The organism is Streptomyces tremellae (genome assembly GCF_039540215.1).
In the GTDB taxonomy this organism is placed as follows: Bacteria; Actinomycetota; Actinomycetes; order Streptomycetales; family Streptomycetaceae; genus Streptomyces; species Streptomyces tremellae.
This window is the reverse complement of the sequence record NZ_BAABEP010000026.1, coordinates 52539-94791: the sequence shown is the minus strand read 5'-3', so window position 1 is coordinate 94791 and position 42253 is coordinate 52539. Positions and strand designations below refer to the sequence as shown.

The following is a 42253-nucleotide window of genomic DNA, read 5'->3' as shown; positions in this document are numbered from 1 at the left end:
TCTACGACCCACAGCCCGCCCCATCAGCTTGACGAAACCCATAGGGGCACCCCCCACGAGGTCTAGGAGTACGGATGTCGTTCAGACGCAAGCGCGGGCGCAGACGCCTGGCCGGCGGGCTGCTCGCGGTGCTCGCCACCGCGGCCGTCGCGTTCGCCGGGTCGCCCGCCGCATCGGCGCAGCCCGCCGGTGCCGACCACCCCGCCGCGGCGGCCCGGGCGCGGCAGGCGGCGCCGAAGGCGGCGGCAGCCCCGTCCGCCGTGCCCGCCGCGCCCGCCGGGTTCACCACCACCTGGAGCGACGACTTCAACGGTCCCGCCAACACCGGCCTCGACACCGGTACCTGGCGGTACGACACCGGCGAGGGCTGGACCTTCGGCACCGGTGAGATCGAGACCATGACCGACAGCACCGCCAACGTCTACCAGGACGGCAACGGCCACCTGGTGCTCAAGGCCCTGCACTCGGGCACCGACCCCAACTCCGGCTGGACCTCGGGCCGGGTCGAGACGCAGGCCGACGGGTTCGGCGCGCAGCCCGGCGGGGTCGTGCGGATGCAGGCGTCCATCCAGCAGCCGGACGTCACGGCCGCGAGCGGCGCGGGCTACTGGCCCGCGTTCTGGATGCTCGGCTCGCCCCTGCGGATCGGCGTGCCGTGGCCGGGATCCGGCGAGGTCGACATCCTGGAGGACGTCAACGGCCGCAGCTCCGTCTTCGGCACGCTGCACTGCGGGGTGAGCCCCGGCGGGCCCTGCAACGAGAGCAGCGGCGTGGGCAGCGGCGAACACGCCTGCGCGGGCTGCCAGACCGGATACCACACGTACGCGGTCGAGGTGGACCGCTCGACCTCGCCCGAGCAGATCCGCTGGTACCTGGACGGGCAGAACTACTTCACCCTGCGCTCCGACCAGGTCGACGCCACCGCCTGGGCCAACGCCGTCGACCACTCGTACTACATCATCTTCGACCTCGCCATGGGCGGCGGCTTCCCCGCGGCCTTCGGCGGCGGTCCGAACGCGAACACGGTCTCCGGCGGCTCGATGAACATCGACTACGTCGCCGTCTACAACAAGGCGCCGGCCGGCCACGCCGACCTGGGCCAGAACATCGCCCAGTCCAAGCCGACCACCGCGTCCTCCACGGAGAGCGGGGAGTTCCCGGCCTCCAACGCCACGGACGGCGACATCACCACCCGATGGTCGAGCGGCTTCTCCGACCCCCAGTGGCTCCAGGTCGACCTCGGGAAGTCGTACGACCTCACGCACGCCACGCTGACCTGGGAGGCCTCCGCGGCCTCCGCCTACCAGTTGCAGACGTCCGACGACGGGACCAACTGGAGAACCATCTACACCAACAACAACAGTCCACAGGACATCCAGGACACCGCGCTCTCCGGATCCGGCAGATACGTGCGCGTCTACGCCACCTCCAGAGCCTCTCAATGGGGCGACTCCCTTTACGAGTTGGCGCTGTACGGCACACCGTCCGACGGGACCGGCACCACCCCGCCGGGCAACGGCACCCTCCTGTCGCAGGGCAGGACGGCGACCGCCTCCTCGGCCGAGAACGACAGCTTCGCCGCGGCCAACGCCGTCGACGGCGACCCGGGCACCCGCTGGTCGAGCGGCTTCTTTGACCCGCAGTGGCTCCAGGTCGACCTGGGCTCCACCCGCACCCTCAGCAAGGTCGCGCTGAACTGGGAGGCGGCGTACGCCACGGCGTACCAAATCCAGACGTCCACCAACGGCACCTCCTGGACGACCGTCTACTCCACCACCAACAGCACGGGCGGCGACCAGACCGTCCCGATCACCGGCTCGGGCCGCTATGTGCGGGTCAACTGCACGGCACGCTCCACCCAGTACGGCGACTCCCTCTGGGAGTTCCAGGTCTACGGGACCTGAGCCCGCAGGCGCGGCACGGCGGCCGGACACAGCCCGCCGTGCCACCCGGGCGCCCGCGGGGACGGCCCCCCGTGGGCGCCTTCCGGCGGGGCGGGCGCCAAAACCGCTTCAAGCAGCGTCAAGCTTTGTCCTCGTCTCACCCCCGCCCGTGTCGCCGCCGTTGACATGCCTAGGACCAGGTCTTAGCGTCCGCGAATGCTGAATACGGTGTGGCAGCAAGCGCGCGGTCTGAACGGGGACCAGCGCAACGCGTTCATCGCCGCCTATCTGGGCTGGACCATGGACGCCTTCGACTACTTCCTCGTCGTACTCGTCTACAGCGAGATCGCGGACGACTTCCACGTCTCGCTCACCGACATGGCGTTCCTGACGACGGTCACGCTGATCATGCGGCCGGTCGGCGCGTTCGTTTTCGGCCTGTGGGCGGACAAGCGCGGCAGACGCACCCCCCTCATGGTCGACGTGCTCTTCTACTCCGTCGTCGGCTTCGCCTGCGCCTTCGCGCCCAACTACGCGGTCCTGCTGGTCCTCCGGCTGCTGTACGGCATCGGGATGGGCGGCGAGTGGGGCCTGGGCGCGGCGCTCGCGCTGGAGAAGATCCCCGCGGAGAAGCGCGGCTTCTGGTCCGGCATGCTCCAGGGCGGCTACTCCTTCGGCTATCTGCTCGCGGCCCTCGCCTTCCTCTTCATCGAGCCGGCCTTCGGGTGGCGCGGGCTGTTCGCGTTCAGCCTGATCCCTGCGCTGGTGGCGCTGTTCGTGCGGAGCCGGGTCGGGGAGAGTGAGGCGTGGCAGGAGTCGGTGAAGGCGAACACCACGCCCGCCCGCAAGATCTTCCGGAATCCGGTCGTCCTGAAGCGCTTCGTCTATCTGGTGCTGCTGATGACGGCGTTCAACCTGATGTCGCACGGCACCCAGGACGTGTACCCGACCTTCGTCAAGAAGGGCCTCGGGATGACGCCGACCACCGCCATCTGGATCGCGATCGTCTACAACATCGGCGCGATGATCGGCGGGCCGCTGCTCGGCGCCTACTCCGAGCGGCTCGGCCGGCGCCGGATGATCGTGATCGCGGGCATCGTGGCGCTGCCGATCGTGCCGTTCTTCGCCCTGTCGCGGACCGCGGGGCTGCTCGCGCTGAGCTCGTTCCTGATGCAGCTGTGCGTGCAGGGGGCGTGGGGCGTCATCCCCGCGCACCTCAACGAGCTGAGCCCGGACGCGATCCGCGGCTTCTACCCGGGTGTGACGTACCAGTTGGGCAACTGCATCGCGGCGCTGAACCTGCCGCTGCAGGAGTCGCTCGCCGGGCACTACAGCTACCAGACGGCGCTGATCGTGACGGTCGCGCCGACGCTGGTGCTGATGATCGTGCTGACCCTGCTGGGCAAGGAGGCGCGCGGGCGGCGCTTCGGCGCCGGCGAACCGCCGGACGCCGCACCGGCCGCGCGCTCCGCGCCTCCCGCGACGGGTGGCGCTCCGGCGGCGACCTGACGGCAGCTCACCACCCGCTCGAAGCCGACCGGGACCGTGGGGCAGGGGACCGTAAGGCAGAGGGGGCCGTGGGGCAGGGGCGCACGCCTCTTCCCCACGGCCCTCCGCGATGCCACCATGATCGAGCCATCAGGCGAGACGATGTTCACGCTGGTGAGCGTGGAGGTGGGGCGCGTCCTCGTGCACTACACCCAGAACCTTTCCCTCGCGTCGGTCGGCTGGTCCGCGCCGATCGCGGCGGTCCCCCTCCTGACGGTCCTCGTCCTCCTCGGTGTCTTCCGCCTCAAGGCCCAGTGGGCCGGGCTCGCCGCGCTCGGCGTCTCGCTCGCCGTCGCACTGTTCGCCTACGGCATGCCGGCCGGCCTGACCTTCGACGCGGCGGGCCACGGCGCGGCCAACAGCGTGCTGACGGTCCTGTGGATCACCTTCGGCTGAACGCGGGTGACTTCGGCGCCATGACCGGGCGCCAGGCGCCCGTGCTCGCTTTCCTCGTCCCGTTCCTGCTCGTCGCCGTCGCCGACGGCCCCCGCGCGCTCCGGCAGGTCTGGCCCGCGGCGCTGGCCGCGGGCGCCACCTTCTGCGGCACACAGTTCGCGCCGGCGAACTACTGGGACTACAAGCTCTGCGGCATCTTCGCCGCGCTGGTCTCCGCGGGGGCCGTCGTCGCGCTCCACCGCGTCTGGCAGCCCGCGGACGGCGACCGCGCCCCCGTTTCCGGCACCCCGCCGGTGATCGCGGGCGGCGCGGTGGACCACGACCCCGTCGCCGAGCGGCGCGCGGTCCGCCCGCAGGGCGACGGCGGGCGGCGCGGTGGGCGCCGAAGGCACCCTGTTCCGCCGGGTGTTCGGCTGGAGCGCCGCGATGACGGCACTGCTCTGCCTGCTCGTCTACCTCCAGTCCACCAGCGTCCTCGACTGGATGGTGGTCGACGGCTGACACCCGGCCCCGCCGCCCCTGTTCCACGTGAAACATCGCCGCCCGGCGCCCCGGTGTGCCGCCGACCGGGTGGCGGGGGTGGGGGCCGGCAGGATTGTGGGAGCAACGGGGTCCGCGGGTGGGTTGGGCGGGCATGGCTACTTTGGGACTCATCGGCAGTGGGCACATCGGCGGCACGCTCGCGCGGCTCGCGGTGGGCGGCGGCCTCGATGTCGTGATCAGCAACTCCAGGGGGCCCGAGACCCTGGCCGGCCTGGCGGCGGAGCTCGGGCCGCGGGCGCGGGCGGCGACCCAGGCGGAGGCCGCCGCCGCGGGCGACTGGGTGGTGGTGACCGTGCCGCTCAAGGCGTACACGCAATTGCCGCGCGAGGCGCTCGCCGGGCGGACGGTGCTCGACACCACCAACTACTACCCGGAGCGCGACGGGCACATCGAGGCCCTGGACAACGGCTCCACCACCAGCAGCGAGCTGCTGCAGGACTTCCTCGGCGAGTCGACACACGTCGTCAAGGCGTTCAACAACATCTTCTTCAAGCACCTCGGGACGCTGGCCAGGCCCGCGGGCGCGCAGGACCGCACGGCGCTGCCCATCGCGGGCGACGACGCGGAGGCCAAGCGCCGGGCCACGGAGCTGCTCGACCGCCTCGGCTACGACGCGGTGGACGCGGGGGCACTGGCCGAGGGCAGGCGCTTCCAGCCGGGCACGCCCGCCTACGGGCCGCCGTACGCGAAGGACCCCTCGCGGCCCTTCAACGAGCAGGAGGCCGGCCCCGCGTCGGCCGCCGAGATCCGCGCGTACCTCGCGAAGTCCTGACGGGCCTGCGCGAGGGCTCGGTGGCGTGAGGGTGTGCGCACCCCGCACGGCCGGACCCTCGCACGCCCCCGCCTGCTCCCGCACGACCCGCGTACCCCCGCGCGGGACCCGTGTGCGGGCGGGCGCGGCGCCCGGTCAGCGCGCGCCGGGAGCGGCGGGGGTCATGCCGCGCCGAGTCGGGCGGCTGCCGTGCCGGGACCTGTGAGGGTCGGCGGCAGCCAGCGCGGCTCCGGCCGGTCCTCGATCAGGTCGGCCTCCCGGTAGCGGTGGCAGCCCTCGTGCCAGACGAGGATGCCGGAGAGCCAGTTCTCCAGCTCCCGCACATAGCCGCCGAGCGCGTCGCGCGCCTCGCCGTCCAGCGCGAAGTCCTCGCACACCACGGGCAGTTCGTGCGCCACGATGTGCTGGAACTGCCGCATCCTGCCGTGCATCAGGTCGACCACGATCCGCAGCGCGGTCGGATAGTCGCAGGCGAAGAAGTTCTGCACGACGAGGATCCCGTTGTGCACCTCGCCCTCGTACTGGATCTCCTTCTGGTACGAGAACACGTCGTTGAGCAGGCACGCGTAGTCCTGCGCCGCGTTCTGGAGGGCCTGCACCGGGCCGCTGTCCAGCACCTCCTGCGGGACCGTGTCGCCGAGGCCGATCCTGCACAGGCTCATCGTCAGGTCGGAACCGAACGTCCTGCGCCGCATCTCGATGTAGTCGACCGGGTCGGGGACGCGGTTCTGCGCCTGGTTGGCCAGCTCCCACAGCCAGCTGTCGACCATGTCGTCGACGGCCTTGCGGAAGGCGCGCCTGCTGCGGTCGGCCATCGGCCCGGCCGTACGCGTCCACAGGTCGGCGAGGCCGCGCTCCAGCGCGTTCGCCGGGGGCGGCACCGGCGCCATGTCGAGCGGCATGAAAAGCCGCAGCCGCTCGTTGCAGGCCTTCGCGCCCGCGAGGTCGCGGGTCGTGCCGTACACCACCGGGTAGTAGTCGTCGCCGTACGTGCCCCACGCGAGCCACGCGGAGGTGAGGTCGAGGCCCTCGGGGGTGGCGTCCGGGTGGATGCCCGCCGCGCACAGCGGCAGGTCGATGCGGCGCAGCCGCCGCTCGTCCCAGACGCCGGAGTGGGGGACGCCCGGCTGCGGCGTGAGGATGCCCATGCGGTGCGCCCACTCCACGACGTGCTCGCGGGCCGTGTCGAGGTGGGGGCTGAGGCCGGGCTCGAACGGCATGCCGAGGTCGGGCACGACCGAGGGTCCCGTCTCCTGGAACGGCACATGGGCGTGGCTGCGCAGCCGGGCCGCGCCGCCCGCAGTCAGCGACTTCAGGAAGGCGGAGGCGGCCGTGCCGAGCCCCGCGGGCGTCATCGCGAACCGGGCCCCGTAGAGCCCGGCGAGGCCCCCGCCCGGCAGCGGCGGCGGGGCGTCCTGCGGGCCGCCGCCGTTCATGTAGCGGCTGGAGCGCATGTGCCACTCGTGGCCGCCCGACTGCCAGTCCTGGAGGCCCTTGACGTACGCGAGGGTGTCGGCGATCCCCTTCGGGGTGGTGCCCTTCTCGGCGAACAGCGGCGCGAGTTCGGTCAGCGCGGTGTTGTCGAACTGCTGGAGCCTCGACGTCAGCAGGTCGTTGACCGCGTCCGCCGCCTCCTGCGTCGTGCAGCCGAGGAAGGTCTCAAGGACCAGCACGCCGTTGCTCAGCTCGCCCTCCTCCTCGACCTCGCGCTGGTAGGAGAAGAGGTCGTTGCGCAGGTGGACCGCGTCCGAGAAGGTGTCGCGCAGCACCAGCAGGGGGCGGGTGTCCGCGAGCTCCGCGGGGACCTCGGCGGCGACCGCGTACTCCACGAGGCCGGCGGACCAGGGGGCGCCGCCGACCTTGCGGCGCATCTCGATGTACTCGACCGGGTTGGCGATCCGGTCGGCGTCGATGTTGGACAGCTCCCACAGGGACTCGTTGAGGAGGTTCTCCGTGCTGGTCGCGAACCTGCGCCGCCACTCCCGCGACATGCCGGGGACCGTACGGGCCCACAGGTCGGCGAGGCCCGCCTCGACGGGGTTGGTCGGCTCGGGGAACCCGTCGGCCAGGTCCATCGGCATGAAGGCGGGCAGCCGGTCCAGATACGCCTTGCCGCCCTCCCGGTCCCGGTCGCGCTTGAACGCCTCAAGGAAGTGGTCGTCGAAGAAGAAGACCCACACGTACCAGTCGGTGACCAGACAGAGCGCGGGACCGTCGCAGTCGGGGTGGGTGTACGAGCACAGCAGGCCGTAGTCGTGGGCCTCCAGGTCGCGCTCCTCCCAGATGCCGGAGCCCTCCAGCATCCCCATCTCCCTGGCCCAGTGTCTGGTGTGCTCCCTCGCCTCCTCCAGGTGCGGATTGAGCCGGGCCGGATACGGCATGTAGAAATCCGGCAGTTCAAAGGGCTGTGTCACGGGTGCGCGGCCTTTCCCGATGTTGCTCGGCGGTTCTCGAAAGGGATCGTGCTGCGCCGGAAAGGGCTGGTCGGACGCGGTGCGGGAACGCCTGGACAGCAGAAAACCGCCCCCCTTCGCCGTGCCCCCCGGTCGGCTCAGCATTACCCCGCGCGGCCGTCCGCCATCCGTGGCCCGGAACAGTCATATCAGCACATCGAACCTGTGGATTATTTTCTGCGAGCGGCGCCGGAACGGGTGACGATGGCGTGCATGAGCGACACCAGGCGCACCCTCCGGATCGCACAGCACCCGCAGGCGGACGAGCTGCTGGCCCGCAGCCCGCTCGCCGCACTCGTCGGCATGCTGCTCGACCAGCGCATCCCCATGGAGTGGGCCTTCACCGGCCCGTACACGCTGGCCTCGCGGATGGGCACGGACGACCTCGACGCCCGGGAGATCGCCGCGTACGCCCCTGAGGCGTTCACCGCCCTCTTCACCGAGAAGCCGGCGGTGCACCGCTATCCCGCGTCGATGGCGCGGCGCGTGCAGCGGCTGTGCCAGTACCTGGTGGAGACGTACGACGGGGACGCGGCGGCTGTGTGGGAGGGCGCGTCGTCGGGCGCGGACGCGCTGCGCCGGCTGAACGCGCTGCCCGGGTTCGGCAGGCAGAAGGCGCAGATCTTCCTCGCTCTGCTCGGCAAGCGGCTCGGGGTGCGGCCGCCGGGCTGGCGGGAGGCCGCGGGCCCCTACGGGGACGAGGGGGCGTACCGCTCGGCGGCCGACATCACCGGCCCCGAGTCGCTGGCGAGGGTGCGCGCCTTCAAGCAGGAGGCGAAGCGCGCGGCGAAGACGGCGCCACCCGGGAAGGAGCCGGCACCGCAGAAGGAGCCGGCCCCGGAGAAGGAGGTGCCGTGACGGCGGCACGGCGCGCCAGGTCCGTCGCGCTGTATCTGAACTTCGACATGATCGCCTCGCCCAACCACGCGGAGCTGGTCCACGACGGCGACGGCTCGGAGTCCGGCGGCCCCGGCGCGGTCCCGGCCGGCTCCGCACAGCTGGAGAAGGGGATCGCGGACTACCTCGACGGCCGGCATCTGCCGCACGGGGCGGCGGAGTTCGACGGCCGCTCCGACCACGTGCCGTTCCTCGCCGCCGGCATACCCGCGGGCGGCGCCTTCACCGGCGCGGAGGGGATCAAGACCCGCGCGGAGGCCGAGGAACACGGCGGGCGTGCGGGCGCCGCGTACGACCCCTGCTACCACCGCGCGTGCGACGGTCTCTCCCACCTCGACCGGGCCGCGCTCGACACCAACGTCGACGTGATCGCGCACGCCGTCGGCACCTACGCGCACGACCTGCGCGGGGTGGCGTGACGCGCGGGGTGGCGAGAAGCACGACGGCGCGGGCGCCGCGGGGGCGTACCGCCCCGGAGCGTCCGATGCCCTGACCCGCCACTGAGTCCCCGGCGCCGGACCCCCGGCACTGCGCCCCGGCGCCGGCGGTCGGTACCCGGAGTGGCCGGCAGTTCACCGGAAGGAACAGTTCCGCTCATTTCCCCTCCCCCTTGGGCAGGAATTGCCGCCTTTGCCCCCCACCGCGCGGGCTGCGCCCGACAGGGCACGCCCGGTAGGCTTTCCGTGTGATCTTCAAGCGCATCGGAAACGGGCGGCCGTACCCCGCTCACGGCCGGGAGTCGGTCCGGCAGTGGGCGGACGTCGCGCCGCGCCCGGTCCGCCTCGACCAGCTCGTGACCACCAAGGGACAGCTGGACCTGGAGACGCTGCTCGCCGAGGACTCGACCTTCTACGGCGACCTGTTCGCCCATGTCGTGAAGTGGCAGGGCGACCTCTACCTGGAGGACGGGCTGCACCGGGCGGTGCGCGCCGCGCTCCAGCAGCGCCAGGTCCTGCACGCCCGCGTCCTGGAGCTCGAAACGGGCTGACCGGGCGGCCCCCCGGCACGCCCGCTGGGCCTTTCGGGGCGATTCGCTGCGCCGCCCGCGCGATCCGCTGATCGTTTAGTAGGAATCACTCGGGGCGCGCACTACGCTGCGCTCATGAGCATGCTCACTCCCCCTGGGCTCGGCGGGAAGTACCGCATCACGGGCGACAAGTACCCCCGCATGCGCCGTCCCCGCCGCCGTGGCAGGACGGCCCTCATCGCGGTGCTCGCCGTGGTCGCCCTCGGGCTCGTCGGCTGGGGGACCCAGCAGCTCATCCATGTCTTCTCCGGCGACGCCGACAAGGCGGTCGCCTCGGGCAGGCCCGCCTGCAAGCCGTCCGCCGCGCCTGCGGCGCTGCCGAAGCCGGGACAGATCACCGTCAACGTCTACAACGCGACGCCACGCACCGGGCTCGCCCAGCAGACCGCGGACGAGCTGAAGAAGCGCGGCTTCCGGGTCGGCAAGGTGGGCAACGCGTCGGCGCAGTACGACAAGAAGGTGCCGGGCACCGGCGTCCTGCTCGGCGGGTCCGCCGCGCCCCACGGCACGCTCAGCGTCCTCGGCACACAGCTCAAGGGCGCCAGGACCACCACCGACGGGCGCACCGGCAAGGACGTCGACCTGATCATCGGGACCGGTTTCCACGCGCTGACGGTGCAGAAGACCGCGGACACCGAACTGGCCTCGCTCGCCAAGCCCGCGGCACGGCCCGGCTGCGCCGAGGGCAGCGGGAAGCCCGCGGCGAAGGCGGGCGCGGAGTCGGCCGCCCACCACTGAACCGCCCGCCGCTGAACCGCCCGCCATGAGCCTCACGGCCCCGGTGGCACGGAATGCCGGAGCCCGGGGGGCTCCGGGGGCTCAGCCCGAGGTGCCGTACAGCCGGTCGCCCGCGTCGCCGAGGCCGGGCACGATGTAGCCGTTCTCGTTGAGCCGCTCGTCCACCGCGGCGGCGACGACCGTCACCGGCGCACCCGCCAGTTCGCGTTCCATCGTCTCCACGCCCTCGGGCGCGGCCAGCAGCACCACCGCGGTGACGTCGTCCGCGCCGCGCCCGATCAGCTCGCGGATCGCCGCGACCAGCGTGCCGCCGGTCGCGAGCATCGGGTCGACGACGTACACCTGCCGGCCCGAGAGGTCGGCGGGCAGCCGGTTCGCGTAGGTGGACGCCGTGAGGGTCTCCTCGTCACGGACCATCCCGATGAAGCCGACCTCGGCGCTCGGCAGCAGCCGGATCATCCCGTCGAGCATGCCCACGCCCGCCCGCAGGATCGGCACGACGAGGGGCCGCGGGTACGACAGCTTCACGCCGGTCGTCGTCGTGACCGGCGTGTCGATGTCGACCTGCTCGGTCCGCACGTCCCGCGTGGCCTCGTACGCGAGCAGGGTGACCAGCTCGTCCGCGAGGCGCCTGAAGGTGGCCGAGTCGGTGCGCCGGTCGCGCAGTGTGGTGAGTTTGTGCGCCACCAGCGGGTGGTCGACGACGTGAATCCGCATGCCGAAGAGGGTAACCGGAGGCCAAGGCGCTACGCGCAGCAGCGACCGCCCGCACCGTCCGACCTGCGGCGGGAAGGAGAGGGGCGGGGCAGGGCCGCGGCTCTGGCGCGGGCATTGCACGCGGGAGGTGCACCGATGGCGGAGGAACGGGACGAGGGCGCGGGCGGCGCGGACGACGCGGACAGGCGCCGCAGGCGCGCCCAGTTCCTGCGCGAGCTGGCCGAGGCCAAGGCGCTGCGGGAGCGCGTACGGCCCCAGCACGCGCGGGTCGCGCGGCTCAGGCGCCAGCTGCGGATGCGCTCGTTCCGGTGGTGACCTCGGGCCTTGCTTCCGCGCGTTCCCCGCGGCGGCGCGCCGGGACGGCCGCCGTGGGGTGGCCCGCGCGGGGGTGGCGCGAGCACGGCGAATAAAATGTGCGCACGACGCAACGGCGGAAGACCTCTCGCGAAGCGCCAGTTTCTGCCACGATTCCGAGTGGACGGGGCACAGCGCAGCGCACCGCCCGATCGTCACACCTCTGACCAGTGGGAGAGTCACGGTGTACTTCGCCGCACTGCTCGCGCGCACCGAAGACGGGTGGGAAGCGAGCGACACAGACCTCGACGACGTGGAAACCCTCGCGGACCTGACCGACCTGGCCCGCGAGGCGTCGGTGGACGAGGACACGGTCCTCGTCTTCATCGAGCAGGAGGACGCCTGGTTCGGCATCGTGCGGGTGGACGGCGAGGACGACCCCCGCATCTATGTCTCGGACGCGGCGGCCGCCACGCGCTCCTCGTACGGGGAGATCCTCGTCGACGAACTCACCGGCGGCGACGAGGACGACGCCGCCGATCTCGACACGCTGGACCTCGACGGGACCGAGGACGGCGAGGACGACCTCGAAGACGACACGGACGACACGGAGGAACCGGGCGCGGCCGCCGGCCGCGGCGACCATCCGGCGGGCCCGCTCGGCGACCGGCAGATCCTGGGCGACTTCGGCTTCTCCGAGCGCGAGCTGCTCGCCGTGGAGACCGACGCGATGGCGGAGATCGCCGACGCGCTCGGCGCCTCCGAGGTGCTGGAGGCCGTGCGCTAGTGGCGGCGGGCGGACCGGACGGCCGGGGCGTACCGGCCGATCCGGTGCGCGGCCCGTGGCACGAGTGGATGCGCCGGGCCCTGGCCGAGGCGGAGCGGACGGCAGCCGCGGGCGACGTGCCCGTGGGCGCCCTCGTCCTGTCCCCCACCGGGACGCTGCTCGGCGCCGGCCACAACGAACGCGAGGCGACCGGCGACCCGACCGCCCACGCGGAGGTACTCGCGCTGCGCGCCGCCGCCGCGCGCCTCGGCGAGTGGCGGCTGACGGGCTGCACGCTCGTCGTCACCCTGGAGCCCTGCACGATGTGCGCGGGCGCCCTGGTGCAGGCCCGGGTCGACCGGGTGGTCTACGGCGCCAGGGACGAGAAGGCGGGGGCCGCGGGTTCGCTGTGGGACGTCGTGCGCGACCGGCGCCTCAACCACCGGCCCGAGGTGATCGGCGGAGTCCTCGCCGACGCGTGCGCGGCCCGGCTCCGCTCCTTCTTCGCGGCGCGCCGCGCCCCCGGGACCCCGGGCCCGGACACGGATTTCTGAACTGGGCCGCCCGTGGGCTAGGATCTCTCCCGGTAGCGTGTCCGAGCGGCCGAAGGAGCTCGCCTCGAAAGCGAGTGTGGGGAAACTCACCGAGGGTTCAAATCCCTCCGCTACCGCTCTCACACCCTCCTGATCGGCGGAAACGCGATCAGGAGGGTTTTTTGTGTGCCCGCGCGTGGCGTGGCTTGCCGCCGTACGGGCACCGCCGCGGGGCGGACGCGGGCAGAAGGCAGCCCGCCAGCCCGCCAGCGCGACGACGCCACGGGCGGAGCATCCGCCGTCCACGAGGCACATCGCCTCCGACCAGCTGACGGGCCGGGCCGCTCTTCGGCAAGGAGGCGTACGGGACTGCTGCCCGGCGGGTTCTCCGTGGAGGGCTGGTTCGGTCTTGAGTGGATCAGGCCGGCGGTCGCCCTGCCACCGTGGGCGCCGCTGCGGTGCGGGAGCAGGGCGAGGCGGCACCGGTTCCACCCGCTGGGGGCCGTCTCGCGGGTGCTGCCCGTGAGGGGGGTGACGCCCGCACGGAAGCGTCGTACACGCTCCGCTGGAAACATCGCTAGCGTAGCTGTATCGTTGTTTACGTGGACGCGAAAACGAAGATTCTGGAGGCGGCGGCCTCGCTGCTCGCCGAGTCTCCGACCGGCGACGTCTCCACCCGCACCGTGTGCGAGGCGGCCGGGGTCGGGCTGCCGACGCTCTACCGGCACTTCGGCGACAAGGACGCCCTGCTCGCCGCGGTCGTCGACTTCGGTTTCGAGCAGTACCTCGACTCCAAGCGGGCCGCGGTGCCCTCGGCCGACCCGGTGCGGGACGTGCGGGACGGCTGGGACGCCCATGTCGCCTTCGCTCTCTCGCACCCGAACCACTACAAGCTCATGTACTCCCCGCTGCTCAGCAGCAGGCCGGCCGCCGCCGAGGAGGCGCACCGGATGCTGACGGCCGTGGTCGAGCGCGTCGCCGCGGCCGGGCTGCTGAGCGTGCCGGTGCCCCTCGCCGCGCAGATGATCATGTCCGCCAACGCGGGCGTGGCCCTCTCCCTGCTCTACCGGCCGGACATCAACAGCGACCCCGCCTTCTCAGCACGGGTGCGCGACGCCGTGGTCGCCGCGGTCACCGCGCCCGCAGGACCCGGGGCCCCGCGGCGCGCGCCCGAGGAGGCACCCGCCACCTCCATCGCACTCGCCGCGCAGCTGCGCGCGGCACCGCCTGCCGTCCTCACGGCCGCCGAGACGTCACTGCTCCAGGAGTGGCTGGCCCGGCTCGGCCGGAGCGGGGCGGCCGGCCCCGCACAGGACACCACCACACAGAACACCCCCGCACTCGAAGGGAACGATCCGTCATGACCAGCACCACCAGCCCCCGTGTCGCCCTCGTCACCGGCGGCTCCGGCGGCATCGGCCGGGCCACAGCCGAGCGGCTGGCCCGCGACGGCTTCGCCGTCGGCGTCCACTACGCGGGCAACAGGGCGCGGGCGGAAGAAGTCGTCGAGAAGATCGCGGCGGACGGCGGGCGCGCGCTCGCCGTCGGCGGCGACGTCGCGGACGAGGCCGCGATGCGGGCCGCCTTCGACGCCGTGGAGGAGGCGTTCGGCGGCATCGACGTGGTCGTCAACACGGCGGGGATCATGGTCCTCTCCCCGGTCGCTGAGATGGACCTGGACGACCTCGACCGGATGCACCGCACCAACATCCGCGGCACGTTCGTCGTCTCCCAGCAGGCCGCGCGCCGGGTACGCACCGGCGGCGCGATCATCAACTTCTCGACCTCCGTCACCCGGACGAAGTTCCCGACCTACGCTGGGTACGTCGCGAGCAAGGCGGCCGTCGAGAGCATGTCCCTCGTCCTCGCCCGCGAGCTGCGCGGCAGGGACATCACCGTCAACGCCGTCGCCCCCGGGCCGACCGCCACCCCGCTGTTCCTCGACGGCAAGGACCAGCAGACGATCGACAACCTGGCCAACGCCGTCCCGCTGGAGCGGCTCGGCAGGCCCGAGGACATCGCCGAGACGGTCGCCTTCCTCGCCGGGCCGGCCCGCTGGGTCAACGGCCAGGTGCTGTTCACCAACGGGGGCCTGGCCTGAACCCCGGCGACCCCCGACCCCCGACAACGGTGGCGCGCCGCGCGCCGCGCGCGAGGCCAACGCCCCGGGCGCGGCGGGGCGGCTCAGGCCGTCGAGCCCGCGGGGACGGTGTGCCCCGCGGGCCCGTGAGGGTCAGCCGCCGGTGCCCGGCTGGAACGTGCCGACGACCGTCGCGGCCGCCGAGGGCGGGTTGGCGCTCACCGGACCGCCCGACCAGGCAACTTTCAGGGACGCCTTCTCGTCGGGCGGGGTGATCTCGACGGTCGCCGGGGTGACCTTCGCGCCGCCGACCATGTCCGGGTTGGGGAAGCGCAGCGTCGCCCAGGCGCTGCTGCCCGGGGCGAGCGAGACGGCCTGCTTCTGGCTGCCGCCCTCGCGCCGCGGGTCCGAGGAGACCTGCTTGCCCGAGCCGTCGACGAACGCGAAGCCGGGGAAGCCGTAGACCGTGCAGGTGCGGCCCGAGGTGTTGGTGAGCACCAGCGCGAAGTTCTCCTGGCCCGCGCCCGGGTCGTTGCCGCCGACCGACGCCTTCAGGTCCGACGTGTGGCAGCGGCTGCTGCCCGCCGGGGTGGCGTTCGAGGTGCCGCCCTTGTCGGTGGACTGCCCGCCGGACGGCTTCGACGCCTGGCCGCTCGGCGCGCTGGACTGCTGCTGTACGGAACCGGGGGACGAGGCGCCGCCGCTCGGCGCGGTGGAGCCGTCCGCGGACCGCGAGGGGCTGGCACCGTCCGTCGCGGGGCCCGCCGTGCCCGCCACCTTCTGCGGCGACGCGGGGTCCCCGCTGCCGCAGCCCGCGAGGACCGCACCGGACGCCACCAGTGCCAGCGCGCCCACGGCCAGGCGGGCGCGCGGGGAACGGGTGCCCCGCGCGCCGGTACGTACCTGCCTCAGGTTCTTCGCCATGTCCTGCCACCCGTCCGTCACGAGAACTGTCGGTTTCTGTCTACACCACATGCGATGCGGGCCCCGGCGGAAAAGTTCACGGGCCTCCCCGGACGGCCGGAACGCGGCTCGGCGGACGGTCGGCGCGCGGCCCGGAGAACGGTCGGGGCCCGGCCTGGGACGGCCGGCGCCCGGCCTAGAGGCTCGTGTCCGTGTAGCGGTCCGTCGTACTGCTCCAGCGCCGTACGCCCTCGACGAGGGTGCGGGTCTCGCGCACGTACCAGGCGGCCTCGGGGTGGCGGGCCGCGAGGGACGCGCGGAGGATGTCGCTCCGTACGCCGAGGCGGTCGACCTCGGCGCGGACGGCCTCGATGGCCGCTGCCCTGCTCAGGCGCTGTTCACGCCCCAGGATGACGATCATGTTGAACGGCGAGGCGTGCCGTTCCTCGCGATCGAGCGAGTACAGGTCGTTGATGAGCGTCGCGGTGTCGGCGACGTGCGCGCGCAGCAGCCGCATCTCGCGCTCCGCGTGCAGCGCCTCGTCGAGCGCCTCGCCCCGCACCCGCTCCAGCATGTTCATGAAGGGGTACAGGCAGCTGGCGTGGCGGCGCAGGTGGACGGCCTGACGCACCGTCGGCAGGGTCGCCGCCGCGCGGTACTGGGCCTCGGTGACGAAGGTCGTCAGGCACCGCGCCCAGTCGCGCCCTGCCCTGCGGGCCCATGCCCCCGGCATGCCCGCGCGCTGCCGCCGCCACAGGTCCTGCCAGGCGGACAGCAGGCAGGCGGGGGCGCCGGGCGCCGGGGCCTCGGGGGCCCGGTCCTGCGCCGCACCGCGCTCCGGGTACGGCCGCTCCAGATACCGCCCGGGGTGCCGGTCCCTGCCGCGGTTGCCCGGGCGGTCGCGCTCGCGGTCCGCGGTCGGGGGCCGGTCGCGCGCCCTGCCGCGGTCGGCGTCGCCGCCCGGGTAGGGCCCGGGCCGCCGGTCCTGCTCAGCGCCGGCCGGGTACGGGTACGGGCCCTGGCGCCCGGCCGCCCGCGGGCCCTGGTCGTCGTCGCGTTCCTCCAGGGTGTCGAGGAGCCCCCGCACCAGGTCGCGGCTGCCGGGCAGGTCGCGGCCCGCCGGGCCGTCGAAGTGGTCGTCGAGGATGGTGAACCAGCCGAGGGTGTCCACCAGCAGGCCCCGCGCCTCGCCCTCGACCCGGGGGTAGGCGTGGGCGATCAGGTCGGGCAGCGCGTACGCCTCGTAGCGGGCGAGCGCGCGCTGCGGCAGGAGGCCCTGGCGCAGCAGCCAGGCGGCATGGGCCTCCGTCACCGGGCGCCCGACCGCTCCGGCCATCATCATCGGTTTTCCTCCGGGTCGGTGCGCGGGGCGAACCCGACCGTGAGGCCCTGCGCCTGGACGGTCGTCCAGACGACCTCCTTGGCCGCCGAGTCCTGCACGGGCACGAGGCGGTAGGTCCGCAGCAGCGTCGCGGCGACCACCCCGATCTCGGCCCAGGCGAGGTCTTCGCCGACGCACTTGTGCTTGCCCGCGCCGAACGGCATGGCGGCCCGCCGCGCCGCCCCGCAGGACCGCGCGTCGGCGCTCCAGCGGTCCGGGTCGAAGGTGTGCGGGTCGGGGAAGAACTCGGAGTGGCGGTGGAGTGCGGTCAGGCTGAAGAGGAGCTCGCTGCCCGCCGGGATCCGGTACGCGCCGAGCGTCAGGTCCCTGGCCGCGGTGCGCATCAGGAAGGCGTTCGGAGTGTGCAGCCGCAGCAGCTCCCGCAGGGTGTCTCGGGTGTACGGGAGGTGCTCGAAGGTCTCGGGCGTGAGCACGTCGTCCGCGGCGCCCGCCGGGTCGCCGAGGTGTCCGTCGAGCTCCGCGACCACGCGGGCCAGTACGTCGGGGTGGCGTACCAGCTCGTGCAGCAGCCAGGTCATGGTGGTGGACGCGGTCTCGGTGCCCGCGCCGAACATGGTGATGGCCTCGGACCGTACGTCGTCCTCGGTGAGCGGCTCTCCCGTGGCCGGGTCGGTGGCAGAGCGCAGCAGGGCGAGCAGCGTGTCGTCGCCGCCGGCAGCGGGCTCGCCCACGGCGCGGTCCACGACCTGGTTGATCACCCGGACCGCCTCGTCGAAGCGCCGGTTGACGGGGAGCGGCAGCCGGGCGAAGGAGGGGTGCGGGTAGAGCGAGTGGAAGATCTGGCCCTTCACCAGGTCGGGCAGCGCCCGGTGGAAAGCGGCGGCGAGGCCGTCGTCGAGGCGGGCGCCGAACAGCGTCCTGGTCACGACGTCGAGGGCGAGGTGGTTCATCTCCTTGGCCACGTCGACCGGGCGGCCGTCCCCCCAACGGGATGAACGTTCCCGCACGACCTCCTGGATCACCGGCATGTAGGCGGCCGTCCGGCCCTTGGTGAAGGCGCTCTGCATGCTCCTGCGGCGGTTGCGGTGCGCCGTGCCCTCGGACATCAGCAGACCGTCGCCGAAGGCGTCCCGCAGGGTCTGCTGGACGGCGCCGCGCGGGGCGTCGTGCGCGTGGGAGACCAGGAGTTCATGGACGAGGGCGGGCGCCGTGACCACGTATACCGAGCGCGGCCCCAGCTGGACGCGGGCCACGCCGCCGACCCCGGCGAGCGACTCGATGAAGGCCAGCGGGTCGCGCAGCAGCGGGATCAGGTGGCCGAGTCCCGGAAGGCCGCCCGGGGCGCGGGGCGGCGGGGCGGCGGAGCCGGACGCGAGGTCTTGGGGGTCGGAGTAAGGAGCCAGCGTGGCCACGTCATCAGCCTTCCGTGAGCGGTCACTCATCAGGTATTGACGGCGAAAAAGTTGCCGTCCGACATAACTTCTGCCGTCAACCGGCAGATACCCCCAGCATCTCACGCTCCGCAGTCATTAGATGACTACACGTAATCGACGCACGTCGTTGGGCATATGCCAGAAGTGCGCGCCCGGGCCGCGCCCTCGCGCCCGAGGGGTCCGCACAGGACGTCCACCCCGCATGAATGCACGACAGGTGACGAGCCATCGGGCGTTGACGCCACTCACTCGACCGGGCCCCCGGCCCGGACGCGCGCCGTCACCCACGGCCCCGGCCGACCACTCCCGCGCGCGGCGCTCCGTCCACACCGGTCCCTCACCGGAAACCGGCGTTCGTATGGTTAAACTCACGGCTACTGCGAATGGCCCCACCCAGGGGGCCGGCAGTGGACCGAGAGTCAGCCGGCGGGAGGGCGAGGGCCGATGGCGACCGCACGGAAGGTCATCCTCTACGCGATAGTCGTCTTCGTCCTCTATACGATCATCACGTCCCCGGCCCGCGCGGCCGACCTGGTGCAAGTAGGGTTCGAGGGGATATCCAACGCCGCGCAGGGCGTCGGGCAGTTCTTCACGCAACTGATCCAGTAGCCACGGGCCCGCGAGCGCGGCACGTTCCCCCGGGAGTGAGTGCGCCGTGATCCGCCATCTGGTCCTGTTCAAGCTGAACGAGGGTGTCTCCCACGACGACGTGCGGGTACGCGCGGGCGTCCGCGCGTTCCAGGAGCTCGGCGGGCAGGTGCCCGAGGTCGAGTCCTGGGAGTTCGCCCGCAACGTGAGCGCCAGGGACAACGCCTACGACTACGCCATCAACGCGTCCGTCGCCGACCCGGAGGCGCTCCGCCGCTACGCCGACCACCCCGCGCACGTGGCGGGAGTCGCCCTCTGGCGCGAGTTCGCCACCTGGGTGATCGCCGACTACCCGGTCTGAACCGGCCGGACCCCATGCCCCACATCGGGATGATGTGGGGCATTTGGCGTTTAAGAGGCAAATAACCGTCAACACGGAGTTACTAGGTGCTTGCGCATAGTGCACATGTCTTGTGATGCTATGACCGCTTTTGACAGATGAGTTGACCGCAGTTGACGAGGGGTGGCGTGACGTGTCGGCCAGTACAACGCCTCAAGCCCCGCCACGGGGCCCCTCCGCCGCGGACGCCGGGAGCGCCCCCGGCCGCCCCGCGGGGCCCGCGGAGCCGGATCGGGCCCCCGCGGCGGAGCCGGCCAGGGCACCGACGGAGAACCAGAGCAGGGCCGCCGACACCCGCGCCCTCACCCAGGTCCTCTTCGCCGAGCTGAAGACGCTGGAACCCGGCAGTGAGGCGCACCGCAGGGTGCGCGCCGCCCTCATCGAGGCCAACCTCCCGCTGGTGCGGTACGCGGCGGCCCGCTTCCGCAGCCGCAACGAGCCCATGGAGGACGTGGTCCAGGTCGGCACGATCGGTCTGATCAACGCGATCGACCGGTTCGACCCGGACCGGGGCGTGCAGTTCCCGACCTTCGCCATGCCGACCGTCGTCGGCGAGATCAAGCGCTACTTCCGGGACAACGTGCGGACCGTCCACGTGCCGCGCCGGCTGCACGAGCTGTGGGTGCAGGTCACCGGCGCCACCGAGGACCTGACGACCGCGCACGGCCGCTCCCCCACGACCGCCGAGATCGCCGAGCGGCTGAAGATCTCCGAGGAGGAGGTGCTCGCCTGCATCGAGGCGGGCCGCTCCTACCACGCGACCTCGCTCGAGGCGGCCCAGGAGGGCGACGGGCTGCCCGGCCTGCTCGACCGGCTCGGGTACGAGGACCCCGCACTGGCCGGCGTCGAACACCGGGACCTCGTACGGCATCTGCTCGTACAGCTGCCCGAACGCGAGCAGCGGATCCTGATGCTCCGCTACTACAGCAATCTGACGCAGTCGCAGATCAGCCAGGAGCTCGGCGTCTCACAGATGCATGTGTCAAGACTTCTTGCCCGAAGCTTTGCACGCCTCCGATCCGCAAATCGGATCGAGGCCTAACCCCCACGGGCACATCCTGATTTGACGTCATCTGCCGTCCCAGCGGCTCCAGATGGCCGTTTTCCAACGGTTGACCCCTTCTCACATGTCGACATGTCACTACAGCGTGTTGCCGACATGTGACATTCTGCGGGTACCGCGTTTGGGTCGGCTCCGCCGCCGGTATTCAGGTGGAGGCTGCGTTCGTCGAAGAGAACGCCCAGCGCGACCGTCCGCGACCTCAAGGGGGTGGCATGTCCGCAGAACAGGGCAGCCCTAAGGTGCTCACGCTCACCAAGAGCGCTCCCGCGCCCGACGCTCTCGACACCGTGGTGGCCCAGCCGCCGGTGCCGTCCCAGCCGGAGGCCATCGATACCCGTACGCTCTCCCGGTCCCTGTTCCTGCGGCTCGCCGCGCTGGACGCACAGGGTCCCGAGGGGGCGGAAAGTCCGGAACGCACCTATGTGCGCGACACTCTCATCGAGCTGAACCTCCCGCTCGTCCGGTACGCGGCGGCTCGATTCCGCAGCCGCAACGAGCCGATGGAGGACATCGTCCAGGTCGGCACGATCGGCCTCATCAAGGCCATCGACCGTTTCGATTGCGAACGCGGCGTCGAATTCCCGACGTTCGCAATGCCGACGGTCGTGGGCGAGATCAAGCGCTTCTTCCGTGACACCTCGTGGTCGGTGCGCGTGCCGCGCCGCCTCCAGGAGCTGCGCCTCGCGCTGACCAAAGCGAGCGACGACCTCTCGCAGAAGCTGGACCGCTCTCCGACCGTGCCCGAACTCGCCGCCGTGCTGGGCGTGTCCGAGGAGGACGTGGTCGACGGGCTCGCGGTGGGCAACGCGTACACGGCGTCGTCGCTCGACTCGCCCTCACCCGAGGACGACGGCGGCGAGGGCTCGCTCGCGGACCGGCTCGGCTACGAGGACCTCGCGCTTGAGGGCGTGGAGTACCGGGAATCGCTGAAGCCGCTGCTGGCGAAGCTGCCGCCGCGCGAGCGGCAGATCATCATGCTCCGCTTCTTCGCGAACATGACGCAGTCGCAGATCGGCGAGGAGGTCGGCATCTCCCAGATGCACGTCTCCCGGCTGCTGACCCGCACGCTCGCGCAGCTGCGCGAGGGCCTCATCTCGGACTGACACACGCGGGGCGCCGCCCTGCGCGCCTCAAGGACCTGAGGGGCCTGAGGGACCTCAAGGGCCCCAGGGGCCTGAAAGATCGGAAGGGCCCGGGGTGCACCCGGGCGCCTGACGCGCCCCGGCCGACACCTTTCGGCGCCGTTTTGCGGCGCCACCGGTGAACACCCGGGACGGGTACGGGCGAGAGGTGACATCGGGCACACCGGCGACGGCGACCGCCGGTGGCCCGGCCCCGGTGACGCATCACCATGCGGTCGCGCGCGCCGCCGCGGCCGGCCGCCGCCGCGCGCCCACGCGGGCGGGGACGGCGTACGCGCCCCGGCCGCACGAGCGCCCCGGCGGACCGCGGGGTGCTCCGGAGGGAGCGTCAGGCGAAGGCCAGCCAGGCCACGACGGCCAGCACGACGACCACCAGCACGACGGCGACGATCACACCCGCCTTCGGGCCACCGCTCTGCCGGGCGGCCGCGGGCTGACGCTGCGGCTCGCCCTCGTCGACGAAGGCGCGGAACATCTGGGTGCTGCCCGCGGGGTCGGGGTTGCCAGGTGTGCCCTGAGGGCCCTGCGGGGCATGAGGGTTGTGTGCCATGAGGCGAGACCCTAGCGAACACGCGGGTATCGCCCAACCCCGGGCCCGGAAAGGGCTGTCGGGGCCATTCACGTTTCTCGCGGCTTTTCCTCGCCGCCGCCGCGCGGGCCCCCGCCCGGACCTGCGACGGAGACCTGGTTCACCAGGCGCGTACACAGCTCACGCACACGTGGGGCACAGTTTCCCCGTGAATGAGTGTGCGGCCGCACGCATATGCAAGCTTATTGATCATTCTGATGTGAAGATTTTGTTTTTCCATAATGGATCTCGTAACCTTTCATTTGCCTGCGGCAACCAACAGGTTTACGGTTGCCCTAAGCAACGAACTGTCGGGAGGGGCCCATGGCCACACAGAGCCGGTACGTGGAACTGGCTCGGCACATCACGGCGCTCGGCGCGGTCAAACGGGCGCTGACCCGTTCGCTGCCCGCCGAGTGTCCTGGCGGCCCCGCGGCCGTGCTGTCCCTGCTCAACGCCCACGGCGAGATGCGGATGAGCCGCCTCTCCGAGCTGCTCGCCGTCGACGTGTCGGTGACCAGCAGGCACGTGGCACACGCGGCCCAGCACGGCTGGCTCGAACGGCTGCCCGACCCGGCGGACGGCAGGTCGCGGCTCCTGCGGCTCACCCCCGCGGGCCGCGACATGATCGCGACGCTCGGCGACCGGGCCGTCGAGATGATCGCCAGCACGCTGGCGAACTGGACGGACGAGGACATCGACTCGCTCACGACCATGCTCGGGCGGCTGCGCGCGGACTTCGGGGACTGCCGGATAGCCCACGGCGACCAGCCGCTCCCCGGGCACCGGCCCCCCGCGGGCCGCGTTCCGGAACAGGCCCCCTAGCCGGGCCGCGGACCCCGCGGGCCCGTGGATCACACCCTCACACCCGTACGACAAGGAACCAGACCAGATGGCTACATCCACCCCCACCGGTGTGCGGGGCGGCCACGCCAGGCACGGCGGCGAGCCGGCCCCCGCCTCCGCCGGCACCGGCGCGCCGATGACGCACCGCGAGATCATGCAGGCCCTCTCCGGCCTGCTGCTCGGCCTGTTCGTCGCGATCCTCTCCTCGACGGTCGTGACGAACGCCCTGCCGCACATCATCTCCGACCTGGGCGGCGGGCAGAGCGCGTACACCTGGGTCGTGACCGCCTCGCTGCTCGCGATGACGGCGACCACGCCCCTGTGGGGCAAGCTGTCCGACCTGTTCAGCAAGAAGCTGCTGGTCCAGATAGCCCTGAGCATCTACGTCCTGGGCTCGATCGTCGCCGGCCTCTCGGTCAACTCCGAGATGCTGATCGCGGTGCGCGTCGTCCAGGGCATCGGCGTCGGCGGCCTCTCGGCCCTGGCGCAGATCATCCTGGCCGCGATGATCTCCCCGCGCGAGCGGGGCAGGTACAGCGGCTATCTCGGCGCGGTCTTCGCCGTCGCCACCGTCGGCGGCCCGCTGCTCGGCGGCGTCATCACCGACACCTCCTGGCTCGGCTGGCGCTGGTGCTTCTACGTCGGCGTCCCCTTCGCGGTCATCGCGCTGATCGTCCTCCAGAAGACGCTGCACCTGCCGCTGGTGAAGCGGAAGGTCAAGGTCGACTGGGCCGGCGCGTTCTTCATCAGCGCAGCCGCCTCGCTGCTGCTGATCTGGGTGACCTTCGCGGGCGACAAGTACGACTGGATCTCCTGGCAGACCTACGCGATGGTCGGCGGCTCGATCGTGCTCGGCCTGATCTTCCTGCTGGTCGAGGCGAAGGCCGCGGAGCCGATCATCCCGCTGCGGCTGTTCCGCAACAGGACCATCTCCCTCGCGTCCCTCGCGTCGCTGTTCGTCGGTGTCTCGATGTTCACCGGCACGGTCTTCTTCAGCCAGTACTTCCAGCTCGCACGCGGCAAGAGCCCGACGATGTCCGGCGTCATGACCATCCCGATGATCGGCGGCCTCTTCGTGGCCTCCACCGTCGCGGGCCAGGTCATCACCCGCACGGGCCGCTGGAAGGCCTGGCTCGTCACCGGCGGCTTCCTGCTGACCGGCGGCCTCGGACTGCTCGGCACCATCCGCTACGACACCCCGTACTGGCACATGGCGTTCTTCATGGCCGCCATGGGCCTCGGCATCGGGATGATGATGCAGAACCTGGTGCTGTGCACGCAGAACCAGGTGCAGGCGCAGGACCTCGGGTCGGCGAGCTCCACCGTCACCTTCTTCCGCTCCCTCGGCGGCGCGATCGGTGTCTCGGTACTGGGCTCGATCCTCAGCAACCGGGTAGGTGACTACCTCAGGGACGGCCTCACCGCGCTCGGACCGCAGGGCAGGGCCCTGGCCGCCAAGGCGGGCGACAGCGGCGGGACAATCCCTGACCTGGGCTCCATGCCCGCGCCGCTGCGGCACGTCATGGAGGTCGCATACGGTCATGGCGTCGGCGACGTCTTCCTCTACGCGGCCCCGTGTGCGTTCGTCGCGTTCGTTGTCACCTGGTTCATCAAGGAGGTCCCGTTGAGGACACGCGCAGTCGGCGACCCGTCGCAGAACCCGCAGGAGCCCGCGGCGGCCGGCTCCGCGCAGGCACAGGCGCCCGAGACCGCGGCCGCGTACGACCTGCCGCCCGCCGCCGACACCGCGGCCACGGCCGGGGCGTTCGCCGGCGCGGGTGCCCCGCCGCTGCCCGACGGCACGCCCGTGCACGGTCTTGTCCGCAGCGCCGAGGGCGCCGCGGTGCCCGGCGCGGCCGTCACGCTGATCTCGCTGGCAGGACGCCAGCTCGGCCGCTCGGTCGCGCGCCCCGACGGCGTGTACGCCGTGGACGCCCCGGGCCCCGGCAGCTACGTGCTGATCGCCTCGGCCGACGGCTTCCAGCCGCAGGCGTCCACCGTCGTCGTCGGCGAAGAACCGCTGCCGTACGACATCCTGCTCTCCGGTACGAGCGGACTCGCGGGCCTCGTCCGCGCGGCCGAGGCGGGCACGCCCATCCCCGACGCCATGGTGATCGTCACCGACATCCGCGGCGACGTCCTCGCCACCGGCAGGTCCGACGCGCAGGGCGCCTTCGCCTTCGGGGAGCTGGTGCCCGGCTCGGTGACCGTCGCCGTCAACGCGTCCGGCTTCCGGCCGCTCGCCCTCCCGGTGGAGATCGGCGGCCAGGGCGTGACCAGGATCGAGGCCGTACTCCAGTCCGGCGCGCTGGTGCGGGGCACCGTACGGGCGGGTGCCGACCGCCGCCCGCTGCCCGACGCACGGGTCACGCTGGTCGACGCGGCGGGCAATGTGGTCGCCACGTCCACGACGGGCGACGACGGCGCGTACGCCTTCGCCGACCTGAACGCGGGCGACTACACGGTCATCGCGACCGGCTACCCGCCGGTCGCGGGCTCGCTGACCGTCTCGGGCCAGGGAGTCGACGGACACGACATCGAACTCGCCCACCCCGGCGAGTGACACGGTCCCCGCCGGCCGGCGGGGACCGAGGGGGGCAGGCGGGTGCGGGCAGGACGCGTACCGCGCACACCGGCGCCCCGTGGGGCGCGCGGCGGGCGCGCCGGGCCCCGCCCGCCACGAGGCCGCCGCCCGCGCACCAGCGGGCGGCCGCCTCGCCACACAGCGCAACCAAGGAGAGAACGCGGGATGGGACTTCGCGCACAGGTCAGGACGCGGGACGGCTGGGCCGTGCAGCACGCGGTCGTGACCCTCACGGACACCGGCGGCAACCAGGTGCTGCGCGCCTCCGCCGACCAGGACGGCGTCGTCACCGCGCCCGACACGCTGGCCCCGGGGCCGTACACGGTGGTCGTCACGGCCGTCGGCTACGCCCCGTCGGCCGCGACCGCCCTGGTCACCGCCAGTGGCAGGGCCGACGTCGGCACGGTCGTGCTCGCCCGGCAGGGCGGGTTCGAGCTGCCGGAGACCGGCGCGTGGAGCATCGACCCGGCGCACTCGTCGGTGAGCGCCGTCGCGCAGCACCTGGGGATCTCCAGCGTGCACGGCCGCTTCAACGAGTTCGGCGGCACGATCGAGGTCGTCGAGAACGGCGGCGAGTACACCGCGTCCCGCGTCGAGGCCGCGATCAGCGCGGCCAGCGTGGACACCGGCAACGCGCTGCGCGACAAGCACCTCAGGTCGCCCGACTTCCTCGACGTCGAGGCGTACCCGGAGATCACCTTCCGCAGCACGGCCCTCACGCCCGCGGGCACCGACCGGTGGACCGTGCACGGCAAGCTCGCGCTGCACGGCATCGAGCGGGACGTCGACCTCGACCTGTCGTACCTGGGCACGGGCGCCGACCCGTGGGGCGGGGTGCGGGCGGCCTTCCACGCCACCACCGAACTCCACCGCGAGGACTTCGCGATGAAGTACAACCAGGTGCTCCAGGCGGGCATCGCGATGGTCGGCGCGGTACTCAAGGTGGAGCTCCACATCGAGGCCGTACGGGGCGAGCTGCCGCCGATGCCGTGACCGGCGGCGCGGGCGCGGTGCCGCCTACGACCCGCGGGGCCCGCGTGTCCCGCGGGTCGTAGGCTGCCGCCATGGCACCCAACATCGCAACGAACACCGCCGTCGACCGCGAGGCGCTCCTCGACTTCGTCCGGCCGCGGCACCGCGCCATCCTTCTCACCACCCGCTCCGACGGCCGGCCCCAGGGCTCCCCGCTGACCTGCGGCGTCGACGACTCCGGCCGGATCGTCGTGTCGACGTACCCGGAGCGCGCGAAGACGAAGAACGCCAAGCGGGACGCGCGTGTCAGCCTCATCGTCCTGTCCGACGAGTGGAACGGCCCCTGGGTCCAGGTCGACGGCACGGCCGAGGTCCTCGACGTGCCGGACTCGGTCGAGCCGCTCGTCGAGTACTTCCGCACCATCTCGGGCGAGCACCCGGACTGGGACGAGTACCGCGCGGCGATGGTCAGGCAGGGCAAGTCCATCATCCGCATCACCCCGGAGCGCTGGGGCCCCGTCGCCACCGGCGGCTTCCCCGCGCACCTCGCGACGCAGGACTGAACGGACGGCGCCCGGCGGCGGTTTCGGTCGACGGGAGGGGTCGTACGGCGGAGGGTTCGCCGGCCGGCTCTCGGCCGGCGGCGGTTTCGCCCGGCCGGGTCTCGCGGTAGCGCGCCCGGCGGGGCCTCCCTCAGAGGCCGCGCGCTCAGGCGGCGGGGCCCGGCCCCCGGTCCGCGGGGCCGCCGACCTCGCGCTTCCGCACGGCGTCTATGCCCGCGACCAGCAGATCGAGCGCAACCTCGAAGTCGCGCTCGCGCATCTCCTGGACCGTCGCGTCGCCGCGCGCCGCGAGCAGTCGGCCCCGCCCGGCGAGCGCCTCCCTGAGCGCGGGGCGCTCGTCGATGGAGCCCGTCGCGCGCCGGTAGTACTCGTCCTGGCTGAGGCCCGCGTCCGCACACCGCTGCACGAAGTGGCCCTCGATCGTGCCGAATCCGTACACGAACTGGAAGACCGCGGTGGTCGCCCCGCGCTGCGCGTGCGGTGGCAGGCCGGTGCTGCGCACCACGGACTGCACGGCGTGCGAGAACCGGGTCGCGCACGGGCCGATGTTCAGGTACTTGCCGATCAGCGGCGACGCCCACGGGTGCCGTACGAACACGGACCGGTAGCTCGTCGCGAGCGCCCGCAGCCGCTCGGGCCAGCCGGCGGCTCCCCCGCGGCCCTCCCCGCCTCCCCCGCCGGTCCCGCCGTCTTCGACGTCCGGCACGCTGACCTCGCCGAAGATGTGGTCGAGGGAGAGTTCGAGCAGGTCGTCCTTGGTGTCCACGTACCAGTACAGGGACATGGCCGTCACCCCGAGCTCGGCGGCGAGCCGCCGCATGGAGAACTTCTCCGGGCCCTCCGCGTCCAGCAGCCGCACCGACACCTCGGTGATCCGGTCCCGGTCGAGGCTCGCGGACTCGGTGCCCGCGCCACCCGCCGACGACTGGTCCGGCCGCTCGTGGCGGCGGCCCCGCACCCTCGGCTTTCCCTCAAGCCACACACTCGTCCGGGCGGGACGCTTCGCACGATCGGTTCCGGCGACCACGGGCCAGCCTCCTCGGTTCCTTCCGGCCGGGTGGTGCCGGACCTTCAGCGGTGTGTACGGGTCGGGCGACGGGCGCGCTCGGCGCCCGCGCCAGGGGCGGTGGCCCGGCGGGCCGCCCTCCGTACGCCTTCCCGTACCGCTCCCATGATCCACCCGGTTCCGGATGTTGCGCCGTGGCTGGTGGTGATCCTTTCCCCGCGTGCTCCGCCGCTCGCCGCGCGCCCCCGCGCGCGCCGCCTTCCCGCGCCCCTGCCGGCTCCCCTCGGGGGCCGCGTCAGCGGACCGTGCCCGGCTCCCCCGGCTTGATCAGGTAGCCGGCGCCGCGCCTGGTGTGGATCATCGGCGGCCGCCCGACGTCGATCTTCCTGCGCAGGTACGAGATGTACAGCTCGACCACGTTCGCCTGGCCGCCGAAGTCGTACGACCACACGCGGTCGAGGATCTGCGCCTTGCTCAGCACGCGCCGCGGATTGCGCATCAGATAGCGCAGCAGCTCGAACTCGGTGGCCGTCAGGTGGATCGAGTCCCCGCCACGGGTCACGTCGTGGCTGTCCTCGTCCAGCGTGAGGTCGCCGACGACGAGCATCGACTCGCTGCGCACGGTGGCCACACCGGAGCGGCGGATCAACCCGCGCAGCCGCCCCACGACGTCCTCAAGGCTGAACGGCTTGGTGACGTAGTCGTCGCCGCCCGCCGTGAGGCCCGCGATCCGCTCCTCCACGCCGTCCTTCGCGGTCAGGAAGAGGACCGGCACCTGCGGCAGCTCGGCGCGCAGGCGCCGCAGCACCGCACGCGCGTCCACCGCGTCCACGGCGGGCGCCTCGCCGCCGACCCCGCCGTCGTCGGCCGCCCCCGCCCCGGCTCCGGCTCCGGCTCCGGCTCCGGCTCCGGCTCCGGCCAGCGAGACGTCCCATATCACGGCATCCGGGGCGAAGTCCCTGGCCGAGTCCATCGCCGAGGCGCCGTCGCCCGCGCTGAGCACCTCCCATCCCTCGTACCGAAGGGCCATGGAGAGCAGCTCGGTGAGCGACGCCTCGTCGTCGACGACGAGTACGCGGACGGGACTCCCGTCCGGCTTCAGCATTTCGGTGCGCCCGCGGGGCGAGGTGATGGTCATACTCCTCACCCTCTGCACGCCCTCTGAGAGCCGTCTTGCCCCTTTCTGTGAATTGCCTGAGAAAACCCACAGGGAATCCTCAGGAAGCGGCTCCGCCCGCGACCGCCCCGCCGCGGCCCGCCTCCGCCCCGCCACCACGCGCCTCGATCCCGAACAGCGACGCCGCGTTCCCGTGGCAGACCGCCCGCAGCCAGGCGTCGCCGAGCCCGAGCCCTTCGAGCGCCGTCAGCTGGTGCGCGTACGGATACGGGATGTTCGGGAAGTCCGACCCGAGCAGCACCCGGTCCCCCAGGTCCGCGAGCCGCGCCCGCACCCCGGGGTCGCGCGGGAACGGCGTCACGGCCTCCGTGAAGTCAGTGAACGCCATCGTCGTGTCCAGCCGCACCTCCTCGTGCCGCTCGGCCAGCTCCATGAACTCCGTGTACTCCGGCATGCCGAGGTGCGCCACCACCAGCCGCAGCCGCGGGTGGCGGGCGAGCAGCGCGCGCACCGGCCCCGGCCCGGTGAAGGCGCCGCGCACGGGCCCCGAGCCGCAGTGCGTCACCACCGGCACCCGCGCCTCGGCGAGCAGCCCCCACACCGGGTCGAGCAGCGGGTCGTTCGGGTCGTACGCACCGACCTGGAGATGCGCCTTGAACACGCGCGCCCCGCCCTCGACCGCCGCCCGTACGTACGACTCGGCGCCCGGCTCCGGGAAGAACGTCGCCGTGCGCAGGCAGTCCGGCGTACGGTCGGCGAACCCCGCCGCCCACGCGTTGAGCCACTCCGCCATGCCCGGCTTGTGCGGGTAGAGCATCGACGTGAACGCGCGCACGCCGAAGCCCCGCAGCAGCGCGACCCGTTCGTCCTCCGCCTGCCGGTAGGCGATCGGCCACTCCCGCCCGATGAGGGGCCCGGCGCTGTCGAAGTACGCCCACACCTTGCGCAGCACCCGCTCCGGCATGAAGTGCGTGTGCACATCGACAAGCCCCGGCAGCCCCACCCGCGCGAGGAACGCCCGCACGGCGGCCCGCTCGTCCACCCCTTGATCGCTCATGCCCTCCACTCTGGGCGCGCACGGCACCCGTGTCCATGAAGTCCCTCCGCCCCTCCGGCCCGGGCGCGCGCCTGAGCCATGAGGTGCGGGGGCCCGCGGTCAGAAAAGCCCGTCCTGCACATCCGTCCGCAGCTCCCGTACGGGCAGGGTGAGCGCCCCGGCCCCCGCCGCGCCGGCGCCCCCGCCGCCCGGGGCGCCGCGCTCCAGTCCCCAGCCCCGCATCAGCCGGGTGTCGACGGCCACGATCCCCCTGCCCGCCACGGCGAGATGCAGGTCCGGGCCCGCGGCCGCCACCAGTCGCCCCGCGACGGCGCCGCCGTCGACCAGCTCCGTCACCGCGGCGGCCACTGGCACGGGAGCGGCCACCGAGGCGGGGGCGAGCACCGGCGCGGGGGCATGCGCCGACGCCGGGGCGGGGGCCGACCCGCCCGAGGCGGCCGGACGTTCAAGGCCGAAGACCCACGCGTGGTCCACGGCCTCGAACACCGAGGGCTCCAGGGCCGACGGCCGACCGGGCAGGGCCAGCGCGCGGGCATGGAGGCCCGCCAGCTCCGCGGCGCGCTCGGGCCCCGGCGGCAGGTCCGCTCGCGCCGCGCGCTTCGCGGCGTACGGGATGCGGTCGGGCACCCCGAGCGCGGCGCGCAGCAGCTCCTCCGTGCGCCGCGCGGCCATCAGCGGGCCGCGGCCGAGCCAGCTGAAGGTCACGGCGCCCTGTTCGAGCAGGCGGGCGGCGCCACGCTCCTCCCGGGTGATGCCGACCTTCACCATGCCCGGGCCGAACCACGCCAGGTAGACGCGGTAGGGCCGCGGGTCGTCGGCCATCGTGTCGGCGGCGACCGAGCGCAGCCGGTCCAGGCGCGCGCACTCGGGGCACTGGGCCCCCGTGCTCCGGGCCGGCACCTCGGCCGCGAGCGGGCACCGGCCGCGCCCCGCGCCGGTGCACCGGCGCGGGCCCACGGCACGGAACGCCACCTCGCGCCCGTAGACCAGCTCGCTCAGCCGCTCCGCGGCGGCACCGCCGCTATGTCTCCCGCCATACGCACCCCCGTCTTCCCCCGCCGGCCCCTCCGGACTGCGGGACTCCCAGACCAGCCAGGGCCCTGGGGAGCCGCCGCCACCCCACCGAACCCCGGCACAACGCCATGTGTCCGACACTTCTCCGAGAGTAGAGCCGACCACTGACAATCGCCCTGACCAGCGAAAACGGCACGCGGCGCCGCGGCGCCGAGGTCCGGGGTCCCGAGGCCCCCAGATCCGGGGTCCCGAGGCCCCGAGGCCCGAGATCCCAAGGTCCGGGACGCCCGAGGTCCCGGGGCCCGAGATCCCAAGGTCCCGAGGCCCCGAGGCTCAGTGCTCCCCCGCCAGCTCCCCGCTCAGCCGCGCGTGCAGGGACGCGCTCTGCTCGTTGAGGCCGGTGATGGTGACCTTCTTGCCGCGCTGCGCGTACTTCGCCTCGACGGCGTCGAGCGCGGCCACCGACGACGCGTCCCACACGTGGGTGCCGGACAGGTCGATGACGACGTCGTCCGGATCGTTCGCGTAGTCGAACCGCGCGACCAGGTCGCCGCTCGACGCGAAGAACAGCTCCCCCCTCACCGCGTACACCACCTGGCGGCCCTCCGGGTCGGTCACCGACGTGACGTCGGCGAACCGCGCCACCCGCCGCGCGAAGATCACCATCGCGACGACGGACCCGGCGACGACACCGATGGAGAGGTTCCCGGTCGCCACCACGACGACCACGGTCAGGACCATCACCGCCGTCTCGCCGACCGGCATGCGCCGCAGGGCGGCGGGCCGTACGGAGTGCCAGTCGAACGTCCCGACCGACACCAGCACCATCACCGCGACCAGCGCCGCCATCGGGATGTCGGAGACGACGGGGCCGAGCACCACGCACAGGACCAGCAGGAAGAACCCGGCGAGGAACGTCGAGAGGCGGGTCCGCGCCCCGCTCTTGACGTTGATCATCGTCTGACCGATCATCGCGCAGCCGCCCATGCCGCCGAACAGGCCCGTCACGATGTTGGCGATGCCCTGCCCGATGGACTCGCGCCTCTTGTCGGACGGGGTGTCCGTGAGCTCGTCGACGAGCTTCGCCGTCATCAGCGTCTCCATCAGCCCGACCAGCGCCATCGCCAGCGCGTACGGGGCGATGACGGTGAGTGTGTGCGCCGTGTACGGCACGTCGGGGAGGCCGGGTACGGGCAGCGAGGACGGCAGCCTGCCCTTGTCCCCCACGGTCGGCACGGCGATCCCCGCGGCCACCGTGACCAGCGTCAGCACGACGATCGCGACGAGCGGCGCGGGCACGGCCCGGGTGAGCCTGGGGAACAGCACCATGATCACCAGGCCGGCCGCGACCAGCGGATACACCGGCCAGGGCACGTCGCGCAGGTTGGGCAGCTGGGCGGTGAACAGCAGGATGCCGAGCGCGTTGACGAACCCGACCATCACGGAACGCGGCACGAACCGCATCAGCTTCGCGACCCCGACCGCACCGAGCACGATCTGGAAGACGCCGGCGAGGAGGACCGTGGCGATCAGGTAGCCGAGCCCGTGCTGGCGCGCCACCGGCGCGACGACCAGGGCGACGGACCCGGTCGACGCCGAGATCATCGCGGGCCGTCCGCCGACGAAGGCGATCACCATCGCCATCGAGCACGCGGCGAACAGGCCGACCTCCGGGTCGACCCCCGCGATGACGGAGAACGAGATCGCCTCCGGGATCAGCGCAAGGCCGACGACGAGCCCCGCGAGCACCTCGGTACGCAGCGCCGCGGGCCCCAGCCGCCGCAGCCCGAAGCCACGGCGCGGCAGGGGCGGGAAGGAACCGGGCACAGCAGAGCACCACCTGAGCAGTCGAGGCCCGCGAGGGCCGGGGGGTCGGTCGGGCGAACGGGCGGCGCCCGGCCGCAACCGCAACCGCAGCCGTAGGACATACGGGCACACGGGCACACGGGCACACGGGCACACGGGCACACGGGCACACGAACGTACGGGGGTGTACGAAGGATGTGCGGTCGTACGAACGCGGACGTACGAGCGGCCACCGCAGGCGCACGACAGCACCGGCGCACGACAGCCGCATCACCGCGACCGCCGTACACCCGCCACACATCCGTCACGCCACCACGGCGACCGGGACGCCGCAGCGACCTGGCCGACCAAGGCTGCCATGGCGACCACCGAGCCGAACTCTACCCTGACGTAAGGGTAGGGATGCCCCTCGCCGGAGTGGCCTCCCGACCGTGGACCCCGCCGGATGGCCCTCCCCTGGGCACCGCCGCGAGCGGCCCGCCGCCCGCGGACTGAGATGCTTCTCCCCTGGTCCGCAGAGGGACCGGCAGAGGGACCGGCAGAGGGATCGACAGATGGATCGGCAGACTCGACCGGCAGAGAGGACGGGCGCGGTGCACACGGGCAGCTCCGAACACATGGACACGCACCTGCACATGCAGATCGGCGAGGTGGCGGCGCGCACCGAGTTGTCCCTGCGCACGATCCGGCACTACGAGGACGTGGGCCTCGTCACCCCGTCGGCCCGCTCCCAGGGCGGCTTCCGCCTCTACACCGACGGCGACGTCCAGCGCTTGATGGTGATCCGCCGCATGAAGCCGCTCGGCTTCTCCCTCGACCAGATGCGCGACCTGCTCGCCGTCACCGACCGGCTCGACGCGGACGAACCGCTCACCGACCAGGAGCGCACCGAACTTGCCGCCCGCCTACGCGAGTTCGAGGAGGCGACGGCAATGCGCGCCGCCGAGCTGCGCGTACAGCTGGCCCGCGCCGAGGAGTTCGCGCAGACCCTCCGCACGAGGGCCGCGAAGGCGGCGCCCCCGCAGCCCTGACCGGCCGCGCCTCAAGAGCCCGTTTCCTGTCGTCTCTCGCAACTCCTCCCGTGGTGGACCGAGTTGCGGCACACTGGTGCTGCTCCCATCGACGGGGGATGGGGCGCCGCGCACGACTGCCACGGATTCGCCATCCCGGCGCGTGCGACACGCGGTTCCTCATGAATGACGGCCGGCCCTGTCCGGTCGTAAACAGCGTGGGTGTCGGGTCGGAGCCCGAAGCTCCGTGAACCGGAAGGAACCCTGCGCATGGCGAGCGCAACTGAACCGTGAGGGCGAGGCCGCTGCTCGGCCTGGTGTCAGGTGGTCTCCTGGTGCCCGTCGCAGTGGCCCATCCATTAATCGGCGCGGCCGCCGTCCTCTGCCCGGTCGTCCTCTTCTGCTGCGTCGTACTTCCCGGTGTGTGGTCCGCGAACCCGACCCGCCGCAGGGACGCCCGCGTCATGGTCGAATTCCTCCTCGATCCCACACGGAGCAGACGCCGATGACCGCGCCCCACCACCCCTGCCGCGCGCCGCCTCCGAGCAGATCGGAAGGCGCTCTCCGGCTCGCAGCTCGAAGGACGCTCTCCGGCTCGGGGCCGGCCGCGTCGGTGGTCACGGAACTGAGGGTGGTCACGGAACTGAGGGCGATGCCCGCGGCGGTCTCCCGCTCCTCGTGGCAGGCCGCCGTTCAGACGGCAGGGATGATCCCGCCGTCGACGCGGAACTGCGCCCCGGTGAGCCACTTCGCGCGCCCGGACGCGAGGAAGGCGATCATCTCGGCGACGTCCTCGGGATCCCCTGGGCGGCCCATCGGCACCTTCAGGTGGTCGACGAGCTGCCGCGCGACCTCGTCGGGGGCGACCCCCCGCTGGTCGGCGACCTGGCGGAGGTGGGCCTCGGCTCCCTCGGTGACGACGAAGCCCGGCAGGACGCACACCACGCGCACCCCGTACTCGCCCACCTCGGTGGCCAGTCCGCGGCTGTACGTGTTGAGCGCCGCCTTCGCCGCGGCGTAGGACGCGTCCGCGTGCTGCGGGAGGCGGCTCGCGATCGAGGAGACGTGCACGACGACGCCGCTGCCCCGCTCGACCATTCCCGGCACGAGGGCCCGGTCCAGGCGTACGGCGCTGAGGAGGTTCATCTCCAGGTCCGCACGCCAGGACGCGTCGGAACGGACCAGGGTCGGCGCGGGGGCGCTCGCCGCGCCCGCGTTGTCGACGAGCACGTCCACCCCGCCGAAGCGGTCGACGACCTGCCGGCCGAGTTCCGCGGCGCCCTGCTCCGTCGAGAGGTCCGCGGGGATGAACGTGCCGGGCAGGTCCTTCTTCGGCCTGCTGCGGGAGGCCGTCAGTACGTCGGCGCCCGCGGCGGCGAACCGGCGCGCGGTCGCCTCGCCCAGGCCGCGGCTCGCGCCAGTGACCAGTACGCGGAGCCCCTCAAGCCGTTCTCCCTGGTCCGTCATGGAAACCCTCCTCGATAAGATGAGCCCGACTCCGGAAACCATACACAAACGGAGTCGGACTCACATTAGGGAGGCTCTGTTGCCGTCATCACGTCCCCTGCGCGCCGACGCCCGGCGCAACCGCGAGGCGCTGCTCGCCGCGGCGCGCGACGCGTTCCTCGGCGACGACACCGACGCGCACGTGGAGGAGATCGCCCGCAGGGCTGGAGTGGCCATCGGCACGCTCTACCGCCACTTCGAGACGCGCGAGGCCCTCGTCGAGGAGGTCTACCGGAAGGAGGTCGACGAGCTGTGCGCCGCTCCCGGGGAACTCCTCGACCATCACGCCCCCGACGAGGCGCTGCGCCGCTTCCTGCTGCTCCTCGTGGACCACGCGGCCGTGGGCAAGGGGATGGCCGTCGCCCTGGAGAGCATCACGGCGACGGACTCGCCGGTCTTCGACAACGCCCGCGCCCAGATGGCGAACACGCTCACCCGCCTCCTCGACGCGGGCGCGCGGGCCGGCACCCTCCGCGACGACGTCACCGGCCCCACCCTGCTGCGCGCCCTGGGCGGCATCTGCGCGATGCGCGCCACGGAGGGCTGGCAGGCCGAGGCCCGCCAGATCGCCGCCCTCCTCCACGACGGCCTACGCTTCGGCGCCCCGCGAGCCACGTGAGCCCCCGGCCGGCCCCAACGCGCCCTCGGCCCACCCGACTCCGCGCCCACCGGCCACGGGCGCCCACGGGCCCGGTCCGGCGCGGGGACCCGCACCCGGACGGGCCCTGAACGCCATCACACAAAACAACCAGAGGCCCCGGATTTCTCCGGGGCCTCTGGTGTGCTGTGCACTCGGCAGGATTCGAACCTGCAACCTTCTGATCCGTAGTCAGATGCTCTATCCGTTAAGCTACGAGTGCTCGCCCGGCGGGATCTTCGTCCCCCCTGCGGTGCGAGAACAACATTACATGACCTGCGGCTCCAGGTGAAATCCATTGGCCGCACCCCGCTGACCTGCGGAGATGGCGCGATCCTCCGGCCGGGGAGACGACTGAAGCCCCGGCCTGGAGGCCGGGGCTTCTCGGTGCGGAGGCGGAGGGATTTGAACCCTCGATGGATGTATAAGACCCAAACCGCATTAGCAGTGCGGCGCCATAGACCGGACTAGGCGACGCCTCCACAGCCCGCGCGCACGCGGGCTCGCTGTGCAGATGATGACACACCCGGGGGCGCGCTCACCAATCGTTCCTCACCGTACCGGGCGGGTGTACGGCATGGCAAAGCACTCGCCAAGCGCAACGTCCCGGGCGCTGCCGCGTTGGTCCTGGGGAGAGTCCGGGACCCGTCCCGGGGCGCGTGCCGGTGGACCGGGCGGGCGCCGGGTCGGGGACCGTCCCGGATCACCCCCTGGAGCTAGGAGTCGCCTTGCTGCCTCGCCCGCGCCGCCGTCGCGCCGTACCGCTCGTCCCCCTGTTGTCCGTACTCCCCGTGGCGCTCGCCGGGCTCGTCGCCGCCGCGCCCGGCGACGCGCCGCGGGACGCGCTCACCGTCCTGGTGTCCGACCCGTCCGGCGCGCGCGGCACGCCGTCCTCCTCGTACGAACTGCGGTGCGAGCCCGCCGGCGGCACGCACCCGGACGCGGCCGCCGCGTGCGACCGGCTCGACGGGTTCGGGCGGGACGGGGGCGACCCGTTCGCGCCGGTGCCCGAGGGGCAGCTGTGCACGCAGATCTACGGAGGGCCCGCGACCGCGCGGGTCGTCGGCACCTGGCACGGCCGCGCCGTGGACGCCTCCTTCAACCGGCGCAACGGGTGCGAGATCTCGCGCTGGCGGCAGCTCGTACCGGTGCTGCCCGACCTCGGCTGACTCGGCGGGGCGGGCGGGCGGGCGCAGATGGAGAGGGCGTGCGCGTCGCATGACCATCCTGTCGCGCCCGTCCGCCCCCGCGCTCACGCGCCCCGCACATCCACGATCCCCCGCCGCGCCCCCACCCCCAGCCCGTAGACTCCCTCCCGTGACAGGCCGGACCCCCGCGGGCAAGATGGGCGGCGCGGCAGGTCCGCGAAGCGCAGTGAGCCAGGGAGGAAGCGTCGTCGTGAGCAGCAGGCCATCCCGAGGCGCTGCTCGCCTCGCAGCCATACTCGACGCGCTTCCCGACGGCCTCGTCCTCGTCAACGCCAACGGCACCGTCGTCAACGCCAACGCGATCGCCCTGGAGATGTTCGAGGCCCCGGGCACCGCCCTCGTCGGCCGCGGGCTGCTCGATCTGCTGCCCGAGTTCGACTCCAAGCTGATCCCGGGCTCGATGCGCCGCCCCGCGTCCACGGACGCCAGGGGCCGTACGAAGCCGACGCGGATGTCGGCCCGCAGGACGGACGGCGCCGAGTTCCCCGTCGAGGTGACGAGCGCGTCCCTGGACAGCCGCGACGCGTACCGCGACCCCTCGGGCGGCTACACCGGCGACGAACTGCTGATGCTCGTCGTCCGCGACCTGGCGGGCACCGTCGACACCGAGGCGGAGCTGGCGCGTTCGCAGCGGCAGACCGAGATGATCCTGCGCGCCGCGTCCGAGGGCGTCGTCGGCACCGACACCGACGGCCGCGTCGTGCTGGTGAACCCGGCCGCCGCGCAGATCCTCGGCTTCCGCGCCACCGACCTCGGCGGCCGGGAGCTGCACACGCTGGTCCTGCACTCGCGGGCCAACGGCGACCCCTTCCCGTACGACGAGTCGCCGCTCGCGGACACCCTGCGCTCCGGCCGCAAGCACCGGGTGCGCGGGCAGGTGCTGTGGGCGAAGAACGGCTCCGCCGTGCCCGTCGACCTGACGACCGCACCGGTGCGCGACGGAGACCAGCTGGTCGGCGCCGTCATGACGTTCATCGACCGGCGCGCCCACGAGGAACTCGTCAAGAGCCACGCCGACGAGGTCGAGGAGCTCAAGCAGAGCGCCGCCGCCGAGCTGCGGAGCACCACCGAGCGGCTCACCGGCGAACTCGCCGCGACTGAGCGGCGCCTCACCGCCGACCTTGCCGCGGCCGAGCAGCGGCTGACCGCGGAGCGCGACGAGGTCGAGGAGCGGCTCACCGCGCAGCTGCGGGAGACCGAGGAGGCCGCCGCGGCCGAACTCGCCGACCGCAGCGACCGGTACGCGGCGGAGATCGAGGAGCTGACCGAGCGGTACGAGATCGTGGCGGCGCGCCACGCGCAGCTGACCGCGGTGCTCGGCGGTGCGCTGCGCGGCCCCCTTGAGGAGCTGCGCGGCGAGCTGACCACGCTCGCCGCCGACCCGGCGGGCCAGTTGTGGCCCGAGGCCAACCAGATCCTGCACCACCTGGCCGCCGGATACGCGCGGATGACGACGCTCGTCGACAACGTCCTCGGCTACCAGCGGCTCGACGAGGGCACGGAGGAGCTGACCAAGCAGACGGTCATGCTCGACGGGGTGGTCGCGGCAGGCGTCGACGGCGCGGTGGAGCTGATCGGACCCGGCCGGGCGCAGTTCGCCGTGCACGCGCCGCCGATCGAGGCGGAGGTCGACCCGCACCGGCTCGCGACGGCGCTCGCGCACCTGATCGCCGACGTGGTGGGCGTGGACGCGACGGGCCGCTCGCGGCACCAGCCGCAGGGCGGGTACGTCGACTCGACCGTCGTGGTCGCCGCGGCCCAGCGCGACAACGTCGTACGGATCGAGGTGCGCGGCCCCTTCCCCGGCGGCGACCCGGTGCACGAGCCGATCGTGCAGGGCATCGTGCGGGCGCACGGCGGTGTCCTCCAGACGCACCAGGTGCCGGGGATGGACGGCATGTCGTACGTGCTGGAACTGCCGCTCGGCGAGGGCGGCGGCACGGTGCAGGCGACGGGCGCGGCCGTCCCGTACCAGGAGCAGACCGGCGCGCCAGGCACCACCGTGGGCGGCGGCCGCGGCGGGCGGCGCAGGGCGCGGCGGGCCTCGACGGACGCGTTCCTGGCGTCGCCGACCGGCGGGAACGGCGGGGGCGGGGAGAACGGAAGGGACGGGGGCGCCGGGGAGAACGCGGTGGAACCGCCCACCGGCCGGCGCAGGGCACGGCCCATGGCCGAGGACGCGCAGGCCGCGGCCGGGGGCAGCGGGCCCGAGGGCGGCGCGCTGGTGCCCGCCCCCGGCGGTGACGCCGGTACGGGCCGCCGCCGGGGCCGCCCGAGCCCCGCCGAGGGCGCGGTCGTACCCGCAGGGCACGGCACGCGGCGCGGCACCGCCGTGCCGCCGGGGGGCGTCGGTACGACGGTGCCGCCGCAGGGCATGCCCGCGCGGGGGCACCGGGCCGCGGGCCAGGCCGCGCAGGGCGGCCAGAACGCGCTGCCCGCGCTGCCGTCGGGGCCGATCGCGCCGCAGCCCGCGCCCGCGGACGCGCCGGCGCTCGCACCCGTGCCGCCGCAGGGTGGTCCTGGCGCGCCCGCCGCCCCGTCCGCCACCAGGACGGCGCCGGGGCCCGCCGACCACCAGGCCTCCCCGCAGCAGCAGCCCACGGGCCGGCGGGCGCGCCGGGTGCTCGCGCAGGGGCAGGGGCAGCCGGGGAGCGAGCAGCCGCAGGCGCCCGCGCAGGCCCAGGGACACGTACAGGCCCAGGGACACGTACAGGCGCAGGCTCAGGGGCGGCCTCAGGTCCAGGGGGAGCGGGCCGAGGCGGAGGGCGCGCGGTCGCCGTTCGCGCTGCCGCCCGGGGCCGCGGACCGTACGGACGACCCGGCGCGCCACGACGCCGCGCACACCGCGCAGGACGCGGACCACACCCCGCCGCAGGCCCACCCCCTGCCGGGCACCGACGCGCCGACGGCGGGCGACAGGGCGCAGCTGCCGCGGCGGCCCCAGGCGCCCGCCGAGCCGCCGCGCCCCCGGCAGGCGCCGCCCGCGGGGCGTCCGCTGCCCGTGGCGCAGCCGCTGCCCGACGAGACGCCGCCCGGCGGCACCGCGACCGGGCACGACACCCAGGGCCGCGCGTTCAGCGTGCGCACGCTGGGGCAGGGCGTGCCGTTCGCCCGCGGCGGGCAGGCGCCGGGCGTGCCAGGTCCCGGGGCTGCGGGCCGCAGGCGCAAGCTGGGCAATCGCACGGAGCCTGCAGCGGACGGCGCGGCGCCGCAGCGCCCCCAGCCGCAGCAGCCCCAGGGGCCCGCGACCCCGCAGAGCACGTCGGTACCCCTGCCGCCGCCGTCCCCCGGCGCGGGCGGCGGACGCGCCGAGGGCCGCTCGTACGCCATCGGGGCACCGGACGAGGGCGCCGAGGGGCCCGAGCCGCTGGACGGTCCCGGTGGCGCGGTCGAGGTGGCCAACCGGCCTCAACCGCAGCCGGTGGACGACGAGTTGCCGCCGGAGCCGCTGGACAACCCGCGTCGGCTGCTGGTGTGGCCCGCGCCGGACGTCTCCACGGAGCAGGCGCTGAGCGAGCGGGGCTACCGGCCCGTCGTGGTGCACTCGCGCGAGGAGGTCGACGCGCAGATCGCCGCGTTCCCCGCGGCGCTCTTCGTGGACCCGCTGACCGGGCCGATCACCAGGACCGCACTCCAGTCGCTGCGACAGGCCGCGGTCGCCGCCGAGGTGCCGGTACTGGTGACCGCCGGTCTCGGCCAGGCCAACCGGGACGCCGCGTACGGCGCCGACCCCGCCGTGCTGCTCAAGGCGCTCGCGCCGCGCGACAGCGAACAGCACCCGCCGCGCGTCCTGCTGATCGAGGAGCACGAGGAGATCGCGCTCGCCCTCTCGACCACCCTGGAGCGGCGCGGCATGCAGGTCGGCCTCGCTGCCGAGGACAACGAGGCGGTGGCCATCGCCGGGCAGATGCGGCCGAACCTCGTCGTGATGGACCTGATGCAGGTGCGGAGGCGGCGCGCCGGGATCATCGACTGGCTGCGCGCGAACGGCCAGTTGAACCGCACGCCGCTGGTCGTCTACACGTCGGCCGGCATGGACCCGGCCGAACTGCCGCGCCTGGTGCGGGGCGAGACCGTGCTGTTCCTCGCGGAGCGCTCCACGAGCGAGGAGGTCCAGGCGCGGATCGTGGACCTCCTCGCGAAGATCGGGACGAACTGACGGCCGCCTCGCGGGGTTCGGCCTCGGGGACTTGCTTTCGCGGGGCGGCCGGCAGGCCGGGCCGGCTCGGACGGGGCCCGGCTGACGCGGCGGCCCGCTCACGCGGCAGGCAGGTCAGCGCGGCGGTCGGTCTCAGTGTCCGTCCGGCACCCACCCGTACACGCGGGTGAGCGGGAGCCGCAGGAGCAGGCGCCGCTGGGCGACCATCGCCGCGCGGAAGTCGTCCCAGTCCGGGTGTTCGCCGCGCAGTGCGCGGTAGTGCGCGACGAGCGCGTCCGCCGCGTCGTCGTCGGGCGCGCGGGTGACCTCGCCGAGTTCGGCGACGCCCTCGCCGACCGCGTAGGCGCCGAGGTCGGGCGTGGTGACGTAGAAACTCGCGCGCGGGTCGCGGCGCAGGTTGCGGGTCTTGGCGCGGTCGTCGGTCACGGAGATCAGCAGGATGCGGGGCTCGGGGTCCCACAGGTACGAGACGTTCGACAACTGCGGCCTGCCGTCACGCTTCTGGGTGGTCAGGACGCCGTTGACGGTCGTACCGAACAAGCTCCAGGGGTCACTCACGGGCGCTCTCCTCGTGGCATCGTCTGCGGGCCTGGCGGCCACCAGTATCGTGCGCGGACGCGGGCGCGGCGGGGTGCGCCGCGGGCTTCCCGTGCGGGCACGGGAGCCGGACCGCGCCGGACCG

Annotated in this window: 39 protein-coding genes, 3 tRNA genes and 1 pseudogene; 28 read left to right on the top strand and 15 right to left on the bottom strand. The window is 73.2% G+C overall.

Going from position 1 to position 42253, the window contains the following annotated elements; genetic code table 11:
- Window positions 1-74 precede the first annotated feature (74 nt).
- From ABEA77_RS18915 to ABEA77_RS18895, 6 genes and pseudogenes are all read left to right on the top strand, one after another.
- Window positions 75-1904 carry a discoidin domain-containing protein gene (locus ABEA77_RS18915; RefSeq protein ID WP_345648674.1) on the top strand — a complete coding sequence of 610 codons (1830 nt, stop codon included), beginning with the start codon at window positions 75-77 and terminating at the stop codon, window positions 1902-1904.
- Between the two features lie 195 nt (window positions 1905-2099).
- Window positions 2100-3392 carry an MFS transporter gene (locus tag ABEA77_RS18910; RefSeq protein WP_345648671.1) on the top strand — a complete coding sequence of 431 codons (1293 nt, stop codon included), beginning with the start codon at window positions 2100-2102 and terminating at the stop codon, window positions 3390-3392.
- A gap of 117 nt (window positions 3393-3509) precedes the next feature.
- Complete coding sequence (locus ABEA77_RS18905) at window positions 3510-3827, top strand: L-lactate permease (protein WP_345648669.1); 318 nt, start codon at window positions 3510-3512, stop codon at window positions 3825-3827.
- Window positions 3809-4072, top strand: a pseudogene (locus tag ABEA77_RS34005) (L-lactate permease); the annotation flags it as partial. The gene ABEA77_RS18905 and the pseudogene ABEA77_RS34005, both read left to right, overlap by 19 nt.
- Before the next feature lie 130 nt (window positions 4073-4202).
- The gene (locus tag ABEA77_RS18900) at window positions 4203-4328 is read left to right on the top strand and encodes a hypothetical protein (RefSeq protein ID WP_345648667.1); all 126 of its coding nucleotides are present in this window, start codon (window positions 4203-4205) and stop codon (window positions 4326-4328) included.
- A 94-nt stretch (window positions 4329-4422) separates the two neighbouring features.
- A complete protein-coding gene (locus tag ABEA77_RS18895; protein ID WP_425588317.1) occupies window positions 4423-5142 on the top strand; it encodes an NADPH-dependent F420 reductase in 720 nt (239 codons plus the stop codon).
- Window positions 5143-5303: 161 nt separating this feature from the next.
- On the opposite strand, the gene ABEA77_RS18890 is transcribed toward ABEA77_RS18895, so the two are convergent.
- Window positions 5304-7556 carry a terpene synthase family protein gene (locus tag ABEA77_RS18890; protein WP_345648661.1) on the bottom strand — a complete coding sequence of 751 codons (2253 nt, stop codon included), beginning with the start codon at window positions 7554-7556 and terminating at the stop codon, window positions 5304-5306.
- 252 nt (window positions 7557-7808) lie between these two features.
- On the opposite strand from ABEA77_RS18890, the gene ABEA77_RS18885 reads away from it, so the two are divergent.
- From ABEA77_RS18885 to ABEA77_RS18870, 4 genes are all read left to right on the top strand, one after another.
- Window positions 7809-8453, top strand: a complete 645-nt coding sequence (locus ABEA77_RS18885) for an HhH-GPD-type base excision DNA repair protein (RefSeq protein WP_345648658.1) — start codon at window positions 7809-7811, stop codon at window positions 8451-8453.
- A complete protein-coding gene (locus ABEA77_RS18880) occupies window positions 8450-8911 on the top strand; it encodes a M28 family peptidase (protein WP_345648655.1) in 462 nt (153 codons plus the stop codon). The genes ABEA77_RS18885 and ABEA77_RS18880 overlap by 4 nt, the downstream gene beginning before the upstream one ends.
- A gap of 266 nt (window positions 8912-9177) precedes the next feature.
- Entirely contained in the window at window positions 9178-9480 is a 303-nt protein-coding gene (locus tag ABEA77_RS18875) for a type II toxin-antitoxin system VapB family antitoxin (protein WP_235795497.1), read from the top strand.
- A gap of 114 nt (window positions 9481-9594) precedes the next feature.
- Window positions 9595-10257: a LytR C-terminal domain-containing protein gene (locus tag ABEA77_RS18870; protein ID WP_345648646.1), complete on the top strand. Its 663-nt coding sequence runs from the start codon at window positions 9595-9597 to the stop codon at window positions 10255-10257.
- Between the two features lie 81 nt (window positions 10258-10338).
- On the opposite strand, the gene upp is transcribed toward ABEA77_RS18870, so the two are convergent.
- The gene (upp, locus tag ABEA77_RS18865) at window positions 10339-10974 is read right to left on the bottom strand and encodes a uracil phosphoribosyltransferase (protein WP_345648643.1); all 636 of its coding nucleotides are present in this window, start codon (window positions 10972-10974) and stop codon (window positions 10339-10341) included.
- Window positions 10975-11109: 135 nt separating this feature from the next.
- On the opposite strand from upp, the gene ABEA77_RS18860 reads away from it, so the two are divergent.
- The 6 genes from ABEA77_RS18860 (at window position 11110) to ABEA77_RS18835 (ending at window position 14668) form a co-directional block, all read left to right on the top strand.
- Window positions 11110-11289, top strand: coding sequence for a hypothetical protein (locus ABEA77_RS18860; protein WP_345648640.1), 180 nt, complete (start codon window positions 11110-11112; stop codon window positions 11287-11289).
- Between the two features lie 223 nt (window positions 11290-11512).
- Entirely contained in the window at window positions 11513-12055 is a 543-nt protein-coding gene (locus ABEA77_RS18855) for a tRNA adenosine deaminase-associated protein (protein WP_345648637.1), read from the top strand.
- Between the two features lie 68 nt (window positions 12056-12123).
- Entirely contained in the window at window positions 12124-12588 is a 465-nt protein-coding gene (gene tadA / locus ABEA77_RS18850) for a tRNA adenosine(34) deaminase TadA (protein ID WP_345648695.1), read from the top strand.
- A 31-nt stretch (window positions 12589-12619) separates the two neighbouring features.
- A tRNA-Ser gene (locus ABEA77_RS18845) sits at window positions 12620-12704 on the top strand.
- Window positions 12705-13169: 465 nt separating this feature from the next.
- Window positions 13170-13931 carry a TetR/AcrR family transcriptional regulator gene (locus ABEA77_RS18840; protein ID WP_345648634.1) on the top strand — a complete coding sequence of 254 codons (762 nt, stop codon included), beginning with the start codon at window positions 13170-13172 and terminating at the stop codon, window positions 13929-13931.
- On the top strand, window positions 13928-14668 hold the full coding sequence (locus ABEA77_RS18835) for an SDR family oxidoreductase (protein WP_345648632.1): 741 nt from the start codon (window positions 13928-13930) through the stop codon (window positions 14666-14668). Before ABEA77_RS18840 ends, ABEA77_RS18835 begins: the two co-directional genes overlap by 4 nt.
- A 132-nt stretch (window positions 14669-14800) precedes the next feature.
- On the opposite strand, the gene ABEA77_RS18830 is transcribed toward ABEA77_RS18835, so the two are convergent.
- The 3 genes from ABEA77_RS18830 to ABEA77_RS18820 all read right to left on the bottom strand — a co-directional run bounded on the left by ABEA77_RS18830 (window position 14801) and on the right by ABEA77_RS18820 (window position 18304).
- Window positions 14801-15571, bottom strand: coding sequence for a DUF4232 domain-containing protein (locus tag ABEA77_RS18830; protein WP_345648629.1), 771 nt, complete (start codon window positions 15569-15571; stop codon window positions 14801-14803).
- Between the two features lie 175 nt (window positions 15572-15746).
- Entirely contained in the window at window positions 15747-16892 is a 1146-nt protein-coding gene (locus tag ABEA77_RS18825; RefSeq protein WP_345648626.1) for a terpene synthase family protein, read from the bottom strand.
- Window positions 16889-18304 (bottom strand): cytochrome P450, encoded by a 1416-nt coding sequence (locus ABEA77_RS18820; protein ID WP_345648623.1) that lies wholly within the window; start codon window positions 18302-18304, stop codon window positions 16889-16891. Before ABEA77_RS18820 ends, ABEA77_RS18825 begins: the two co-directional genes overlap by 4 nt.
- 465 nt (window positions 18305-18769) lie before the next feature.
- Here ABEA77_RS18820 and ABEA77_RS18815 point away from each other — a divergent pair, with 465 nt between their 5' ends.
- The 4 genes from ABEA77_RS18815 (at window position 18770) to ABEA77_RS18800 (ending at window position 21479) form a co-directional block, all read left to right on the top strand.
- Window positions 18770-18934: a hypothetical protein gene (locus ABEA77_RS18815; RefSeq protein WP_345648620.1), complete on the top strand. Its 165-nt coding sequence runs from the start codon at window positions 18770-18772 to the stop codon at window positions 18932-18934.
- A gap of 46 nt (window positions 18935-18980) precedes the next feature.
- On the top strand, window positions 18981-19274 hold the full coding sequence (locus tag ABEA77_RS18810) for a Dabb family protein (RefSeq protein ID WP_345648618.1): 294 nt from the start codon (window positions 18981-18983) through the stop codon (window positions 19272-19274).
- Window positions 19275-19446: 172 nt separating this feature from the next.
- On the top strand, window positions 19447-20355 hold the full coding sequence (locus tag ABEA77_RS18805; protein ID WP_345648615.1) for an RNA polymerase sigma factor SigF: 909 nt from the start codon (window positions 19447-19449) through the stop codon (window positions 20353-20355).
- 233 nt (window positions 20356-20588) lie between these two features.
- Window positions 20589-21479, top strand: a complete 891-nt coding sequence (locus ABEA77_RS18800; RefSeq protein WP_345648613.1) for an RNA polymerase sigma factor SigF — start codon at window positions 20589-20591, stop codon at window positions 21477-21479.
- A gap of 367 nt (window positions 21480-21846) precedes the next feature.
- Here ABEA77_RS18800 and ABEA77_RS18795 read toward each other — a convergent pair whose 3' ends face one another.
- A complete protein-coding gene (locus tag ABEA77_RS18795; protein ID WP_345648610.1) occupies window positions 21847-22068 on the bottom strand; it encodes a hypothetical protein in 222 nt (73 codons plus the stop codon).
- Window positions 22069-22410: 342 nt separating this feature from the next.
- On the opposite strand from ABEA77_RS18795, the gene ABEA77_RS18790 reads away from it, so the two are divergent.
- From ABEA77_RS18790 to ABEA77_RS18775, 4 genes are all read left to right on the top strand, one after another.
- Window positions 22411-22911: a MarR family winged helix-turn-helix transcriptional regulator gene (locus ABEA77_RS18790; RefSeq protein ID WP_345648608.1), complete on the top strand. Its 501-nt coding sequence runs from the start codon at window positions 22411-22413 to the stop codon at window positions 22909-22911.
- 157 nt (window positions 22912-23068) lie between these two features.
- Entirely contained in the window at window positions 23069-25495 is a 2427-nt protein-coding gene (locus ABEA77_RS18785) for an MFS transporter (protein WP_486389441.1), read from the top strand.
- 186 nt (window positions 25496-25681) lie between these two features.
- Entirely contained in the window at window positions 25682-26509 is an 828-nt protein-coding gene (locus tag ABEA77_RS18780) for a YceI family protein (RefSeq protein WP_345648603.1), read from the top strand.
- A gap of 71 nt (window positions 26510-26580) precedes the next feature.
- Window positions 26581-27051: a PPOX class F420-dependent oxidoreductase gene (locus ABEA77_RS18775; protein WP_345648601.1), complete on the top strand. Its 471-nt coding sequence runs from the start codon at window positions 26581-26583 to the stop codon at window positions 27049-27051.
- Between the two features lie 145 nt (window positions 27052-27196).
- Here the strand turns inward: ABEA77_RS18775 and ABEA77_RS18770 are convergent, their stop codons facing one another.
- The 5 genes from ABEA77_RS18770 to ABEA77_RS18750 all read right to left on the bottom strand — a co-directional run bounded on the left by ABEA77_RS18770 (window position 27197) and on the right by ABEA77_RS18750 (window position 33072).
- Window positions 27197-28078: a TetR/AcrR family transcriptional regulator gene (locus ABEA77_RS18770; RefSeq protein ID WP_345648599.1), complete on the bottom strand. Its 882-nt coding sequence runs from the start codon at window positions 28076-28078 to the stop codon at window positions 27197-27199.
- Window positions 28079-28352: 274 nt separating this feature from the next.
- A complete protein-coding gene (locus ABEA77_RS18765; RefSeq protein WP_345648596.1) occupies window positions 28353-29195 on the bottom strand; it encodes a response regulator transcription factor in 843 nt (280 codons plus the stop codon).
- 79 nt (window positions 29196-29274) lie between these two features.
- Window positions 29275-30231 carry an amidohydrolase family protein gene (locus ABEA77_RS18760; RefSeq protein WP_345648594.1) on the bottom strand — a complete coding sequence of 319 codons (957 nt, stop codon included), beginning with the start codon at window positions 30229-30231 and terminating at the stop codon, window positions 29275-29277.
- A 99-nt stretch (window positions 30232-30330) separates the two neighbouring features.
- A complete protein-coding gene (locus ABEA77_RS18755) occupies window positions 30331-31386 on the bottom strand; it encodes a DUF2797 domain-containing protein (protein WP_425588316.1) in 1056 nt (351 codons plus the stop codon).
- A gap of 192 nt (window positions 31387-31578) precedes the next feature.
- A complete protein-coding gene (locus ABEA77_RS18750) occupies window positions 31579-33072 on the bottom strand; it encodes a SulP family inorganic anion transporter (RefSeq protein WP_425588315.1) in 1494 nt (497 codons plus the stop codon).
- Between the two features lie 614 nt (window positions 33073-33686).
- Here ABEA77_RS18750 and ABEA77_RS18745 point away from each other — a divergent pair.
- Complete coding sequence (locus tag ABEA77_RS18745) at window positions 33687-34082, top strand: MerR family transcriptional regulator (RefSeq protein ID WP_345648686.1); 396 nt, start codon at window positions 33687-33689, stop codon at window positions 34080-34082.
- Window positions 34083-34754: 672 nt separating this feature from the next.
- Here the strand turns inward: ABEA77_RS18745 and ABEA77_RS18740 are convergent.
- On the bottom strand, window positions 34755-35528 hold the full coding sequence (locus ABEA77_RS18740) for an oxidoreductase (RefSeq protein WP_345648591.1): 774 nt from the start codon (window positions 35526-35528) through the stop codon (window positions 34755-34757).
- 79 nt (window positions 35529-35607) lie between these two features.
- On the opposite strand from ABEA77_RS18740, the gene ABEA77_RS18735 reads away from it, so the two are divergent.
- A complete protein-coding gene (locus tag ABEA77_RS18735) occupies window positions 35608-36186 on the top strand; it encodes a TetR/AcrR family transcriptional regulator (RefSeq protein ID WP_345648588.1) in 579 nt (192 codons plus the stop codon).
- Between the two features lie 168 nt (window positions 36187-36354).
- Here the strand turns inward: ABEA77_RS18735 and ABEA77_RS18730 are convergent.
- Both ABEA77_RS18730 and ABEA77_RS18725 read right to left on the bottom strand, forming a co-directional pair.
- A tRNA-Arg gene (locus ABEA77_RS18730) sits at window positions 36355-36427 on the bottom strand.
- A gap of 167 nt (window positions 36428-36594) precedes the next feature.
- Window positions 36595-36686, bottom strand: a tRNA-Ser gene (locus tag ABEA77_RS18725).
- Window positions 36687-36932: 246 nt separating this feature from the next.
- Here ABEA77_RS18725 and ABEA77_RS18720 point away from each other — a divergent pair.
- On the top strand, window positions 36933-37373 hold the full coding sequence (locus ABEA77_RS18720) for an SSI family serine proteinase inhibitor (RefSeq protein ID WP_425588314.1): 441 nt from the start codon (window positions 36933-36935) through the stop codon (window positions 37371-37373).
- Window positions 37374-37602: 229 nt separating this feature from the next.
- Entirely contained in the window at window positions 37603-41571 is a 3969-nt protein-coding gene (locus ABEA77_RS18715; protein ID WP_345648586.1) for a PAS domain-containing protein, read from the top strand.
- Between the two features lie 132 nt (window positions 41572-41703).
- Here ABEA77_RS18715 and ABEA77_RS18710 read toward each other — a convergent pair whose 3' ends face one another.
- Window positions 41704-42129, bottom strand: a complete 426-nt coding sequence (locus ABEA77_RS18710; RefSeq protein ID WP_345648584.1) for a TIGR03618 family F420-dependent PPOX class oxidoreductase — start codon at window positions 42127-42129, stop codon at window positions 41704-41706.
- Window positions 42130-42253 lie beyond the last annotated feature (124 nt).

What these genes read in the sequence shown, in the direction of transcription:
- ABEA77_RS18745 (WP_345648686.1), top strand. Translation starts at nt 33,687, where the DNA reads ATGCAGATCGGCGAGGTGGCGGCGCGCACCGAGTTGTCCCTGCGCACG.
- tadA (WP_345648695.1), top strand. Translation starts at nt 12,124, where the DNA reads ATGCGCCGGGCCCTGGCCGAGGCGGAGCGGACGGCAGCCGCGGGCGAC.
- ABEA77_RS18830 (WP_345648629.1), bottom strand. Translation starts at nt 15,571, where the DNA reads ATGGCGAAGAACCTGAGGCAGGTACGTACCGGCGCGCGGGGCACCCGT.
- ABEA77_RS18780 (WP_345648603.1), top strand. Translation starts at nt 25,682, where the DNA reads ATGGGACTTCGCGCACAGGTCAGGACGCGGGACGGCTGGGCCGTGCAG.
- ABEA77_RS18785 (WP_486389441.1), top strand. Translation starts at nt 23,069, where the DNA reads ATGACGCACCGCGAGATCATGCAGGCCCTCTCCGGCCTGCTGCTCGGC.
- ABEA77_RS18790 (WP_345648608.1), top strand. Translation starts at nt 22,411, where the DNA reads ATGGCCACACAGAGCCGGTACGTGGAACTGGCTCGGCACATCACGGCG.
- ABEA77_RS18860 (WP_345648640.1), top strand. Translation starts at nt 11,110, where the DNA reads ATGGCGGAGGAACGGGACGAGGGCGCGGGCGGCGCGGACGACGCGGAC.
- ABEA77_RS18825 (WP_345648626.1), bottom strand. Translation starts at nt 16,892, where the DNA reads ATGATGATGGCCGGAGCGGTCGGGCGCCCGGTGACGGAGGCCCATGCC.
- ABEA77_RS18910 (WP_345648671.1), top strand. Translation starts at nt 2,100, where the DNA reads ATGCTGAATACGGTGTGGCAGCAAGCGCGCGGTCTGAACGGGGACCAG.
- ABEA77_RS18905 (WP_345648669.1), top strand. Translation starts at nt 3,510, where the DNA reads ATGATCGAGCCATCAGGCGAGACGATGTTCACGCTGGTGAGCGTGGAG.
- ABEA77_RS18915 (WP_345648674.1), top strand. Translation starts at nt 75, where the DNA reads ATGTCGTTCAGACGCAAGCGCGGGCGCAGACGCCTGGCCGGCGGGCTG.
- ABEA77_RS18775 (WP_345648601.1), top strand. Translation starts at nt 26,581, where the DNA reads ATGGCACCCAACATCGCAACGAACACCGCCGTCGACCGCGAGGCGCTC.
- ABEA77_RS18795 (WP_345648610.1), bottom strand. Translation starts at nt 22,068, where the DNA reads ATGGCACACAACCCTCATGCCCCGCAGGGCCCTCAGGGCACACCTGGC.
- ABEA77_RS18885 (WP_345648658.1), top strand. Translation starts at nt 7,809, where the DNA reads ATGAGCGACACCAGGCGCACCCTCCGGATCGCACAGCACCCGCAGGCG.
- ABEA77_RS18800 (WP_345648613.1), top strand. Translation starts at nt 20,589, where the DNA reads ATGTCCGCAGAACAGGGCAGCCCTAAGGTGCTCACGCTCACCAAGAGC.
- ABEA77_RS18835 (WP_345648632.1), top strand. Translation starts at nt 13,928, where the DNA reads ATGACCAGCACCACCAGCCCCCGTGTCGCCCTCGTCACCGGCGGCTCC.
- ABEA77_RS18740 (WP_345648591.1), bottom strand. Translation starts at nt 35,528, where the DNA reads ATGACGGACCAGGGAGAACGGCTTGAGGGGCTCCGCGTACTGGTCACT.
- upp (WP_345648643.1), bottom strand. Translation starts at nt 10,974, where the DNA reads ATGCGGATTCACGTCGTCGACCACCCGCTGGTGGCGCACAAACTCACC.
- ABEA77_RS18815 (WP_345648620.1), top strand. Translation starts at nt 18,770, where the DNA reads ATGGCGACCGCACGGAAGGTCATCCTCTACGCGATAGTCGTCTTCGTC.
- ABEA77_RS18870 (WP_345648646.1), top strand. Translation starts at nt 9,595, where the DNA reads ATGAGCATGCTCACTCCCCCTGGGCTCGGCGGGAAGTACCGCATCACG.
- ABEA77_RS18760 (WP_345648594.1), bottom strand. Translation starts at nt 30,231, where the DNA reads ATGAGCGATCAAGGGGTGGACGAGCGGGCCGCCGTGCGGGCGTTCCTC.
- ABEA77_RS18765 (WP_345648596.1), bottom strand. Translation starts at nt 29,195, where the DNA reads ATGACCATCACCTCGCCCCGCGGGCGCACCGAAATGCTGAAGCCGGAC.